The sequence below is a fragment of the Dietzia sp. NCCP-2495 genome (assembly GCF_026011735.1).
GTDB lineage: Bacteria > Actinomycetota > Actinomycetes > Mycobacteriales > Mycobacteriaceae > Dietzia.
The window spans coordinates 1-55,669 of record NZ_BRVN01000003.1 but is presented as its reverse complement, the minus strand read 5'-3'; the positions used below and the strand labels follow the sequence as shown (position 1 = coordinate 55,669).

Sequence of the window (55,669 nt, the reverse complement as noted above, 5' to 3'; positions counted from 1 at the left end):
GTCGCGCCGACCGCGCCCATGAGCACGGCCCAGATGACGCGCTGGTGCGCGGGGGAGGCCTGGACCTCGTCGTCCTTACCCGAGGCGATCATGTCCACGACCATCGCCGCCGAGTCGACCGACGTGGTGAAGAAGACCACGACCAGCACCACCGCGAGGCCCGAGAGGAGGGTCGCGAGCGGATAGTGGGACAGGAACCCGAACAGCGCGCCCGGGATGTCGCCCTCGACCGAGACCTTCTGGGCCAGTCCACCGCCCTCGAACAGCTCGATGTGGAACGACGCCATGCCGAAGATGCCGAACCACAGGACCGAGAACGCCACCGGCAGGCCAAGGACACCGAACACGAACCCGCGGATCGTGCGGCCGCGGCTGATACGGGCGATGAAGATGCCGACGAACGGCGACCAGGTGATGGTCCACGCCCAGTAGAAGACTGTCCACGTGTTCTGCCACGACGCCAGGTCGTCGCTCGCCGGGAAGACGTTGTTCCACAACGCCAGCTCCGGCAGGGCCGTGAGGTACACGCCCAGCGACTCGACCGTGCCCTTGAGCAGGAACAGCGTGGGACCGGTGACCAGGATGAAGATCAGCAGGGCGACCGCCATGACGATGTTGGCGTTCGACAGGCGCTTGATGCCCTTCTCCAGGCCGAGAGCCACGGAGATGCAGGCGACCGTGGTGACGATCGCGATGGTGAGGACCTGGACGAACGGCGACATCTCGATGCCGAACAGCTCGTTCAGTCCGGCGTTGATCTGCAGCGTGCCCAGGCCGACCGAGGTGGCCACGCCGAACACGGTGCCGATGAGGGCCACGATGTCGATGGTCTTGCCGATGGGGCCGAAGATCTTGTCGCCGAGCAGCGGGGCGAAGATCGAGCTCAGCCGCGGCGGCATCTTGCGCTTGTAGATGAAGTAGGCGAACGCCAGGGACGGCAACGCGAAGATCGTCCACGTGTGCAGGCCGAAGTGGTACAGCGTGAACGCCATCGCCTCCTGGGCGGCGTCGACCGTCCCCGGTTCGACGTTCCCGCGCGGCGGGGCGGCGAAGTGCGAGATGGGTTCGGCGACGCCCCAGAACATGAGGATCGAGCCGATACCGGCCGCGAAGAGCATCGCGAACCAGGTGAGTGTGGAGTGCTCGGGCTCCTCGTCGTCGCCGCCCAGCCGGACATGGCCGAAGCGGCTCATCGCCACCCAGATGAGGAAACCGAGGAAGGTCGTGACGCCCAAGATGTAGAACCACCCGAGGTTGGTCATGATCCACCCGGAGGCGGTGCCGAAGACCCTGCCCACCCAGTCGCCGGCCAGGAAGGTGATGACGACAAAGGCGAGGATGATCCCCACCGTCGTCAGGAACACCCCTGGGTCTGTCTTGAGCCTCAGTGCTCGCGTGATCCGTTCGGACATGGTCTCCCTCGTCTCATCGGGTCGGGCGCGCGTGGCCTGACTATCCGGAGCGCGAGCGGACTCCCGCCCGGATCAGTACGAAAAGTTGTGTACCACGAAAACTTTCCCTCCACCGTAAGCGATGCCCATTCCGGCTGAGCGGTAACCCGCCTCGAGGAGGTTCGCATTGTGGCCGGGAGAGTTCTTCCACAGGTCCACCAGACACACCGGGCCACAGTAGGTACCCGCCGCGACGATGTTCTCGCCGAAGCCGCGGTCGATCAGGCCGGTGTTGTGGTAGACCCTGTCCTCCGCCGCCAGGCGGTTCGCCCACGCCTGGGCCTCGCGGTCCAGGGCGGCGTTCGGCGCGAGGGTCACCAGTCCGCGCGAGGCGCGGTAGCCGTTGATCTCGTTGATGATCCCGTCGCGCAGACCGCCGGAGATGTCCTGGTACGCCATCCCGCTGGAGCCGGCCGCCGCCCACACATCCGGAGGGAGTGCGGCCCGCACCTGGGACGTGAAGCCCTCGACCTGAGAGGCGATCTGTGGCGGTAGCGCGGCCTCTACCGACTGGGCGGACGCGGTCGCCATGCCACCACCGATCAGGGTGGCGGAGGTGACGACAAGGGTCGCGAGTGACGTGATGAGCCTTGAGCGCATGGAGGTGATCATGCCTTCTCGGCGAGCCTGAAGCGAACCGATTGGCCCATGAGGTAGATGAAGTCGAAACTCCTGTGACCTGCAGTTATTTGTGTGAAATAAGTGACTGATGTGACTGTCCGCTACCGTCCCGGAACGAGGATCCGCCCCGCACCCGGCAGCACCTCGACGGTGACGGGCAGCGCACTGACGGCGTCACCGTCCGCGAACGCTTCGACATCCGACGGCACCACGTCCGGCGTCTCGATCCGCACGGTCCGGCACCGCCGCGACTCCACACCGTCCAACCCGACGTGGCGACCGGAGAAGATCTTGGAGAAGTGCCGGGCGAACCGGAGTTTGGGGGTCCGGCCCACCTCCAGCACGTACACCACGTCGAGAAGTCCGTCGGACCGGTCGGCATCCGGCGCGATGAGCATGTCCCCGCCGTAGCTGCGGGTGATCGCGAACGCGCTGAGCAGGACCTCGGTCTCCACGGTCTCCTCGTTCGGCAGTCCCGCGTCGAACGTCATGCGGAATCGTCGTGGCCGATAGAACGGGAACTCGAGTAGCGCAGCGATCACGTACCGCAGCGGCCCGCTGAGCACCCGCATCTCGTTGACGCGTCGGTTGACCTTGGAATCCAGTCCCGCGCACAGGACCGAGGCGAACACCTGCGGTTCCCGGCCGTCGGGCGTCGCCCGCCCCAGGTCCACCACCTCGACGAGTCCGGCGGCCACCACGTCCGCGGCCGCCTCGGGGTCGCCGAGCGGGATCTGATAGTCGCGGGCCAGGTCGTTACCGGTTCCGGCGGGAATGATGCCCACCGGCACGTCGGCGTGCGCGGTGGCGCGGGCGGCGAGCGAGACCATGCCGTCGCCGCCGCACACCACCAGCGCGTCGACCGCGGCAACACCGGCGCCGGGGTCACCCGCGACCGCCTCCCGCGCCAGCGCGAGCGAGTCCTCCGCACTGTCACCACTGAGCCGCGTCACCGCGATCCCGTGCGACTCCAGCCTCGCCTGCGCGCGATCGGCCACGTCGCCGACCTTCCCGCCACCCGCCGCGGGGTTGACCACCAGGGCGACGGCCCGGATCGTCCGCTCGACCACCTCGGCACTCATGGGATCAGTGTCCCCGGATTGCACACGCCGTGCGGGTCAACGGCCGTCTTGACCGCGCGCAGCATCCGCACGCCCACCTCGCCGATCTCCGCAGCGAGGTACGGTCGGTGGTCGGCGCCCACGGCGTGGTGGTGGGTGATGGTGCCGCCGTGCGCGCCGATCGCCTCGGACGCCGCGCGCTTGGCCGCCGCCCACTGCGCGAGGGGGTCGGCGCCGCGCTGCCCGGCCACGACCGTGAAGTACAACGAGGCGCCGGTGGGATAGACGTGGCTGATGTGGCACATGACCAGCGCGGGCGTGCCGCTGGCCTCGAGGGAGGTGGTGAGGGCGACGACGACGGCGTCGCGCAACCGCTCGATGTTCGCCCAGTCGGTGGCCGTCTCGAGAGTCTCCACCAGTGCGCCGTTGTCCAGGAGTGAGTCGCGCAGCACGGGGGCGCCGAAGCGACCGTGCTCCCAGGAGCGCGCCGGCTCCGCGCCGAGCGACGTGCCGCCGTGGGCCTCGAGCACAGCGCGCGTTGCGGCGTGCGCCGATTCCGCGTGCTCGGCGGTGCCCTCGAACAGGCAGATCGCCAGGCAGCCGCCGGAATCGCCGTCGTTGCCGGAGCCCCCGTCGTCGCCGGAACCCCCGTCGTCGCCCGTCCCCTCGCCCATCGCAGCGGCCCCCTCGCCTATCGAGTCCGTGGCGGTGGCGAGGTTGACCATCGTCTCCGTCTCGTCCGACAGCCGGATCACAGTGGGCCCGGTCCCCTGCTGCTCCACGGCCCGCAGTGCGGCGGCGCCGGTCGCGAAATCCGGGAACCGGAACGCCTCGTGCCGGACCACCTCGGGCACCGGGTGGATCCGCACGCGGACCCGGGTGCACACGCCGAAGGTGCCCTCCGAGCCGAGTAGCCACTGACGAAGGTCCGGCCCGGCCGCCGAGGCGGGCGCGCGACTGGCCTCGATCACCCCGACCGGCGTCACGACGGTCAGTCCGCGGACCATCTCGTCGAAGCGCCCATACCCGGCGGAACTCTGGCCCGACGAGCGGGTCATGGCGTAGCCGCCCAGCGAGGCATAGGGAAAGGACTGCGGGAAGTGGCCGAGCGAGTAGCCGTGCTCGGCCAGCAGTTCCTCGGCGCGGGGGCCGGTGACGCCCGCACCGAAGACGGCCTCGCCGGAGACGGCGTCGATCGACTCGAGCGAGTCGAACCGGGCCAGGTCCACGCTCACCACGGCCCGGTGCCGGCCCGCCTCCGGGTTGAGCCCACCCACCACGGAGGTGCCGCCGCCGAACGGGACCACGGCGACCGACTCCCGGCCGCACCAGTCGAGCAGTGCGGCCACCTCGTCGTCGCTGGCCGGCGCGACCACCGCGTCGGGACAGTCCACCTCGGGGCGGAGCCGCCACGCGAGCAGATCCGGAGTGGACTTGCCCCGGGCACGCGGCAGGCGCTGGGCGTCCTCGACGGACACGTTCTGGCTCCCCACCAGGGTGACCAGCGCGGCGATGTCGTCGTCGTCCAGTCTCGACGGTGACGCCGTGACCGCCGCCGGGTCGAACTGGACGCCGCTGTCGGCGGTCACGCCCAGGACGTTGCGGAGCAGGCCGCGGATGCTCTCGTTGAGCTCCTTGGCCTCGGCCTCGGTGCCCCAGCGCGCCAGGGACATGGGCGGCAGCGGGACGCCGGTCCCGGGCAGATCGGGATTGTCAGAGGAGACAGAATCGCTCATACTGGAACACTAATACGAAATCTGTTCCGTTTCTAGACCCGATCTCGCCGCGCCGACCCGACAGGAGGACCGGTGACCGACCGCACCACGTCAGCCCGGCCCGCCCCCTCGGCCCGGCCCACCACACGCGACCGCGCGCTCGAGGCCGCCTACGCCTGCGCCCTCGAACTGGGCATCGACCGCACGACGATGATCGAGGTGGCCCGACGGTCCGGCGTGGGCCGCACGACGCTGTACCGCCACTGGTCCGACGCCACCTCGCTCCTCACCGACCTCCTCACCCGCGAGCTCACCGAGACCGTGACGCGCATCAACCCGGGAGCTGCCCACCCCGGTCCCGCCGGAACCGGCACCGCGGACCCTGACGTCCCGGACCCGGACGCCCCGGAACCCGACCTCGTGGCCTCCCACCATTTCGATTCCGGCGCCCCGCGCGACGCCGACGAGATCGTCGACCTGGTGTGCACACTCGCCGACCGGGTCCGCACCAATCCGCTGCTCGAGGCCATGCGGCGCCACGAGACCGGGATGCTCGGCGAATACCTCCTGCGCAGGCTCGGTACGTCGCAGCGCGCGCTCGTCGACATGCTGCGTGAGATGATCGCGGCCTCCGCCGACCCGCGCCTGACCGACCGCGATCCCGCCGCCACGGCGACCATGCTGTACCTCGCCCTGCAGGGCACCGTCCTGTCCGCGCCGCTCGCCGACCCGCCGCTCGACCCCGACACGTGGCGGGCCGAACTCCACCGACTCATCAGGGGGTACCTGCTTCCATGACCGCATCGCCCGACACCGCCCCCGGTCCCCCGTCACCCGACACCGCCCTTTCCGCCGCGCGGCGCGCCCGCGAGCTCGCCGACCTACGCACCCGCGGCGCCGATGCCCCCGTGGACCTGGTCGTGATCGGCGGCGGCATCACCGGCGTCGGCATCGCGCTCGACGCGGCGTCGCGTGGGCTCGAGGTGGTCCTACTGGAGGCGCACGACCTGGCCTTCGGCACGAGCCGCTGGTCATCCAAGCTCGCCCACGGCGGCCTGCGGTATCTCGCCACCGGCAACGTCGGGATCGCGCGCCGCTCGGCGGTCGAACGCGGCATCCTCCTCGAGCGGACCGCGCCCCATCTCGTGCGCCCGCTCGCCCAGGTCGTGCCCGTCTACCGCGACACCCCACCGCTCGGCGCGGTTCTGCCCGGCCTCGGGTTCGTGGCCGGCACACTGCTCTCGCGCCTTGCCGGAACGACGGCCGACCGCCTGCCCGGCGCACGCCTCGCCAGCGCCCGCCGCGTGGCCGGATTCGTGCCCGGGGTCCGCCGCGACGGGCTGCGGTTCGGCCACGTGAACTGGGACTGCGCGCTCGTCGACGACGCGCGCCTGGTCACCGCCGTCGCGCGCACGGCCGCCGGGCACGGGGCCCGGATCGTCACCCGGGCGCGGGTGACCGGCGCGACCGGCACGCAGGTCACCATCCGTGACGAGCGGGACGACGACGACACCGCTGGCACTCGCGAGTTCACCCTCTCGGCGAGGGCCGTCATCGCCGCGACCGGGGTGTGGGCCGGCGAGACCACCCCCGAGGTCCGGGTTCGACCGTCCCGGGGCACCCACCTGGTGATCGACGCCGCGGCGCTGGGCAATCCGACCGGCGCCCTGACCGTTCCCGTCCCAGGCGAGACCAACAGGTTCTGCTTCGCGATCCCCACCCAGTTCGGCCGCCTGCACGTCGGGCTGACCGACGTCGACGCCCCCGGCCCCGTCCCGGACGTGCCGCAGTCGACCGAGGAGGAGATCGAGTTCCTGCTGGAGGTCATGAACCGCGCGCTGGAAACACGCCTGGGGCGCGAGGACGTCCTGGGCACGTTTGCCGGGCTGCGCCCGCTGGTGGACCTGACCGACGCGGGCAGCCCGGGAGCTGCGGCCGACTCCGACAGGACGGCCGACCTGTCCCGCGAGCACGCCCTGATCACCTCGGACAACGGACTCATCACCATCACCGGCGGCAAGCTGACCGAATACCGGCTCATGGCAGAGCAGGCGGTCGACATCGCCGTGGAGCGCTCGGGGCTGGCCGGCGGGCCGTGCCGGACCGCGGAGCTTCCGTTGGTCGGCGCCCCGGGGCACCCCGTGGCAGGGCCGGCAGGTCGCGCGAGGCACGCAGGGCCCGCCGCGCAGGAAGGTCACGCAGGGCAGGCGAGTTCGGCCGGCCGGCTTCCGGCGTCCCTGGTGGAACGCTTCGGGCTGGAGTCGGCCGCGGTGGTGGCGTCGAGCCTGCTGGATCGACCGCTCGAGCCGGTGGCCGACGGCCTCGACGTGACGCGCGCCGAGTTCTCGTATGCGGTGACACACGAGGGCGCGATGACGGTCGACGACGTACTCGACCGGCGCAGCCGCGTGGGACTGGTCGCCGCCGACCGCGCCGCGGCCGAGCCCGCCGCCCGCGAGGCCGTGGCGCTCATCGGCAAGCGCTGATTAGCTAAGGCTGTTCAGCGGAGCCGGTTCAGCGCAGCCAGTTCAGTGCAGCCTGCTCAGCGGAGCGGCGCCGGGGCGGGGAACTCGGCCGTGAAGTTCTCATAGGCGAAGGTCGCGAGCGACCGCGCCTTGTCCAGGCCGAGCTCACGCACGGCCGAGGCGAACCGCGCGACGTCCGTGTCGCCGTTCTCGGCGCCCGCGGCGATCGAGATGCTCGTGCCGCCGACCGGCCGGAACCGGCCGCCGGACACCTTGGCCTGGGCTCCCACCAGGACGGGCTCACCCTTCAGGACCTGGATGCAGTTCATGCCGATGGTACGAGTGCCGGGCATCGGGATCCCCCGGCGGGTGTCGAGCGTGATGTCGACTCCCCCGGCGCCACCGGAACCGACCGTGCCGAGGCGGGCGTCGTCGAGCGCGCCGCCGGCGGCGCCGACCATGTCGCCCTTCCACTTGGGGAAGCCCCACAGTTCGTTCCCGGCGGCCAGCGTGAAGTCCTGGTCGACCGGGAGCTCGTGGATGTGGACCCGGGTCCCGACGCCGGGGACCGTGACCGGGAACGCCAGTCCCACCTCGTGGTAGGCGCCCAGTACGTTCCCGGGAACGTCGTGGTAGCGGACGTGGATCACCACGGCCACCGTACGGCCGCCGGGTAGGACCACAGGCTCGGCCCCGGCGGCGTCGAGGATCGCCGACTGACGACCGCCGGCGATCAGCCGACGGGCCGCCGTGGCCTTGGCGAGGAACGCCGCTCCGGAGATCGAGGCGGACACGACGGGAACGGGGAACGAGATCTCACGACCTGCAACAACCTGCGACGAGGAAGAAGTCATGGGGAGACCGTAGCTGGTCAGTTGACCAGTTTCAGTACTTTCCCTCACTGACGGCGGTGCCGACCCTGGTCAGGCGGTCGGCCCCTTCGACTCCTCCTCGCCCGTCGCGCCACCGTGGGCGACCACTTTTCCCTTGTACTGGGGCCGCAGGAGGTTCGCCGGCGACAGGATGTCGTCGACCTCCTCCTCCGAGAGCAGCCCCATCTCCAGCACGACCTCGCGGACGCCCCGGCCCGACCGCGCGCACTCCTTGCCCACGAGGTCACCGTTGTGGTGGCCGATCACCGGGTTGAGGTAGGTGACGATGCCGATCGAGTCCATGACGTTGCGGCGCGCGATCTCGACGTTGGCGGTGATCCCGCGGACGCATTTCTCGGTGAGCGTCTCCATCGCCTTGGTGAGCAGCGAGATCGACTCGAACATGGCCTGCGCGATCACGGGCTCCATCACGTTGAGCTGGAGCTGGCCGGCCTCGGCTGCCATGGTGACGGTGACGTCGTTGCCGATCACCTTGAAGCAGACCTGGTTGACGACCTCGGGTACCACCGGGTTGACCTTGGCGGGCATGATCGACGAGCCGGCCTGCAGTTCGGGCAGGTTGATCTCGTTGAGTCCGGCGCGCGGGCCCGAGGACAGCAGTCGCAGGTCGTTGCAGATCTTCGACAGTTTGGCCGCGGTCCGCTTGAGCGCCGCGTGGACATTCACGTAGTCGCCGGTGTCACTGGTGGCCTCGATGAGGTTCATCGCCCCGGTGACGGGCAGGCCGGTGACGTCCCGCAGGTGGCTGATCACCGAGCGCCGGTAGTCGGGCGGGGTGTTGACGCCGGTGCCGATCGCGGTGGCTCCGAGGTTCACGTCCAGTAGCATCCGTGCTGCGGCGCCGAGCACGTGCAGTTCCTCGTCGAGGGTCACGGCGAAGCCGCCGAACTCCTGGCCCATCGACATGGGGACGGCGTCCTGGAGCTGGGTGCGGCCCATCTTGAGGACCTCGCGGAACTCCTCCGACTTGTCGTAGAAGGCCTCGCGCAGTGCGACGATCGCGGGTTCGAGGCGCTCCAGCGCGTGCCAGAGCGCGATGCGGAAACCGGTCGGGTACGCGTCATTGGTGGACTGCGAGCGGTTGACGTCGTCGTTCGGGCTGACGATGTCGTAGGAGCCCTTGGGGTGGCCGAGCCGTTCCAGTGCCAGGTTCGCGACGACCTCGTTGGTGTTCATGTTCACCGAGGTGCCGGCGCCGCCCTGGTACACGCAGGAGGGGAACTGGTCCATGCAGCGGCCGTCGTCGAGGATCTCGTCACACGCCCCGACGATCGCATCGGCGACCTTCTTGTCGAGGACGCCCATGTCGAGGTTGGCCAGCGCGGCGGCCTTCTTGACCATGACCATACCGCGGACGAAATCGGGGATGTCGCTGATCGTCGTGGAGTCGATCGGAAAGTTCTCCACGGCGCGCACCGTATGCACCCCGTAGTAGGCGTCGGCCGGTACCTCCCGGGTTCCGAGCAGGTCCTCTTCCACACGCGTTCGACTCATGCGACCTCCGCCTCTCAGAATAGACACGCCCACAGTAAACCGGCCCGAGTCGGTCTCGCCGGGAATCTCGCGGGCTCCACCGACGATCCTTCCGGCGATCCTCCCCGGACCGCATACGCGGGCGCGCCGTGCTCTCTAGGGTGGGGGCATGGCGCGTACGTCGACCCGCCCTCGCACCCGGCTTCCGCGGTTGCCGGTGTCCTCTGTGACGTCCACCGCGGCGGATCTGGCGCGACAGCTCGCGCCGGGTCCCGGCGTGGTCGGCAGCATTGTCGACCGCCGCGAGATGCCGCTGCCCCGCGGGACGTGGGCTATCTTCGGTGCCGCGTTCGTCGGCTTCGCGATGCCGGTGATCGGCTTCGTGGAGATGGCCGAGCGGGTCCGAAGCGGCGCAAAGCTCCCGTTCGACAAGCCGGTCATGCTGTGGCTGCAGCGGCACCACTCGCCGCGGAACACGACGATCATGCGCGCGGTCACCGAGCTCGGCGGTGTCACGGCGGTGCCGTTGGTCGCGCTCACCGCGGCGGGGTATCTGGCGACGGTGCGGAGGAGTCGTCGCCCGGCCGCGCTGCTGACGGTGTCGCTGGTCGGCTCGACGATCATCAACTCCGTCCTCAAGATCATGTACCGGCGGGCGCGGCCGACGTTTTTCACGCACATCGTCAACGAGAAGAGCTATTCGTTCCCGAGCGGTCACGCCATGGCCAGTGCCGCGTTGGCGGGCTGCGCGTGCGTGTTGGCGTGGCCGACTCCGTGGCGGGGTCGGGTGATCGCGGCGTCGGCGGTGTACGTGCCGTCGATCGGCGTGACGCGCATGTACCTGGGCGTGCACTTCCCGTCCGATGTCCTGGCCGGGTGGTGTGTGAGCCTGGCGTGGGTGGGCGAGGTGGCCTCGATCATGTGGTTGATGGACCGGCTGGACCGGTCACCGCGCCCGATGATCCGGCGCCGCTCGCACGTGGTTCCGGTGGGTGAGGAGACCCGGGAGTCATGACGACGACGAGGACGCCCCGGATCGAGCTGGGCCACGGCGACATCACGCAGATGCGCGTGGACGCGGTGGTCAATGCCGCCAAGAGTTCGCTGCTCGGTGGCGGCGGGGTGGACGGGGCGATTCATCGGGCGGGCGGGCCGACGATCCTGGCGGAGTGCCGCGAGCTCCGCGCCGGCCGGTTCCCGGACGGGTTGCCGGTGGGGCGGGCGGTCGCGACGGGGGCGGGTGATCTGCCGGCGCGGTGGGTGATCCACACCGTCGGGCCGGTATACGGCCACGGTCCGGCCGGGTCGTTGGCCGACTGTTATCGCTCGAGCCTGGCCGTGGCGGACGAGCTGGGCGCGCGCTCGGTGGCGTTTCCGCTGATCTCGGCGGGCGCCTACGGCTGGCCGCGCGAGGACGCGATCCGGATCGCTCTGACCACTCTCGCCGAGACGCCGTCGGAGGTCACCGTGGCGACGCTCGTGCTCTTCGACGCCGAGACCCACGCCCTGGCCGAGCGCCTGCGCGGCTGATCCCGCCGCCCCGGACGGCCTGGTCCGGGGCGGCGACCGCGATCAGATGCGGTTGACGAGCAGCTTGGCGAACGCGGCCGGGTCGGTGAGCTTGCCACCCTCGGCCAGGACCGCGGCGCCGGCGATGAGGCGGGCGGTGTCCTTGAGCTCGGCCGCGGCCGGGTCCTCGGCGTGCTGCGCACGCAGCCGCTCGACCAGCGGGTGCCCCGGGTTGAGCTCGAGGATCCGCTTGCTGGTGGGCAGCTCCATGCCCGAGGCCCGGTACATGGCCTCGAGCTGCGGGGTCATGTCGAACTCGTCGCCGACCATGCAGGCCGCCGACTCGGTGAGACGGTGCGACAGACGGACCTGCTTGACCTCGTCCTCCAGCTCCTCGCCGAGCCAGGTGAGCAGGTCGTCGAACCCTGCGGTGTCCTGCTCGGATTTCGCGGCATCCGCCTCGGAGCCGATGCCGGACAGGTCCACGTCGCCCTTGGCCACGGACCGCAGCCGCTTACCGTTGACCTCGCCGACCGCGTCCACCCAGACCTCGTCGACCGGATCGGTGAGCACCAGCACCTCGACGCCGCGCGCACGGAACGCCTCGAGGTGCGGGGAGTTCTCCACCGCCGCACGCGAGGTTCCGGTGAGGTAGTAGATCTCCTCCTGACCGGTGACCATGCGCTCGATGTACTCGGCGATCGTGGTGCCGGACCCGGTCTCGGTGGAGTCGGTCTCGGCGGATTCGGTCGACTCCGCGTCCGCGGCATCGGTGGAACCCGCCGCGGCGGTGGCGTCGACAGCAGCAGTGTCAGAACCGGGGCGGGTGGAGGCGAAGGTGCTCACCGCAAGCAGTTGGTCGCGGTACTCCACGTCCGCGATGAGGCCTTCCTTGAGCACCGCGCCGAAGGTGGCCCAGAAGCTGCGGAACTCCTCCGGACGATCATTCTTGATCTGCTCGATCGTCTGCAGGACACGCTTGACGACGCGCTTGCGGATGGCGCGGATCTGACGGTCCTGCTGGAGGATCTCGCGGGAGACGTTGAGCGAGAGGTCCTGGGCGTCGACGATGCCGCGGACGAAGCGCAGGAACGGCGGGACCAGCTCCTCACAGTCGTCCATGATGAACACGCGACGGACGTAGAGCTGGACCCCGCGGCGGGCGTCCTGCGAGAACATGTCGAACGGCGCCTGCGTCGGCAGGAAGAGCAGTGCCTGGTACTCGAAAGTGCCCTCGGCCTTGAGGGTGATGGTCTCCAGCGGCTCGTCCCACGCGTGCGAGACGTGACGGTAGAACTCCGAGTACTCCTCGTCCGTGACCTCCGAACGGGGCCGCGTCCACAGCGCCTTCTGCGAGTTCAGTGTGACCGTCTCGCTGACGGTGTTCTCCGCGGACGCGTCGTTGCCCTCGTCGTCGTCCCCCTCCGGCTCCGGCGCCGGGCGCTCGACCTCCATGCGGATGGGCCAGGCGATGAAATCCGAGTACGTGCGCACGACCCGGCGCAGCGTGCTCTCTTCCGCGTAGTCCGGCAGCGCCGCGTCCCCGCCGGCCGGCTTGAGCTGCAGGATCACAGAGGTGCCCTGACCGGCGTCCGCGGCCTCGTCGATCTCGTACGTCCCCTCGCCCGTCGACGACCAGCGCGTGCCGGTCTTCTCCCCGGCCTTGCGGGTGACCAGCGTGACCCGGTCCGCGACCATGAACGTGGAGTAGAAGCCGATGCCGAACTGGCCGATGAGATCCGCCGTGGCCTGCTCCGAGATCTCGCCCGACTCCTGCGCGGCCCTGGCCGCCGCCAGCGCCTCACGCATCTGACCGGTGCCCGACTTGGCCAGCGTGCCGATGAGGTCCACCACCTCGTCGCGCGACATTCCGATGCCGTTGTCCCGGATGGTCAACGTGCGGGACTGCTCGTCCACCTCGAGCTGGATGTGCAGGTCCGAGGTGTCCACCCCGAGCGACGAGTCCTGCAGCGCGGCGAGCCGCAGCTTGTCCAGGGCGTCGGAGGAGTTGGAGATGACCTCGCGCAGGAACGTGTCCGGGTTCGAGTAGATCGAGTGGATCATCAGATCCAGCAGCTGTCGGGTCTCCGCCTGGAACTCCCGGGTCTCAGCGGTACCGGAGGTCTGCGAACTCATGGCTGTGGAGGGTCCTTTCTCAACGTCAGGAAGGTCACGGTCGTGGCAACCGCGGTCGACCGGGCTCGTGTCGGGCCGACCGGGGTCGGACTGGATCGGGCGCACGGTTGTCGGCGCCATGACGATAAACCTACTGTGAGGGTCAGACATTCCGGAGGCAGCCCATGAGCCCCACGCCCATCCCCCGCGATCACCTCGACGTGCTCGACCGCGCCACCTCACTGTTCGGCCGCGCCCTGGCCGCCGGCCTCGACGGCGACTGCGCCGCGTGCCCCGGCTGGACCCGCCGCGACTGCGCCAACCACGTCCTCGGCGGCGGCCTGCGCTACGCCGCGTACTTCACGAACGAGGCGGATTCGGAGATCGACTGGACCCGCACCGCCGACCACGCCGGTGACAAGCCCGTCCCCGCGCTCCACCGCACCTCCGCCGGGCTGCGCAAGCGACTCGCCAAGGCCCCCGACGCCGAGGCGCTCGTACCCCATCGCCTCGCCGAGATCCCCGTGGGCGACCTGCTCGCGCTGCGCGTATTCGAACTCGTCGTGCACGCACACGACCTGGCACCCGAGACCTGGGATCACCCCGAGACGGCCGACCTCGCCGCGTGGCTGAACGAGCACGCCCGCGACGTCGTGGAACTCATGCGAGCCTTCGACGCCCTGGGCCAGGCGCGTGCAGTCCCCCTGGGTGCCGACGCCCGAACCCGGCTCCTCGCGCTGTCCGGTCGAGAGCCGACGGGCACGGCGGTCGGCGGCGGGAATCCGTCGTCGTCGTCGTAAGAAACCCACGGATTCCCACAGGGCCGGAACCCTTTCCGCCGACGGTGACGGCCACTAACGTCATACCCGGGCGGCGCGACCGGCGTCGGCCCGCCACAACGGCGAGAGGATCACCCGCGTCCGCCACCAGCACCCCCTACATCTCCTTCCCCGGCAATGCCTCCGAGGCGCTGCGCTACTACGCCGACCTGTTCGGCGGCGAACTCGAGATCCAGACCTACGACGCGATGCCGTCGATGGAGGGCTTCCCCTTCACCCCGCCGCCCGGCGCGGTCGCGCACGGCACCATGACCTCGCCGACCTTCAGCCTCGCCGGCGGCGACGGCATGGGCGACAACCTTCCCGTCCTCGCCAGCGACGTGTACTCGTTCCTCCTCACCTACGACGCCGAGGACGAGGCCCGCGCGTTCATCGCCAAGGTCCTCGACGGCGGCGGCACCACCGGCATGCCGTTCGAGAAGGCACCGTGGGGCGATCTGTACGGACAGGTCAAGGACAGGGTCGGCATCCGCTGGGACGTCAACGTGCCCGGGGGCGCCTGAGATCCGGGGCTGATCCGGGGCTGACCCGACGTACAGGCCGTATCGATCACCTTTGCTTGTTACCGTGCACTCATGGATATCTCTGGAGCAAGTGCGATCGTCACGGGCGGTGCGTCGGGCATCGGCGCCGCCGTCGTCCGTCAGCTGGCCGCCGAGGGCGCGAAGGTCGTCATCGCCGACATGAACGCCGAGAAGGGCGAGGCCCTCGCCAAGGAGGTCGGCGGCGTCTTCGTGTCCGTCGACGTGACCAAGACCGAGCAGAACGAGGCCGCCGTGGCCGCCGCCCTCGAGCTGGGCCCGCTGCGCTACCTCGTCAACTCCGCCGGCATCGGCTGGGCGCAGCGCACCATCGGCCGCGACGGTGAGTACTCGTCCGCGTTCGACATCAACGCGTTCCGCAAGGTCATCGACATCAACCTCATCGGCTCGTTCGACATGCTGCGACTGGCCGCCACCAAGATGAGCGTCAACGAGCCCGACGCCGACGGCCAGAAGGGCTCCATCGTCAACATGGCCTCCGTCGCCGCGTTCGAGGGCCAGATCGGCCAGGCCGCCTACTCCGCCTCCAAGGGCGGCATCGTCGGCATGACCCTGCCCGTCGCCCGCGACCTGTCGGCCGCCGGCATCCGCGTCAACACCGTCGCCCCCGGCCTCATCGACACCCCGATCTACGGCGAGGGCCCGGATTCCGAGGCGTTCAAGGCCAAGCTCGGCGAGAACGTCCTGTTCCCCAAGCGTCTCGGCACCGGCGACGAGCTCGCCTCCATGGTCATGCAGCTGCTGTCCAACCCGTACGTCAACGCGCAGACCGTCCGCGTCGACGGCGGCATCGTCATGCCCCCGAAGTGATCTGACCCTGGTCAACGCCTGACGCGCCCGCGCCGCGAGCGCAACGAGAAGTGCCCCACCGGAACGATTCCGGTGGGGCACTTCTCTGTGCGGCTACGACTTGGCGCGGCGCTTCTTCAACCGGCCCTCGAGGTACACCGCGAACTTGGTGAGCGAGTAGTTCATGATGATGAACAGGATGCCCGCCACGATGTACGCCGGGACGGTATTGGCGTACGCCGAGCCGAGGGTCTTGGACCAGTTGAGCAGCTCCAGGTACGTGATGCCGTAGCCCAGTGCCGAGTCCTTCAGCACCACGACGAGCTGACCGACGAGCGCGGGCAGCATGGCCGTGAGCGCCTGGGGCAACTGGATCGACCGGAGGACCTGACCAGGGGTCAGACCGACCGAGTAGCCGGCCTCCGACTGTCCCTTCGGAAGACCGTGGACGCCCGAGCGGACCAGCTCCGCGATCACCGCACCGTTGTAGAGGGTCAGGCCCGTGACGACGGCGGCCAGCGGGGCGTGCTGATTGGGGACGATGTCCGAGGTGGCGAAGAAGCCGAAGTAGGCGAACACCATCATCAGCAGCACAGGGACCGCGCGGAAGAACTCTACGATCACACTGCAGAACCAGCGGACCGGGCCGATCGGGGAGAGTCTGCCCATACCGAACAGCAGCCCGAAGACCACGGCGAGGACGATCGAGATACCCGCGGCCGTGAAGGTCCCCTTCAGCCCCGGGATGATGTACGAGGTCCACACCGACGAGTCGGTGAAGAACGGCGACCACATGTAGCCCTGGAGCTGGTTCGCCTCGTCGAACTTGAGGTAGACCACGTAGGCGATCGCGAGCGCGATGAGGATGCCGACGACGGTGAGGATCGCGTGACGAACCCTAGCCTTGGGGCCGGGGGCGTCGAACAGTACGGTCTGGGTGCTCATCGCTTCACCGCCAGCTTCCGGGACAGGCTCGTGGTGCCCAGGCCGATCGGCAGGGTCAGGACCACGAACACCATGGCGAAGAAGAAGAACATCGGGAGGCTGGCGCCCTCGTTCTCCGTGATGATCTGCATCAGACCCGCGGAGTCACCGACACCGATCACCGCGGCGACGGTGGAGTTCTTGATGAGGGCGATGATCACGGAGCCCAGCGGTGCGATCGCCCCGCGGAACGCCTGCGGCAGGATCACCTCGCGCAGCGACTGGCCGAAACCCAGGCCGATCGCCCGGGCCGCCTCGGCCTGCCCCACCGGAACGGTGTTGACGCCCGAGCGCAGCGCCTCACAGATATAGGCGGCGTGGTAGACGGCGAGCATGATCGCCGCCCACCAGAAGGCGTTGCGGGCGAAGTCGTCCGACACCGAGAGCTGCATGATGAAGGACAGCCCCAGGATGCTGAACACCATGAGCAGAGTCAGCGGCAGGTTCCGGAACGTGTTGACGTAGGACGTACCGATCAGGCGCAGCACCGCCACCGGGGACACGCGCAGGACCGCGATGATCATCCCCAGTATCAGCGCGCCGATGGTGCCCAGGACCGAGAGCTGGATCGTGACCCAGACGGCCCCGAGTACGTCGTATTCAGCGAACAGGTCGCCCATTGTCCACCTTCCCTGAGGTGTCCGGGCCACCGCGCCGCCGCCTCGGCGACGGCGCGATGACCGTTGACGATCGGATCAGGCGCAGGCGTCCGGGGTGGGCGGGTTGCCCTCGCCCGGCGTGAAGTCGGCCGGCCCGAGGTTCTCCTCGACCGCGGCGTCCCAGCTGCCGTCGTCGACCATCGAGGTGATGGCCTCGTTGATCTGCTCGCACATCTCGGTCTTGCCCTTGGCGATACCGATGCCGTAGCGCTCCTCCGAGAAGGTGTTGCCGACGACCTTGAGCTTGCCCTCGTACTGGGGCTGCGCGGCGTAGCCGGCGAGGATCGTGTCATCGGTGGTCAGTGCGTCGACCGCGTTGGAGACCAGCGCCGAGACGCACTCCGAGTAGGTCCCGAACTCCTGGAGGTTGACGCCCGGCACCTCCTCCTGCACGTTCTGGGCCGAGGTCGAGCCGGTGACCGAGCAGAGTCGCTTGCCGTCCAGGTCCTCGGGGCCGGAGATCGAGCTGTCGTCGGCGCGGACCAGCAGGTCCTGGCCGGCGATGAAGTACGGGCCGGCGAAGTCGACCTTCTCCTTGCGGGAGTCGGTGATGGAGTAGGTCGCGATGATCATGTCGACCTGCCCGGTCTCCAGCAGCGTCTCACGCTGCCCGGAGGGGGACTGGACCCACTCGATGCTGTCCTCGGAGTGGCCGAGCTTGTCGGCGACGTACTTGGCGACGTCAACGTCGAAGCCGGTGTACTCGTTGCCCTCCTTCAGACCCATGCCGGGCTGATCGAACTTGATGCCGACCTTGAAGGACTCCCCTCCGTCCCCGCCGTCAGAACCGCCACAGGCGGTGAGTCCGAGTGCCATGACCGCGGCCGCGGTGGCCGCTCCGATCCGTCGGATGTTCATGAGTTCTCCTCAATGGATGGGTTGGTGGGGAGGGTGTGGTTCGGGGACCGTCGGCGGACGGTCACTCGTTGGTGAGAATCTTCGAGAGGAAGTCCTTGGCGCGATCGCTCTTCGGGTTGGTGAAGAACTCCTCAGGAGTGGCCTGTTCGACGAGCTCGCCGTCCGCCATGAAGATCACGCGGTCGGCGGCCTTCCGGGCGAAGCCCATCTCGTGGGTCACCACGACCATCGTCATGCCGCCCTTGGCGAGTCCGGTCATGACGTCCAGGACCTCGTTGATCATTTCGGGATCGAGCGCCGAGGTGGGCTCGTCGAACAGCATGACCTTGGGGTCCATCGCCAGGGACCGGGCGATCGCGACGCGCTGCTGCTGACCGCCGGACAGCTGGGCCGGGTACTTCTCGGCCTGGTGCTTCACGCCGACCCGGTCGAGGAGCTCCATCGCGCGCTTGTTCGCCTCGGCCTTGTTCTGCTTACGGACCTTGATCGGCCCCAGCGTCACGTTCTCGAGGATGGTCTTGTGAGCGAAGAGGTTGAACGACTGGAAGACCATGCCCACGTCAGCACGCAGCTTGGCCAGCGCCTTACCCTCCTGGGGCAGCGGCTTACCGTCGATGGTGATGCTTCCCTCGTCGAACGTCTCCAGGCGGTTGATGGTGCGACACAACGTCGATTTGCCCGAGCCCGAGGGGCCGATCACCACCACGACCTCACCCTGTTCGATAGACAGGTTGATGTCCTTGAGGGCGTGGAAGTCACCAAAGTGCTTATTAACGCCTGAGATCTCGACCAGTGCCATGAGGGAAGCATAAGCGTCGGCAGTCGATCTGAAAGCCGACTCGCCAATCCGGGCAATTGGTCGCCGACCACGACCGGCGGTCGACATCGTCGACATTGCGCCGTACCGTTCGACCATGGCCGTTTCGAATGTCGAGGACTACGCCCATCTCAGCGCCGAGGACGTCGAGGCGATCGGTGCGGAGCTCGACGCGATCCGGACGGAGGTCCTGGACTCACTGGGCGAGCAGGACCGCCGGTATGTTCGCCGGACCATCGCCCTCCAGCGCGGACTGGTCACCAGCGGCCGCGTCGTGCTCCTGTTCTCCGGACACCGGCCGGCCTGGGTTCTGGGCACCGGCCTCCTCGCGGCCGGGAAGATCATCGAGAACATGGAGCTCGGGCACAACGTGATGCACGGGCAGTGGGACTGGATGAACGATCCCGAGATCCACTCCACCACGTGGGAGTGGGACATCGTGGGCACGTCCGAACACTGGAAGGCCACCCACAACTATCACGATCACAAGTACACGAACATCGTCGGGATGGACGATGACGTGGGATACGGCGTGGTCCGGGTGACCCGCGACCAGCCGTGGCATCCGGCGTTCGGCCTGAACATCGTCTGGAACACCATGCTCGCGTTCGCGTTCCAGTGGGGAGTGGGTGTCCAGCACCTGGAGATCGCCCCGGGCACCATCAACTCCTCGGGGTGGCCCGAACAGAAGCGCCGGATCGGTCAGTTCCTGCGCAAGGCTCGGCGACAGGTGGGCAAGGACTACGTGTGGTGGCCGATGCTCTCCGGCGGCGACTGGAAGACCACCCTGACCGCCAACGCCACCGCCAACGTGATCCGCAACCTGTGGTCGAACGCGGTCATCTTCTGCGGCCACTTCCCCGACGGTGCGGACAAGTTCACCCTCGCCGACCTGGAGAACGAGACCCAGGCGCAGTGGTACCTACGACAGATGTTGGGCTCGGCGAATTTCACGGGCAACCGGTTGATGCACTTCATGTCGGGGAACCTGTCGTTCCAGATCGAGCACCACCTGTTCCCGACCCTGCCGTCGAACCGCTACGCGGAGATGTCGGTGAAGGTGCAGGACGTGTGCCGCCGGTGGGACCTGCCGTACACGAGCGGCCCCCTGTACAAGCAGTACTGGCAGTCCTGGCGCACGATCGCGCGACTCTCGCTGCCGGACCGGTTCCTGCGGGCGACCGCGGATGACGCGCACGAGACTCGGTCGGAGCGTATGTTCGACGGCGAGCCGCGAACCTACGACGACCACGTGGGACCGCGATCCGGCCTCGTCACCGCCCTGCGACACCACCGCGCCAGGAAGCAGCACGCATTGTGAGCGCCACCTACCCGGTGCGGTGCCGGCCGGCGATCCTGTGCCGTTCTGCCTCGGTCAGGCCGCCCCAGACCCCATAGAGCTCCTTGGTCTCCAACGCGAAGATTCTACAGGTATCGAGCACCGGACAGACGGCGCAGACCTCTTTGGCCTCATTCTCTTTCTTCCGCCGCTCACCCTTCACCTCGTCCTCGAGACTGTAGAAGAGATCCTCGTATCCGATACAGGCGGCGGCGTCACGCCACGACCAGAAGTCGGCGGTGGGTTCGAGGTTCCTGTACCTGGGCATCACGTCTCCGTTCCGACGAGCCGGAAGCGCCCCCGCGGTGGGCGCTGGAATTCCAGTTCGAAGTCCACAGTGTGATCCTTGCAGCGTTGGTCGGCTCGTCGACCGCAAATCGGAGTGGACGGACACATGTCGAGGACTGATCAAGCCACTAAGCAGGGAAAATAACGGCGCCGCAGGCGAAAGTGAGAATTTACCAATCTAACCAGGACGCTGGGAGATCAGCGCGAGACGGCGGTCCTCGTCGTGGTCGTCGTCGCCGACCTGATGACCTCCGCCGCGCGCGAGGCCGCACCGTCCACTCCCCAGCTGTCGCGGATCCCCCCGGACGCCTGATCCAGGGAGCGGGTCACCTGGTCACACACGGCGTGCGCTACAGCGGTAGGGCCGTCGCCGTAGCGCAACACGACCGCGCCTTCGTGCGCGCCCAGGGCGCCAGCGGTGGCGTCCTGCTCGCCGTACTCGTGCCGGCGGGGGACCACCACCATCGGCACGTCACAACAGGCCGCGTCCGCAACAGAGGCCTGTCCCGCGCACGTCACCACTACGTCTGCAGAGGTGAGCTCGTCCCACGGGTCCTCGCGCCACACGCCGTCCGGGCCGCCCACCTCGACCCACTCGGCGACGCCCAGTCGCTGCGCCGTGGAGCGCACCGCCCGCCAGAAGCGATGGTCACCGCTCGGCCCGGCACTGTTGAGGTGGACCACCCGGGGCCGACGACGACGAGGCGTCCGCTCCCGACCGCGCCGCTCGAACCGGGAGATCCCCCCGACCTCACGCACCCGGCCCCGCGTGCCCGCGACGGTGGTCGGATGCGCGCCCGGCGGCCACGCCGCCAGCAGGGTCTCGGCGGCGCGGCACCGCAGGACGTGCGGCTCGTCGTCACGCAGCCCCGGTGGCAGGGTGCTCACCACGGGCGTCCCGGTCATACGCGCGGCCAATGACATGGCGGGGGGACCGTCCACCCAGACCGTCCTGGGGCGCATCCGGTCGATCCAGGTCACGGCGGCGCGGCGGGCGGACAGATCGATGTCGTCGGGTTCCGGCCCGACCTCTTCCCGGGTCGCGGGCAGGTGAACCACACTGGACCCACGCGGCCGGGTCCGCTCGTCGAACGGGCCGGCCAGCAACATCGTCACCGCTTCCCCGCTGTCACGGAGAGCGGCGACGACCGGCAGCACGCGGTTCAGGTGTCCCCGCCCACGGTTGTGGACATAGACGCCGATCATCGAGAGGGCCCCTCGCTTGTCCCGTGCCTAGTCTGCGCCCCGGATCGCGCCGAGGAGGGCGTCGCAGAACGCCGGGAGGTCGTCCGGGGTGCGGCTGGTCGAGATGCCGTCGTCGGTCACGAGTTCGGCGTCGACCCACTCGGCGCCCGCGTTGGTCAGATCGGTCCGCAGGCTCGGATACGAGGTGAGGCGGCGGCCGCGCACGACGTCGGCCTCGATGAGGACCCACGGGGCGTGACAGATCGCCAGCACCGGCTTGCCGGCCTCGACCATCTCGCGGACGAGGGTCAGGGCGTGCTGGTCCTGTCGCAGCGCGTCCGGGTTGGCCACACCGCCGGGCAGGACCAGGACGTCGAACTCCGCGGCGGAGACGTCGGCGGTCGTGCGGTCCACGGGGCGGGTGCCGGCGTGGCTGAGATGGTCGAGGAGCCCGACCTCCCCGTCGTCGGTGCTCACCAACACGGCGGTGTGGCCGGCGTCGGTGACGGCCTCCCACGGCTCGGTGAGTTCGACGCGTTCCACGCCTTCACCGGCGACGAGGAAGGCGACGGTGCGGGTTTCGGTGGTTACTTCCTGGGTTTCGGTCATTCCCCGAGGGTGCGGGCGGCGGGACTGTATCGCAACCGGACGACGAGGGGTGGACCCCGGCGCGCGGGTCCGGCACCATACCGGCATGGGACGTGGAGTTCGGTCGGGACGAGTCAGCCGGGGCGGCGGGCGTGGCTGCGGCTGCTCGGTGATCCTGTTGCTGTTGCTGCTGGTGGGGCTTGTGGCGGCCGCCGAGTTCGGCACGCGGTGGTACCTGGCGGACCGGGCCGAACGGGAGGTGTCGGCCAGGGTCGACGCGCCGGCGGACGTGTCCTTCGGCCGGGGATTGCTGCTGTGGGAGCTGATCACCTCCCGTTCCGCGGGGGAGGTCCACCTGACCTCGCCCGGCTCCGACACCGTGCCGCAGCTCGACGTGGCGGCCTACTCGGTGACCCTCGTCGACGGCGCGCTGCATGCGGAGACCCTCGACGGCACCGCGGTGCTCGACGAGCTGCAGCTGGTCGCGGCGGCGGCTCAGGGCGGTCCGGAGAGCTCGCCGATCGCAGGGCTGACGGAGGTGCGGTCGGTGCGGCCCGACGCGGCGGCGGGACTCCTGCGCGCCGACCTGGGCGGGATCGCCGAGATAGGGGTGGCGCCGGGCGTCTCCGACGGGCGGCTCACGCTGCGGCCCGTGCAGACCGCGCTGCTGGGCTTCCCGCTGCCGGACGGCCTGTTCTCCGGCATCACCACCGTGGTCGACTCGGCGGTCGCCGATCTGCCGCAGGGCGTCGTGATCGAGGGCACCCGGGTCGTGACCGAGGGGCTCGAGGTGAGCCTCGGCGGACGCGACGTGGTCTTGCAGACGAACTAGGCGGTTCGCGGAACGCAGAGCTCGGTCGGCTCGTCGCGGCCCCGGACCACCTCGAAGCCCGTGGACTCCCAGCGGCGCGCCTCGGCGGGGTCGGAGGCGGAGACGGCGGCGCCGGAGGCCAGGACCAGCCCGTCGCGGTCCTTGGCCAGGTCGCACAGGCGCGAGGCCTCGTTGACCGCGTCGCCGATCACGGTGTACTCGAAGCGGTCGTCCGAGCCGACGTACCCGGCCACCACGTCCCCGTAGGAGGCGCCGATGCCGGCGCGGCAGTCCGGCACCCGCTCGGGGAGTCGATCGGCCAGCGTGCGGGCGCACGCTACCGTGGCCGTGGCCGGGTCCTCCATCGATCTGGGCGCGCCGAACACCACGAGCGCGGCGTCGCCGAGGAAGCTGTCGACGAAGCCGTCGTATTCCTCCACGGTCTCCACGACCACGGCGAAGAACCGGTTGAGCACGTCGACCACCGCCGCGGCCTCGGACCGGGTGGCCATCTCGGTCGAGCCGATGAGGTCCACGAACACCACCCCGACGCGCGAGTCACGCCCGCCCAGCTCGGGGTCGTGCAACTCGGCGGCCTCGGCCACCTCGCGCCCCACGTGCCGTCCGAACAGGTCCCGCAGACGCTCGCGCTCCTCGAGCCCGGCGGCCATCTGGTTGAACCCGCGTTGCAGCTCGCCGAGCTCGGTGCCGTCGTAGACCACGACCCGCCGGGACAGGGTGCCGGCCGTGATGTCCTCCATGGCCCACCGCACGCTGCGCAGTGGGCCGATCATCGAGGCCGTCGCCAGCGAGATGAGGAGGAACCCGGCCAGCAGGGAGGTGGCGCCGAGGACGACGACGATGACGGCGAGGCGTTCCAGTGACAGGGCGCGGCCCGCGAGGGTGTAGACCGCCACGATGATCAGGCCTGTCACGGGGACCCCGCTGCCCAGAGCCCATGCCACCCGGAGCCGCGTCATGGCGCCGAGGAAGCGGGCCCGCGGCGCCGTTCCCGTCGACAACGCGACCGCGGCGACCGGGCGCAGGCCGAAGTCGGTGAACAGGAACGCCGCACCGCACACGACCATCCCGGAGAAGACGATGGTGAAGCCCACCACCGGGATCGCCGCCGGGTCGATCACGCCGAAGGCCGTGGTGATGACCGCGGCGCCGAGGATCCACAGGAAGCCCTGGATGAGCGTCACCTGCCCGGGGAGGCGGAGTGCCTGAGCCCGCTCGCGGTCGGTGGGGTCGCGGCCGTCGAGGAACCAGTGCACCCGGCGGAAGACCACGGCGCGCACCCACACCAGGCCGAGGATCGTCGCCAGCCCCACGTAGACGGGCACGATCACCGCGTTGGGCCACAGAAACCGCGAGGACAGCAGGTGAGGCCCGGGGAGCACGAACAAGATGAGCACCGCCGCGACCGCGATGCCGACCAGGTTGGAGCCGAGCAGCGTCAGGACCAGCAGGATCCGCACCCGAAGCGCGCGCAGACGGGCGGGCTCGCGTTCGCGTCCGAGCAGCACCGAACCCAGGTCGGGGCGGCGCAGCAGGGACAGGTCGAGGCGCATGGTGACTAATCGTGCCACCGCGCGGCGCGCGAGGCGACGATCTCGTGATGCTCTCCGTCACACATGTGGGAAGCGGGGCCCGCGACGAGTACGGTGGTTGCAGTCGGTCCGCACCACGCTTGCCTCGGACCGAGCGGCTGGTCGACCTCCCGTGGTCGCGCACCGGCCGCATCCGTCGATAAGGCGGTGCGACATCCGCGAGCGCGCCGGGCAAGACGCCCCCATCTATGTACGGAGCCTTCTCCTTGTCACGTTCTTTCGCCGATCTCGGCGTTCCCTCCCCCCTGCTCGACGTCCTCGGCGACGCTGGCATCGTCACCCCCACGCCCATCCAGGACGCCACGCTCCCCGACGCACTCGCCGGGCGCGACGTGCTGGGCCGCGGCCGCACCGGCTCCGGCAAGACCTACGCGTTCTGTATCCCGCTGGTGGCCCGACTGGCCGCCTCCGGCGGCAAGCGCAAGAAGGGCGCCCCGCGCGGGCTGATCCTCGCGCCCACCCGCGAGCTGGCACGTCAGATCGACGAGACGCTCGCCCCGCTGGCCACCGCGATGGGCATGCGCACCACCGTGATCTTCGGCGGCGTCTCGCAGGGCCGTCAGGTCGATGCCCTCAACCGTGGCGTGGACATCGTCGTGGCCTGCCCGGGTCGCCTCGAGGATCTCATGGGGCAGAAGCACTGCAGCCTGGCCTCGACCGAGGTCACCGTCCTCGACGAGGCCGACCACATGGCCGACCTCGGCTTCCTGCCGGGCGTCACCCGCATCCTGTCGGCCACGCCGTCGGACACACAGCGCCTACTGTTCTCGGCGACCCTCGACGAGGGCGTGAGCAAGCTCGTCAACCGGTTCCTCGTGGACCCGGTCGACCACTCCGTCGACGACGGCTCCGCCACCCCGGGCCCGACCGCCCATCACGTGCTGCGGGTCACTTCCGATGACCGCGTGCGCGCCCTGGCCGACCTGGGCGGTGCCCACGAGCGGACCGTCATGTTTACCCGCACCAAGCACGGTGCGAAGCGACTGGCCAAGCAGCTCACCGGCCGCGGTGTGGCCAGCGTGGACCTGCACGGCAACCTGTCACAGAACGCGCGCGTGCGGAACCTCGACGCGTTCTCCTCCGGCGAGGCGACCGTGCTCGTGGCCACCGACATCGCCGCCCGCGGCATCCACGTCGACGACGTGCAGTTGGTCGTCCACGCCGATCCGCCGGCCGAGCACAAGGCGTACGTGCACCGGTCGGGTCGTACCGCCCGCGCCGGAGCCGTGGGCACCGTCGTCACCGTGGCCACCCAGGACCAGGTCGGCGAGGTGCGTGGCCTGCTGCGTGCCGCCGGTGTGACCGCGGGCGAGATCATGCTCGCCGAGGGCAGCGATGCCGCCGTGGCGCTGGCCGACGCTCCCGAGCCGCCGCCGCACGTCCCGGACGCCGAGGCCGAGAACGGCCCGTCCGTCCGCAGCCGGTCCCGCCAGAACCGCGGCCAGAGCCGCCAGTCCCGGAACCGCCAGCGCAGCCAGCAGGGTGAACAGCGTCAGCAGGGTGCTGGTGAGCGCCGTCAGCGTGGCCAGCGCCAGCAGGGCCAGGCCCGGTCCGGCGCGGAGCAGTCGCGCTCCGGTCAGCGCCAGGGCCAGCCACGCTCGGGCCAGTCGCGCTCGGGTCAGTCGCCCTCCGGACAGCGCCAGGGCCAGTCACGATCCGGCGCCGGCCAGTCCGGCTCGGGTCGACCGCGCTCGGACCAGCGGTCGGGCCACGGCGCGGCCGGCGGCGGACGTCGTCGCGCCACCCGCGCTGTCGGCTGAGACCAGCGCACCTGACACCTCCGCCCCTCGGCGATCGTCCTGAGACGATCCGAGGGGCGGAGTCTGTTGTGGGCCCGGACCATGCCCGGCTCGGGCCCGGCCGCCACGGGTCTCCCTCAGGCGAAGATGGTGATCGACTGCCGACTGATCGCAGCGAGTTCGCCGGACGGCAGCCACAGCATCGCGTGCGTGTGCGCGTATCCGTCGCGGGCAGAGTCGGTGGTCGACTGGTAGGCCAGATCCGCTGAGCCCGGGACGGTCTCCGTACCGATCTCGGCGATCAGCTCGAGGGTCCAGGTCAAGCTGCTGCCGGGCGCGAAACCCTCGACCATCTGCAGGGGCGCCGGCGGCCACGCGTCGGCCAGGAGCACGACGTGCTCCTCGGTGAGGAACTGCGGCCGCTCGCGCAGCCCGGTCCACCCGCTGATCCCGTTGCTGGAGGCGCCGCTGAACGGCATCTCGCCACCGACCTGCCGAAGCTCGGCGAACCGGTAGAACTCGGGCGTGAGCTTCTCGACGTAGGGGAACGCCTCGACCGACGACGGCTCGGGAAGCTCCGGGAAGGGATGCGTCGGCTCGACCGCCAGCGTCGACTCGCGATGCTTGCCGAAGGCCGCAAGGGCCACCGCCACGACCTCGCCCGACTGACGCAGAGTGGCCTGACACTGGGTGACGTTGGAGCCGACCCGCAAGACCTCGGCCTCGATCTCCACCGTGCCGGGAGTGGCAGGACCGATGAACGACACGGAGATCGACCGCAGCGGCGGTACGGCAGCCGGATTCCCGGCGGAGGCGGCTGCCTCCGCGACCCGGCCCTTCATGGCCGACAGGAGCAACGCCCCGGTGAGCCCTCCGAAAATAGCCCGCCCCTGGGCCCACCCCTGGTCGACCTCGATCGTTCCGCCTCGCGAGGCGGCCTCCAGCATGCTCGTCAGCGACATGCTGGACAGTTTGCCAGGACGGTTCAGCGCGCCGAACGGGCCCGTCTCTTTCGCAGAAGCCGACCTGCAGCGAGTGCCGTGGCGAGCCCACCGGACGCCGCCGGCAGGGCGGCGAACATCTTCTCGCTGCGCGTCTCCGGGGCATCATCGGCCGTGCGCCTCAGGTACCGGTCCGGGAGCGACAGCCGGGCGATGGTGCGCCACGACTGCAGGTACTGCTTCCACAAGGGGCCGGAGACGTAGGGCAGGTCGTACCGGTCGCACAGCTCGCGGACCTTCAGCGAGATCTCCGCGTACCGGTTGGACGGCAGATCCGGGAACATGTGGTGCTCGATCTGGTACGACAGGTTTCCGGACATGAGGTCCATGATCGGACCGCCGTCGAGATTGGCACTGCCGAGCATCTGCCGCAGGTACCACTCCGCCTGCGTCTCGTTCTCTACATCCGTCACGGTGAACTTCTCGGCACCGTCCGGGAAGTGCCCGCAGAAGATCACCGCGTTGGTCCATACGTTGCGGATGATGTTGGCGGTGACCGTCGCCGTGAGCGCCTGTCTCCTGCCGGGTCCGGCGAGGACCGGGAACAGGATGTAGTCCTTGAGGACCTGCTTGCCCGCCTTGACGAGGAACTTCCGCGCACGTCGCTGCTCGTCCGGCGCGTGATCCGAGCCGGGGAGCGCAGCCCTGAGACTGACCGCCTGCAGGCCGATACCCCACTCGAAACCCACCATGAGGGCGGTGTTGATCAGGACGTTTGCGGCGTACCGGGGCTCCCACGGCACGTCACGCGTGACGCGCAGGACCCCGTAGCCCACATCGTCGTCCATCCCGATGATGTTGGTGTACTTGTGGTGCAGGAAATTGTGGGTGTGCTTCCAGTCGGCCGAGCTGCCGACGAGGTCCCACTCCCAGTTCGTCGAATGGATCTCCGGATCGTTCATCCAGTCCCACTGACCGTGCAGGACGTTGTGACCGATCTCCATGTTCTCGAGGATCTTCGCCACCCCCAGCACGCCGGCGCCGATCGCCCACGCGGTCCGGTTACGGGGACCGAAATACAGGAGCGCCCGGGACCCGAGCTCGAGTCCGCGCTGCAGCCGGATGATGCTGTGGATGTACTTGTGGTCACGCTCCCCACGGGAGGCGAGGACCTCGTTCCGGATCGCGTCGAGCTCCCGCCCCAGGTCCTCTATCTGCTCGGTACTGAGGTGGGCGTACTCGCCGACGTCGGAGATCGCCATACCCCGACCTTATGCCTCCCGGCGAGAAGCGGCCAGAGCTTGCCGCCGGAGGCGACTCGGATCGTGACCGGTCTCACCGTAAACCAGCCCGACCTGGTCAGAAGTCCACGAGAACCGCGTCAGCGCCTCCACGCCCGACGCAGGACCTCGAGGGTTCCGTGCACCCGCTCCGGAGACGATCCGGCCGGCGCGATCATGAGCTCATCGGCGCCCGCCCGGTCGGCGAAGTCAGTGAGATAGTCGCGCACCGTCGGCCCGTCGCCGCACGCGGTGTAGGAAATCATGTGGAGGATCTGACGACCGCCCGCCGAGTCCATGATCATGTCGAGCTCTTCCTCGGAAAAATCGCGGCCCCTACCGGCCATCCGCTTGACCCGCTCACGTCGGTACCAGGCCAGTTCCCGTTCGGCGCGCTCCTCGTCGTCGTCGGCCACCACGTTCACCGCGGCGATCATGTACGGCTCCGCCAACTGCTCACTCGGCTGGAAGCGCTCGCGGTACACCGCGGAGGCCTGCTCCAGAGCGTCCGGCGCGAAGTGGGAAGCGAACGCGTACGGCAGGCCGTAGGCGGCGGCGAGTTGGGCGCCGAACAGGGACGAACCGAGGATGTAGAGGGGCACCCTGGTCCCACGGCCGGGCACCGCCACGATCCCCTTGGTGCGCGCCATGTCGCTGGGCGAATCGCCGAGGAAGGCCTGCAGTTCCCGCACGTCATCGGGGAAGTTCTCGGCCGCCCGCGGCTCGCGGCGCAACGCACGCAGGGTCTGCTGGTCCGTGCCGGGCGCGCGCCCCAGACCCAGGTCGATGCGGCCGGGGTGGAGCTCGGCGAGGGTGCCGAACTGCTCGGCGATCACGATCGGCGAGTGATTGGGCAACATCACACCGCCGGAGCCGAGGCGGATGGACTCGGTCTGGGAGGCGATGTGGGCCATGAGCACCGCCGGCGCCGACGACGCGATGGACGGCATGTTGTGGTGCTCGGCGTACCAGACCCGCTCGTACCCCAACTCCTCCGCCTTCTGCGCCAGCGCGACCGAGTCCTGCAGCCCCTCCCCCACGCTCTGGCCTGGGCGGACGGTGGCGAAATCGATCACGGACAGCGGCAGTTCACGGAAGTCAGCGGCGGGCATACCCCGTGCAACCGACTTCACCGGCCCGCTATTCCACCCGGTACCCGGCCCGTCACCCTCGCGGCACGGCAGACTGGGACCATGCCCGCACCGCACGAACCCACGCCCGGCTCCGACGCCACCAACCGTGCCGCCGATCCCGCCACGACCGTCGCCCGCCTGGTGGCCCTGCTGCGGGAGAAGACCCCGCTGGTCCACTGCCTCACCAACTCGGTGGTGCGGGAGGTGACCGCGAACGTCCTGCTCGCGACGGGCGCGGCGCCGGCGATGATCGACCACCCCGAGGAGGCCGGCGACTTCGCCGCGGTGGCCTCGGGCGTCCTGGTCAACGTCGGCAATCCCACCTCGGAGCAGATCGAGGGTATGCACGCGGCCATCGCGTCGGCGCGCGAGCACGACACCCCGTGGGTGCTGGACCCGGTCGCGGTGGGAGGCCTGGCGCTGCGTACGGATCTGGCGACCGGCTGGCTCGACCACTCCCCCGCGGCGATCCGGGCCAATGCCTCGGAGGTCGTGGCGCTGGCCGGCGCAGGACAGGGTGGCCGCGGCGTGGACTCGACGGCCACGGTCTCCAGCGCGCTGCTGCCGGCGATGGAGCTGTCCGGCCGCACCGGCGGCACCGTGGCCGTGTCGGGAGAGAAGGACCTGATCATCACCCAGGTCGGCGCCATGACCCGCGCGACCTGGATCGACTCGGGGCATCCGCTGCTGCAGACGGTCATCGGCACGGGCTGCGCGCTGGGTGCGGTGACGGCCGCCTACCTCGCGGCGGCGCGCACGGCGGGCATCCCCGATCACGACGCGGTGGTGGCCGCGCACGCCCACATCGGCGCGGCGGGCACGGCGGCGGGCCAGGTCGCGATGGGCCCCGGCTCGTTCGCGATGGCGTGGCTCGACGCTCTGTATTCGCTGTCGCCGGAGCAGATCGCCGAGCTGGCGGTCCTGACGATCGCCGACACCGAGTGAGCGGCGCGGCGAGCTCACCCGACGCCGCGCCTCGCGCCCGCCGGCGCGCCACCGCCGTCGGAACGGACTGGCGCCTGTACCTGGTCACCGATCCGTACCTGGGCGGCGGGCGCGACGCGGTTCCGGGCATCGTGGCCGAGGCGGTCCGTGGCGGCGTGGGTGTGGTCCAGGTACGGGACAAGGAGTGCGACGACGACGAGTTCGCCACACGCGCCGCCGCCGTCGCCGAGGCGGCGTCCCGTGCTGGTTCGGAGGTGGGCCGTGAGGTGTCGGTGTTCGTCAACGATCGGGCGATCGTCGCGCGTGAGCTGGGGTTGCATCTGCACATCGGGCAGTCGGACATGCCGCTGGCGCAGGCGCGGGCCGAGCTGCCCGATCACTTGATGCTCGGCCTGTCGATCGAGTCGGAGGCGCAGCTGGCCGCCGCACTGGCGGACCCGGCGATCGCGCCCGACGTGGTGGGCGTGAGCCCGGTGTGGTCGACGCCGACCAAGACCGACACCGCACCGGCGCTGGGCGTGCGCCGGGCGGATCGGCTCGCTCGCGCGGCGCACGCGGGCGGCGGGCGTTCCCTTCCGGGCGGCGTGCGCGCGGTGGGCATCGGCGGGGTGAACGCTTCGACCGTGGCCGACCTCGCGGCCACGGAACTCGACGGCGTATGCGTGGTCTCGGCGATCATGGCCGCCCCGGACCCGCGTGCCGCGGCGGCGGACCTGCTCGCCCGCTGGTCCCGTCGCTCGTGACCGTTTCCGGCTCCGGCTCCGGTCAGTCTCCCCACGGGTGGCAGGCGCCGAACCCGCCGAAGCCGGTGCCGATCGTCGGGTGCGTGGACACGGTCAGCTCGTCCCGGTGCTCGTTGATCAGATACGCGTAGTGGGCCCCGTCTGCCGTTGGCTCGGCCGACAGCGCGGCGGTCGCGGACTCGCTGGCCGCGGTCTCGGTGGGCGGAGCTGCGGCAGACGTCGGCGCCGGCCGGAAGCCGTGCGGCTCGACGGCACGGACGATCTCTTCCCACACCGCGCTCCATGCCTCGGCGTCGAGGGGCGCGGGATGGGTCATCTCGCTGGCGTAGAACTTGCCGATGCCGTCGTCGAGCTGTCCCGAGTCGTCAACCCGGCTCGGACAGGCCACCTCCTGCGCCTCGCGGGTCTCCCGCCACCCGTCGACTCCGAGCTCGCGTTCGAGAACCGCCCGCATCTCCGCGTGGCCGGCCTCGATCACCGCGCGTGAGCCTGTCACGTCGACCGAGTCGGTGAACGGGACGTTGGCAGCACCGATCGGTCCCGTGCTCGTCGGCGGGGAGTCCTCCGATGGAGTTCCTCCCACGCCGCAGCCCGCAGCGGTGACCGTGAGCGCGAGCAGGGCGGGAACCAAGGAGTGCAGCTGGACAGCGCGGTTCGGCTTCACACCCACAATGGTGCCTGTCGACGCGTACTTTTCTCACCATGAGACACATTCCGCTCGAGATCACCATGGTCGAGTTCCCCAGCACCTCCATGTCCGCGACCTCCGACTTCCTGGCGCAGGTGTGCGGGTGGAAGCCCACCGTCTACGGGCAGTCCTACACCGATCTCACCGGCGGCGGGATCGACGTGGGCGTCCAGGGGGATGCGGACGAGCAGTCGCCGGCGCCGCTGATGGTCATCCGGGTGTCGGACCTGGACGAGGCGCGCGCGGAGATCGAGGCGGCGGGCGCCGTGGTGACCCTCGAGCCTTTCGACTTCCCCGGCGGTCGGCGCTTCCACTTCCGGGAGCCGGGCGGCAACGAGATGGCGATGTGGGTGCCCACCGAGGAGCCCGATCCGACCGACGGGTGACGCTGCCCGGGTCAGCGCCGCTCGCGTTCGACCGGTAGCCACAACTCGCAGGTGGCGGTGCTGGAGTCGGCTGAGTGCTCGAGCACGCTGAGGATCGACGGGCCGGGCCGCAGGCGCCACGGGTTGGACGGGAACCAGTCGGTGGCGGTGGCGGCCCACATCCGCTGTAGCGCGGCCGGGTGCTCACCGGAGGAGCGGAACACCGCCCAGGTGCCGGCGGGCAGGTCCAGCGCGTCGAGGTCGGTGGGGACGGGGGTGTCGACGACGACGGCGACGCCGTGCAGATACGTCAGCTCGGTCCCCTCCGGGGAATCCGGATCCACGTCCCCCGTGATGCTCAGGATCCCGGCGGGTTCGGCGTTCGAGAGCTCTTTGAGTCGCAGGTGCTCGGCCGGCGGGATCGACTCGACGTGGCGGCGGATGTGCGGGTTCTCCCCCTCGTGGATGAGCGGGAGGCGGGTGGCGTGGCCGACGAGGCGGAGGGCGGGCTGGTCGATGATGCGGGCGTCCATGGGACGGCTCCCTTCTACGGTCAGGCGGAACCTGAGTACGGGTTGGCTGCGAAGGGGGCCGCCATCCCGGCGGACATCGGCGTGACTGACGCCGTGGACCGCGCGGAATGCCCGACCGAACGACTCGACCGAGCCGTAGCCGTAGCGCACGGCGATGGTGAGGAGGTCGTCGCCGGACAGCACGTCCGCGGCGGCGACGGTCATCCGTCGGCGCCGCACGTACTCCGACACCGGCATCCCTGCCAGCGAGGCGAACATGCGTCGCGCGTGGTAGCTCGTCGTCCCAGCTGATGTGGCCACGGCCTCGACCATCTCGGCGCCGGTCGCCTGGTGGGCGTCCGGGTCAGCGAGGTGTCGTTCGATCTCGTCGACGATGCGGTTGAGGATCTCGATCACGGTTGTCCTCCTTCCTCGACGAGGGTGGGCTTCCTTCCTCGACGAGTCTGCGTGGCGGAAAGGGAGCCGGCTCGATAATCGCGGACCGCTTCGGTCGGGAGCGACCCCCGATCAGGCCGGGTCCGTTGGCGCGCGGAATTCCTCGGGCAGGTTCAGATACCTCAGCTTGGTGGGATTGGCGTGGAACCAGATCCGGGTGACGCGGCCGTCCTCCACGCCGACCACACAGATCCGGGTCACGCCGCGCGAGCGCACGGCCAGCCCCACATCGCCGTTGACCTCGACGGGTGCGACCTGACCGTCCGCCAATTCGGCGGCCTTGACCAGGAAGTACGCGCTCTTTCGTGGGCCCACGATGTCGCGGCGAGCGGCGTTGACCTTGCCGTCGGAGTCCGAGACCACCCGCACGTCGGAGGTGAGCGCGGCGATGGTGGCGTCCAGGTCGCCGGACATCACCGCCTCGACCAGCTGTCCGATCAGCTGGTCGGGCGCTCGCTCGGGCGGTCGCAGGTCCGTGTCGAGGCGATGCCGGGCGCGGCTGACCCACTGGCGGACCGTCGGGGCGGTGGCGTGGAGGATCTCGGCGATTTGCGCGTACGGCAGGTCGTACGCCTCGCGGAGGACGAACGCCGCCCGCTCGTCCGGGCCCAGCTGCTCATAGGCGAGCAGCATGCCGAGCCGGAGGTCGTCCCGGTGTTCGGCGCTGTCCTCGGGCAGCAGGGCGGTGTCGACGGGCTCGGGTAGCCACGCTCCCGTGTACGCCTCTCGTTGGCGCCGCCGGAGTCGGTCCAGGCAGAGTCTGGTCGCGACGGTGGTCAGCCACGCCTCGGTATTGTCCAGGGCTTCTCCGCCACCCGCGTTCACGGTCTCCCGTGCGACCAGGCGGGCGAGTGCCTCGTCGGCGGCCTCCTCCGCGTCCGCCCAGGTGCCGGTGATGCGATAGCCGATCCCCAGGAGTCGGCCGCGGACACGGTCGAGCCCAGCCCGGTCCAGGAGCTCGGACGCCGCCGGATCCGTCACCGCTGTCTCGGCCGTCACGTCTCCGGCCGCTCCGGGTCGATGTCGCGCTCCTCGACGCCCCGCAGCGATCGCGGGTCCAGCCTCGTGGCCACGCCGATCCGGTTCCATGCATTGATGGTGACGATCTCCATCAGCACCTGTCCAGCTCCGGACTCGCCGCGATGCCGCACGACCTCGGCCCAGAGCTCGTCCGGGACGGATTCCTCGCCGTCGATGTGCGTGACGGCGTCGGCGAAGCGGGCCACCGCCCGCTGGTCCTCGGTCAGCTGGTCTCCGCGGCTGTCGGCGAGTTCGGCGGCGAGGATGCGGGCGTCGTCCCATCCGTCCTTGCGGGCGTCACGGCGGTGCATCGCCGTGCAGTATCGGCAGCCGTTCAGCGCCGAGACGCGCAGTCGGACGAGGTGACTGTCGGCCCGGGAGACGCGGGCGCGGGTGTAGGCCTCCATGGCGACCATCGGGGCCATGGCGCCGGCGCTGATCTTCTTGCGCTTCTGTGTACTCATACCCCTTCGACGCTCGAGCGGGCCGAAGTGTGACAGCCCGACAGAAGAGCCCGAGGTTCAGGGAGATCACCCATGGCGCCCGACGCGGGCGCGGCAATAGATTGATGCTCATGACCGAGCCGTCGAGCCCCGATTTCCTCCTGCTCTCCGACTCCGAGCGACTTCACGCCCTGACCTGCCTCGGCGATCACTATGCGGCCGGCCGTCTCGACGACTCAGAATTCCACGCCCGCTCCGGCGAGGTGGCGTCTGCCCGCACCCTGGGGCAGCTCCGCGGCTCGTTCAGCGATCTTCCCGGTGGAACGCCGCTGACCTCGGTCGACGGCGTGATCGTCCAGTCCGCGATAGCGGGCGGGACCACTGCCGGGAGCGGGATGGAGGTGGCGTCGACCTCGGCCGTGGCACCCATGGGCGGTGGCGCGAGCGGTGGCACGGGTGCGGTGGCACGCGGCACCGACGCCGACCTGGAAGATCTCCGCAAGCGCGGAAAGCTGGTGGAGTCGCTGGACGGCATGGTGATCGGCCTGACGCTCATCACGTTCCTCGTCCTGCAGATCATCGTGGACTGGCAGTACGCGTGGATGGTGTGGCCGTCGCTGGTGTTGACGCTCGGGATTCCGCGCCTGCTGCTGCGCTACAACGATTCTGACGAGAAGACCTACGAGCAGCTCAAGAAGGATGACGAGAAGGCGCGCGCCGAGCGGCTCCGCGCGGCCAATAACCGGATCCGCGAGCTCGGCGACGGTCGGGAGAACCGCGGCTGACCGCGCACGCCGCCGCTGACCGGGCACGCCCGCGCCGGCGCCTCAGGTGTTCTCGAGTGCGACGCCCTTGCGCTCCGGGAGGGTGAAGGCCGCCGCGGCGGCGACGACGAAGGCCGCCGCGAACACGGCGAAAACCGTCACCGTGTCCCCCGCATCTAGCAGGAACGGCACGAGCAGAGGCGCGATGATGGAGGCGATCCGCCCGAATGCCGCGGCTGCGCCGGTTCCCGCGCCGCGGACCCGGGTGGGGTAGAGCTCCGGGCCGATCGCGTACAGCGCGCCCCACGCGCCGAGGTTGAAGAACGAGAGCGCCATACCCGCGGCGATGATCGTGGCCGGGGAGTCGGCGAGTCCGAACAGAACGGCCGCCACCGCGGAGCCGGCGAGGAACACCGCGAGCGTGATACGTCGGCCCCACACCTCGATGAGCCAGGCCGCGACCGCGTAGCCGGGCAGCTGGGCCAGCGTGATGATGAGCGTGTAGCCGAAGGATTTGACCAGGTCGAAGCCCTGGGCGACGAGCAGGGTCGGAAGCCAGGTGAAGGCGCAGTACGAGAAGTCGATCCCAAACCACACGATCCACAGCGCTGCGGTGCGGGAAGTCCTGACCCCGGGCCGCGCACATGCCGCTGGACGAGACGGCGACTGCCGGTGGTCGACGAGGAACTGCGAGTCGACCACCGGCGAACCACCGCCGGACCTATCTTCAGTTCTCCCCGCGGCGTCGCGCGCGCACCGTGTCCGGCGGGCCCCATCCCGCACCTGTGCCGTCGACGTGCGTGATCTCGTCCTCCCAGGGCAGATGGTAGGAACCCTCCAACAGGTCCCGCATGAAGGTGTACGGGCAGTCGGCCGCACCACCCTCGACGGCCGAGTACCCCCGGTGGGCGAGCTGGTACAGGTTGTTCTCCACGCCCCACGACCGGCGCGCCTCGTCGGCTCGGGACGGCACGACCTCCGCTGTTACCACCCGGTCCGGCGAGCTGTCGCCCTGAACGAGCACCGTGCCGTCGATGTCGCAGACCATGGCCTCCCCCATCGACCAGATGTTGTTCGCGTCCGGACCGGCGAGCGCGACGGACGCGGTGTAGGCGGTGTTGTGAAACGCGTTCGCCTGGTTGGTGATACGCCACGAGGGCCGGATCGGGTAGGTGTATCCGGCGGTGCGCAGGAGCACGTTGGCTCCCTTGTACGCGGCCTCTCGGGCCATCTCCGGGAACATGCCGTCGTGGCAGATGAGCAGCGCCAGGCGGGAGCCCTTCGGTCCGTCGCAGACGGGGAGCCCGAGGTCGCCCGGGGCCCACGGTTCCGCCGGCGTCCACGGGTGCATCTTGCGGTAGTAAAGCTGCACCTCGCCCGCGTCGTCGACTACGATCCCGCTGTTCCACGGGGCTCCGTCGGGGTTCCGTTCCATCAGGGAGAAGCACCCCCATACCCCTGCGTCGCGGCAGGCCTGCTTCAACAGCGCGATCTCCGGGCCGTCGAGGTCGCAGAGCAGGTCGTCGTCGAGCCATGCCTCCGGGTCCAGGCCGTTGATGCTGTACTCGGGCAGGACCACCAGGTCGAGCGAGGGCATCCCCTTCTTGGCGCCCCGCACGATCCCCGCGAGGCGCTCGGCGGTGGTCATCAGATCGGCCGGTGCGCTGATGGTCGGCACCTGCGCCTGCACCAGGCCGAGAACGAGTGCTCCGTAACTGGGGTTGAGTCCGTCGAGTCCGGTCACGAAACCGCCTCCGTTTCTGTAGGGGTGGCGCCCGCGAGGCCCGGCGCCCTCTCAGGCGTCACCCTATCGATGATCAGGTAGGCAACGGCGGCGGCGACCATGCCCACGACGGCCTCACTGAAGTGCGGGGCCCAGTGATGGACGGCGTACCCGCTGGCTGCGCCTATGAGCCATGCCGCGAACGGCTGCACGCGGAATGTCGCGGTGGACCGCAAGGTAGCTCGGCGGGTGATCAACTGGTCGACGATGAGGACCGCGCCGATCGAGGGGACGAAGATGCCGAGCAGGTTCAGCCACGTCGGGAAGTGACTCCACACGCCGGCCAGTGCGATCGCCAGTCCGACGCCTCCTAGGACGAGGGTCAGGACGCGCATCTTCGACCCGACCAGCTGGCTCCAGCCCACCGCACCGTTGTAGAGGCAGTGCGCGCAGACAGACCCGAGGTTCACAAAGACGAAGATCACCGCGAGAACCGTGAGCAGGGGGCCGTGATCGACGAGTATCGGCAGAAAGTCGCCTCCGTCGGTGGCCGGTGCGAGAGCACCACCGGCGGCGACGATCACCGCGCCGGTGAACATGGCGATGAAAATGGCGATCGGGAAGGCGCTGAACGTCGCGACTACTGCTTCCTTCCCGTTGCGCGACCACCGGGTGAAATCGGCCGTCATGGTTCCGGAGTCGACGAAGCTGGCGACGACGATAGTCACCGCCGCACCTATCGACAGGACGGTCGCGTCACTCGCCCCGCCTGCGTACGACGTGATCGCGTTCCATCCCTGGGTTCGGGTGGCGAAGACCACAGCGACCAGTCCGAGCACGATGAACAGCGGAGCGGCGATCATTCCGACAACGGTGAGCGCGCGGATGCCGATGAAGGTCACCCCTATGTACAGGAGACCGGCGATCAGCACGACCAGCGTCTCGTTCCAGCCCAGCGAGGTGTGCAACGTCGCCCCGGTCAGCCCGGTCTGGAACGCGAACCACCCGATCACCACGGTGGCCAGGAAGCCGGTGACGACCCTGGAGCCGGTGCTGCCGAACGTCTCGGAGGCACTGAGGGCGAAGTTCTTTCCGGTGGTTCCCGCCAGGTACGAGAGCGCGCCGACGTAGCCGAACAGCACGAAGTTCCCCAGCAGGATCGCCGCGAGGCCCTTCCAGAAGCCGAGGCCGTAGACGATGGTGCCGCCGAAGATTGCGCAGGTCAGAACCATGGGGAATCCGAACCACACGGCGGATACCGAGAGGGTCGAGCGGCGATGGGAGGCGGGAACGGGCGAGTTCTCGAACTCTGATTCCAGGTGGATCGCGCTGTGTTCCGGTTCGTGGACCGGGGTCGCGGAGGTTGTCATTGCATGCTTCCTTTCGTAGTCGGTGACGCAATGGAGTGGGTCGGAACTGGAGTGGACGGGGTGGGCGACTGGAACGAGTACCCGGCCCGCAGCAACGCGGCTCGGATCGCTCTCAGGAGCGCCGGCGCTCCGGGGGTGTCGCTGTGCACGCACAGCGACAGCCCCCCGGAGCCATGAGCGCGATCGAGCTCGCGAAGTGACCGGGTGACTACCTGGTCGGGCCCGCCCACGAGGCCGGGGCTGCGGTCGTACATCTGCACGTGCCCGTCGCGGTACGGCCGGTCCGCAAAGATCTCGGCCACTGTGGTGAGACCGGCGGCCATCGCCGCGGAGTGCAGTTGGGATCCGGGGAGCACGTAGACGAGGAGTGAGGGCGACAGAGCGGAGATGGCGGCGCACGCTGCCTCCGCCAGGACGCGGTCACGATTGGCCATCATGTAGAGCGCGCCGTGCAGTTTGACGTGTTGCAGCACATGGCCACGGACGCGGACGAACGAGTCGAGCGCGCCGATCTGAAAGAGGCAGAGGTCGTAGACCTCCTGTCCGCTGGTCGGGATTTCCCTACGCCCGAAACCGAGACGGTCGGGAAGGCCGACGTGCGCACCGATAGCGACTCCGTGGTCGATCGCGCGATCCACGCTCCTGCGCATGACCGCGGGTTCGCCACCGTGGGCGCCACACGCGATGTTGGCCGAGGTGATCATCGGCATCATCTCGTCGTCGGCACCGTGGACGTACGCGCCGTAGCTCTCGCCGAGGTCACAGTTGAGGTCGAGGACGGCCACGATCACGCGTCCACGGTGACGGAGAGCTTCGCGGGCCGGCGCGGGCTTGTCGCCAGTTCCCAGGCCCTGGCGAAGCGGAGGAGGTCACGTTCTGCCAGCGGGCGACCGAGGACCTCCATGCCGACCGGGAGCCCGGTGTCCGTGAACCCGACCGGCATGCTCATCGCGGGCAGCGAGGTCTGCGATGCGATCACGGTGTTGGTCGGGAAATCGAGGGCGGTCCATCGCTTCGCCTCGAGGTCGGCGCGGGTTGGGGCCGCCACCTGCACTGTCGGGTAGATGAGAAAGTCGACGTCGGAGTCGGCCATCATCGCGAGGAGCTTGAGGCGCCACGCCTCCTGGCGCATCCTTCCGGGGTAGTAGCGGGGATCTTCCTCCGGCGAGGTCGGCCCGGCGGCGATATCGATCAGCAGATCGGTAAGCGGATGAACCGCCTCCTCGACGATGTCCGCGAGGGAGGTGTGCGGCATTTCGGGACGGGATCGAAAGAACTCCTCGATGTCATGTCGGGACTGGGCCGTGTACAGCGAGGTGTCCGCAACCCAAGCCGGCAGGTCCCCGTGAAGGACGCCGTCGACCACGGTGGTGCCTAGCCGGCGGAGTTCATCGATGGCCGCGTGAACGACCGAATTGGTGAGTTCCCCGTCGGCGCCGTCGCCGAAGGCATCGGAGAGGACGCCCACCCGGAAGGACGACAATTCGTCGGCGTTAGTGCTCTCGACCGTAGCGCTGTATGCACCGACGTCCGAGGTGGTAGTGGCAATCGTAGTGAGAGGGTCGGCAGGGTCGTATCCGACGATGACGTCGAGAACGGCGGCTAGATCGGGGACACTGCGGGCTATAGGCCCGGGGGTGTCCTGGTGGCGCAGCAGCGGGGAGAAGCCGGTACGGGGCACGAGCCCGGTGGTGACGCGCAGGCCGAACAGGTTGTTGAACGAGGACGGAAGCCGGATCGAACCGCCTGTGTCCTCGCCGATTCCGACGAGGCAGAAGTCTGCGGTCACCGCGGCCGCGGTTCCGGCGCTGGAGCCGCCCGTCTCGCGGTCGGGGTCGTAGGGGTTCTTGGTGTGGTCGCTTCGGGACGAGAACGAGAACCAGCCCGCTGCGAAGTCGCACATCGTCGTCTTGCCGAGGATGACGGCACCCGCCTGTCGGAGACGCCTGACGACCGTCGCGTCTTCTACGGGTACGTATTCGGCGAACGCCTGCGATCCGAATGCCGTCGGGATGCCCTTGGTTTCCGCCTGATCTTTGACGAGGACGGGCACCCCATGGAGGGGTCCGACGAGGGCGCCCGTGCGGGCGTACTGCTCATCGATCCGCGCGGCGTCGTCGAGGGCCGACGGGTTGAGCGTCACCACTGAGTTGATCCGGGGGCCGTCGGGGTTGTCGACGGAGTCGAGGGAAGCGATGCGGTCGAGGTACCACGCGGCGAGTTCCGCGCTGGTGATATCGCCCCGTTCGATGAGGGCGTGGAACGACCCGACCGACAGTTCGTCGTAGTTCACTGACTTCTCCTTTGTGCTACCGGCGCCGTCTGCGAGTGCGCCGATGATGGTTTCCGCGGTGTGATTGAGGTGTTCGCGAGTGGCGGCGAGGAGCCCGTCGAGGTCCCCGGCGACCATCAGTTGGTACATGTCCTCGTGTTGGCGATCCGCTTTCGCGAAGTCGGGGACGTCCGAGACGTAGATCGCCATGTAGGGCTGGAGGCGGTCCCACATGTTGTGGATGAGATCAAGCAGATAGCGGCTTCTCCCGCCGGAGTAGAAGGTCTGGTGAAACTCTCGGTTGAGCTCACGCCATTCCGGCGGTGTCAGTCCGGGGGCGGTCATCTGGTCGAGGACTGCGCGCAATCTTCCTGAGCGCTCTGCGTCGAACCGCGGCAGCGCCCATTCGGTCGCGATGGACTCCAGCGCCAGTCGGATAGTGAAGAGTTCTCGGATCTCTTCAGCGGTAAGGGTGGTGATCGTGACCGATCGGCGGTCGAACTCGACGAGCCCCTCAGCGCTTAATCGCTTGAGCGCCTCCCGGGTCGGCATGGTCGAGACACCGACCGACTCCGCGAGCGAGCGCAGCGAGACGCGGGACCCGGGAAGAAGCCTTCCCTCTACGATTCGGAGCCTCAACTGCTGGTAAACGGACTCACCGAGCGTCGGTGGCGATGCGGGCGCGCGGGACGTGATATCGGCTGCGTGCAGACTGTGCTCTGTGATCACACGAAGAGCGTCGTCCCAGTCGATGACCGCTGTGTTCGTGGTCTGTTTCGTTCCGGTGTCGAACCGCCTACTCCGGTTACGAATATGAGACAGTGCTCTGTCCGGCGATTCGTGGACCCGGCCCCGGCCCGGCTACATGACAGAGCATCGGGAAATCGGCAGGCTCAGGCGCGGGAGATCTAGGTGTCGTTGGGGCTCGGCTCCGCAACTCGAGAAGATCACGATGGTTGTGTACGCGGTGCTATGGCCGATCATCCTTGTGCTATGCCTCGCGAGAATCGGCGCCGATGAAGTGGCCGCGCTTGTCCGCCAGCTCGGATGCGCGGGTCGCACGACGCGCAGGTCATGCCCTTGATCTCCGCTCGAACTGCGTGGTGGTGGCGTCCTCGCGCGCGGGGGCCGATTCCGACGAGAAGACGTACGAGAAGTTCAAGAAGGCCGGCGAGGAACGCTAGTTCGCGGCGACCGGGCGAATCCGCGAGCTGGGTGACGGGCGCGAGAAGCGCGACTGAGCGCCGCGGGTCCGCCGCGACCGAGCTGAGCCGGGTCACGACACGCCACGGCGCGGCGCACCGTGAGCCGGCGCGCGTCAGGTGTTCTCGAGTGCGACGCCCTTGCGCTCCGGGAGGGTGAAGGCCGCCGCGGCGGCGACGACGAAGGCCGCCGCGAACACGGCGAAAACCGTCACCGTGTCCCCCGCATCTAGCAGGAACGGCACGAGCAGAGGCGCGATGATGGAGGCGATCCGCCCGAATGCCGCGGCTGCGCCGGTTCCCGCGCCGCGGACCCGGGTGGGGTAGAGCTCCGGGCCGATCGCGTACAGCGCGCCCCACGCGCCGAGGTTGAAGAACGAGAGCGCCATACCCGCGGCGATGATCGTGGCCGGGGAGTCGGCGAGTCCGAACAAACCGGCCGCCCCGGCGGAGCCGGCGAGGAACACCGCGAGCGTGATACGTCGGCCCCACACCTCGATGAGCCACGCCGCCACGGCGTATCCGGGCAGTTGCGCCAGCGTGATGATGAGCGTGTAGCCGAAGGACTTGACCAGGTCGAAGCCCTGGGCGACGAGCAGACTCGGCAGCCAGATGAACGCGCCGTAGTAGGAGAAGTTGATCCCGAACCAGACGATCCACAGCGCCCCGGTGCGGCGGCGTAGGCGCGGGGACCAGATCGACTCGCGGGTCTCGTCCTCGACGGTCGAGAGGGCTGCGGTATCGGTGGCAGCCGAGTCGGGCGCGGCGTCGTTTCCGATGCCGGCCGAGGCCTCGAACTGTCGCACCACGTCCTCGGCCTCGGCATGGCGACCCCTCGACTCGAGATAGCGGACGGACTCCGGCAAGCCGTATCGGATGACCAGCGCGTAGGCGGCGGGGACGAGGCCGATGGCCAGGGCCCAGCGCCACCCGGCGTCGCTGGTCGGCACCACGAAGTAGCCGATCACCGCGGCCATGATCCAGCCGACGGCCCAGAAGCCTTCGAGGATGACCACCACGCGGCCGCGGATCTTGCGGGGCGCGAACTCGCTGACCAGCGTGGACGCGACCGGCAGTTCGGCGCCCAAACCGAGTCCCACGATGAAGCGCAGCACGATGAGCATCGCGATGCCGGTCGACAGCGCCGCGGCGCCGGTGGCGATGCCGTAGACCAGCAGGGTGGCGGCGAAGACCTGGCGGCGGCCGACCCGGTCCGCGAGCAGTCCGCCGAACGCGGCGCCCAGGGCCATGCCGACGAACCCGATCGAGCCGATCCACGACAGTTCGGTGGGCGTGAGTGACCAGTGGACGGCCAACGCGGCCATGACGAAGGAGATGAGGCCGACGTCCATGGCGTCCAGGGCCCAGCCGAGGCCCGAGCCGAGCAGCAGCTTGCGATGTCTGCGGGTGAACGGCAGGCGGTCGAGCCGCTCCGTACGAGTGGTCATGGCCGTGACGCTACTCGGGCCCCCGGACAGGTCGGCCGGCCATCCTGACCAGTCGACGTCGCCAACAGATCCGTCCGGAAGCCCCGCCCGGCTTCTGAGCGGCACACTGGAGACGGCAGGGCCCGCGTCACGCTGGCCACCGGTAACCCGACAGGAGTCGCTATGATCGCCACACCCCTCGCCGACGATGTCCGCGAGCTGCTCCTCAAGCCCAACCCGGCCGTGATGGCCACCGTCCGCAAGGACGGCTCGCCGGTCACCGTCCCCACCTGGTACCTGCTGGAGGGAGACCGGATCCTTCTCAACCTCGACAAGAGCCGCGTGCGGCTGCAGCACATCCAGCGGGACCCGCGCGTGGCGCTGTCGGTCATGGAGGCCGGCAATTGGACGACGCACGTGAGTATCCAGGGCCGGGTGGTGGAGATCGTCGATGACCCGAACCTGGAGGGGATCGACTCGCTCGCGCAGCACTACACCGGCCAGAGTTACTTCAACCGGGAGGATCCGCGCGTGGACGCCTGGGTCGAGATCGACCGCGTGCACGTATGGGGAGATCTCGCCCACTCCTGACATCCGGGGCGGTGTCAGGCCCGATCGGCGCCACCGCGTGGGCCCCCACAACCAGTCGGGGGGACGTGGGGCGATCCCGATCCGGGACGACGACGAGCAGCCCTACCCTGTGAGAACGCTCACTCGACTGGGCGTCGCCACGTCGGTGCCGAGTCCGGCGCCCTCAGATCTCCGGAGCCCCGCATGTCCGATCGTTATCCCCTCGCCGAACTCGACGACCTGCCCGAGGATCTGCGCGAGCGCATCCTCGCCGAGCAGGAGAAGGCCGGGTTCATCCCCGAGGTGTTCCTGATGTTCGGCCGCCGCCCGGCGGAGTCGCGGGCATTTTTCGACTACCACGACGCGCTCATGGACCGCGAGGGGAACCTGTCCAAGGCCGACAAGGAGATGATCGTCGTGACCATCTCCGGGCAGAACAATTGCCAGTTCTGCGTGGTCGCGCACGGTGCAATCCTGCGGATCGTCAAGAAGGACCCGTACATCGCCGACCAGTTGGCCGTGAGCTACCACAAGGCGGATCTCACCCCGCGTGAGCGGGCGATCTGCGACTTCGCCACCAAGGTCAATCTGCGCTCGGACGAGTTGTGCGATGCCGACTACGACGCGCTCTACGGGCATGGCCTCGACTCGGAGGACGCCTGGGACATCGCCGCCATCACCGGCCTGTTCGGTCTCAGCAACCGTCTGGCGAACGCCTCGGAGATGCGTCCGAACCCGGAGTTCTACCTCATGGGCCGCATCCCACGGCAGAAGTGACCACAGTTTGACGGCCGGCGCGCGGCACAATCACGCGCGCCGTCCGTCGGCGAATGTACTACCGAATGTGTTCGGCGTCAGCCGTTCTCGGTGACGACACCGCACGCGATGCGGCTGCCGCCGTCGCCGGCCATGTGCGTATCCTCGTCCGGCCCGTCGGGTGCGTACCGCTCAGGGATGTTGGCCAGGTTATCCGACTTCTCGTGGATCATCACGGCAGATCCGTCGTCGTCGAGCAGCTGGTCACGGTCCAGTCGATCGGTGAATGTGACGATCTCACCGGTTCCGTCGTCGGCCACGTAGAGGGGCGGCAGATCGCCGGCGTGATTCGGGTGGACGGCCTCGTCGTCGTCCCCCTTCAGGTGGCCGCCTGCAGACAGGAACGCTCCGCGCTCGCCGGGGTCACTGGGGTTCTCGCTGTCGGGTTCACACACACCGGCGGTATGGATGTGCAGGCCGTGGAACCCGGGCGGCAGGTCGATCGCCTTGGCGGTGACCATGGTGCCGCCGTCCACCTCGGCGAACTCGACAGTGCCGCGCGGCTCACCCTCGGGAGTGACCAGGTCAGCGACGGCAAACTGCTCACCCGCGTCCGAGTCGGCGACCTCGGTCGAGGTGTCGCTCTGCGGCGTGACTTCGCCCTGGGCGGCCGGCGAATCCTCTCCGGTCCCGCAGGACGCTGCCAGAAGCGCGGCCGCGGAGAGCGCAACGAATGTAGAAGTGCGACGCACTCGTCCGAATGCGGTCGTGGTGCGTGGAGTCATTGAAGGGCCTCCTCGTCGGCGGTGCTACAGCGCCCCCGCGGCGCCGGTGGCGGCCACGGTACCGACCCTCGGCAGCGGTGCAACCGTAAATCTGGCCGAGTGGAAGGAACCTCACCAGGGAAGCCGAATGTAGAGCTATCACAAAGTAAGGAAGCCTTACCTCTCATTGCGCGCGAGTCAGACGGTCGTCCGGCTGGCAGTCGAACTCGCGTCCAACTGGATGGCCGCGGCGCGGTCCGCTCCTAGACGGAAACCTTCTGTGCCACGCACTGTCTCACCTGCACAGTGTCTGCACACGCGTTCACATCGCTCCATGGGCGGTATTCGTTATAAGAAGTTATCCAAGGGCTTGCACTTGCGTGACAGGACCTGCATACTCTTCTCAGCGCCAACTCAGAAAGAGCGAGGCGCAACCCCTCCCCCTCGAGCCGCCTCGGCTCATTCCCTCGCAAGAAAGGGTTCATCATGAACCAGCTCTACTTCGCCATGGCCACCGTGCAGGCCTTCTTCTCCGAGCGTCTGGACAACCGCAAGGACCGTGGCGCCACGGCTGTTGAGTACGGACTGATGGTCGGACTGATCGCCGTCGCGATTATCGTTGCTGTTGCACTCTTGGGCAATCAGGTCGACGCACTCTTCGGCAACGTCCAAGAGACCCTCCAGGAGAACACTGAGGTCGCCCCGACGGCTGGCTAATTTCAACGATTCAGCCCCGGTGCGGCGAACACCAATCGCTGCACCGGGGTCAGCAAAACCCCTCCCCGCGTCCCTAGCACCCAAACCCCTCTAACCCCTCAGGCGCCGCAATGCTCACGCCCTCACGTGAGCGCGGGGCCACGGCCGTCGAGTTCGCGATTCTCCTGCCGGTTCTGTTGTTGCTCGTCCTGGGCATCATGGAATTCGGCAGGGCGTTTCACGTGCAGACCACGCTCTCCAATGCGGCGCGCGACGGCGTGCGTGTGATGGCATTGCAAGACAGTGCCACCGCCGCGCGCTCGACGGCCAAAGCCTCCGCTCAAGGTCTCCCCCTCACCGACGCGATGATCAGCGTCACGCCCACCACCTGCATCTCCGATGCCGCCACCCCCGGCATGGCATCGGTGACCATCACGTATCCGTTCTCTCCGGTCTCGGGCTTCCTGCCCATCGACGACCTCACCCTCACAGGCAAGGGGACAATGCGATGCTTCGGTTGAACGACGACCGGGGCGCGGTCGCGGTGATCATCGCGATCCTGATGGTTCCGCTCCTGGGATTCGCCGCCATCTCCATCGACATCGCGGCGATGCACGCCGAGAAGCAACAGCTCCAGGCCGGCGCCGACGCTGCAGCCCTGGCGATCGCCCAGGACTGTGCACGCGACACGTGCGGGTCACCTCGGACGACGGCCCAGACCTTCGCCACCGCGAACAGTAACTCCGGGAACGCAGTCGCCACAGTGGCGAGTCTCCCCACGGCCAGGACCGGCCGTGTGACAGTTCAGAACTCGGCGGTTCGGCAGCACTGGTTCGCCCCGGTCCTGGGAATCGACGAGTCCGAGATCAGCGTGCGCGCCAGCGCGAGTTGGGGTGCTCCCACCGGCGGTACCGCGGTCCTGCCGCTGACCATCTCGCTCTGCCACCTCTACCACGAGGACATCGGTGGACTACCGTCCTGGACGGTCGAGCGGGTGATCGAGCCCGCCGACACCGTCCCTGACTGTGACATGGGCGCCGAGAAGATCCCGGGCGGCTTCGGCTGGCTGGAAACCGATCCGGGCCAGACCTGCTACGCCACCACCCGCATCGGAGAGCAGGCCGGAAGCGAACCCGGCAACACCCCCAAGCGCTGCGATCTCACCGCCATCCGTGGCAAATCGGTGCTGCTCCCGCTGTACGACGACAGGGGCGGAAACGGCCGCAATGCCTGGTATCACGTGTACGGCTACGCGGCCTTCACCGTGACCGGCTACTACTTCTCCGGCCAGAGCTGGAATCCACCCTGCCGAGGAAGCGACCGCTGTATCAGCGGCTACTTCACCCGGATCCACCACACCGAACCCGACTTCGACTACGGCCCCGGCGCACCCAACCTGGGCGCGGCAGCCGTCTACCTACTACCCGATTAGCGAGTTCCCATGAGTCGTCGCCTCATTGCCGGTCTGGCCTCCGGCCTCCTGGCCCTGCTCGGCGCCATCCTCCTGATCGTCTACGTGAACGGGGCCGACTCCCGGGCGATGGCCGGGATGGAGCCGGTCGAGGTGCTGGTCGTCTCCGCACCGATCTCCCAGGGCACGCCTGCCGAGGAGATCGCCGAGTTGATCACCACCGAGCAGCTGCCCCGCGACGCCGTGGGGCCCGAACCGGTCGGCTCGCTGGCCGAGATCGCAGGTGAGGTGGCCGTGACCACCCTGCAGCCCGGGGAGCAGCTCCTCCACGGTCGTTTCGCCACCCAGCAGTCGCTCGAGCGGTTCGGCGGGATCCCCGCCCCGAAGGGCTACCACTCGGTGACGGTGGCGCTCGACGCACAGCGCATCGTCGGCGGCACCATCACGCCCCGGGACACCGTCGGTGTCTTTGTGACCCTCGGCGATCAGACCCACCTGACGTTGCACAACATCGTGGTGACAAGGGTCCAGGGCGGTCTCGGCGCGACCCAGCCCGCCCAGGGGACGGGCAACCCCGATGCCGCGCCGGAGCCCGAGGGCGGCGCGCTCATCACCATGGCCCTCACTGCCGCCCAGGCCGAGACCGTGGTCTACGCAGCCGAGCACGGAACGATCTGGCTCTCGATCGAAGACCCCACCACGCCCAAGGACGGCACCCGCATCGTGACCTCGGAGAACTTCTACTGATGAGCCGCATCCTCGTAGCCTCGGATTCCCCCGCCCTCCGCGTCCGCGTCGCCGACGCGATCGGAGAATCGATCGCGGTCATCGCCGGGCAGCCCCTGCCCACCGGCCCCTCGCAGCTCTTCCAGCAGCTCGGCTCGGGCATGCCGATCCCCGAGATCGTGGTGATCGACACCGCCCCGGGCCAGGCCGATGCTCTCGAACTGACGTGGCGGCTGCACAGCGAATGCCCCTGGATCTCCGTCGTCCTGGTGAGCATCCAGCCGGACTCGCTGGCGCTCGCCGCCCTGCGCGCCGGGGCCTGTGACGTGGTCCACACCGATTCCGACCAGCAAGAACTCGGCACAGCGCTCCATCGTGCGCTCGAGCTCTCGCGATCGATCTCGCAAGCGGGGCCGGGTGACCCCGCGACCACCGGGAACACCGACGGTCGGGGCCGCGTGATCAGCGTCGTCTCCCCCAAGGGCGGGGTCGGAAAGACCACCGTCGCCTCGAACCTCGCCGTGGGACTCGCCCGCTCCGCACCGCACTCCACAGTGCTGGTGGACCTGGATGTGCAGTTCGGCGACGTGGCCACCGCGCTCAACCTCGATCCCGAGTACACCCTGCTCGACGTTGTCCGAGGGCCCGCCGTTCAGGACTCGATGGTCCTCAAGACGTTCCTCAGCCAGCACGAGACCGGCCTCTACGCCGTGTGCGGCCCCTCCTCGCCGGCCGACGCGGACTCCGTCACCTCCGCCGATGTCGCCACGCTCCTCAAGACCCTGGCCTCCGAGTTCCGGTACGTCGTGGTGGACACGGCGCCCGGGCTCGACGACCACGCGTTGGCGGCGATCGATCAGACCGACGAGCTGATCCTCATGACGAGCCTCGACGTCCCCGGTGTCCGCGGCCTTCGCAAGGAACTGGCCGTTCTCAGGGATCTCGGCATCGCCCTGGACAGACGCCACGTGCTGGTCAACTTCGCCGACAGTCACAGCGGCCTGACCAAGGCGGACGTTGAGGCGACCATCGACACCCGCGTCGACATGGTCCTGCCGCGGAGTCGGGCGGCCACGATCGCCACCAACCAGGGCGTTCCGCTCCTGCAGAGCGACACCCGCGACCCGCTGACCAAGCAGCTGCGTGCCTTGGTCACCCGCTTCTCCCCGACGCCGACTCGTCCCGTCGCAGCCAACGGAGTCTCGGGTCCGGGCGGTGTCTCCGGCCGTAACGGTGCACCGGGTCCGGGCGGTGCCTCCGGTCCAGGCGGCGCCCCGGGTACCACTGCCGCCCGTGGCCCGATCAGCTCGGCATTTCTCGGCGGCCGCCACCGCCTGCGTAAGACCAGAGGAAAGAAATGAGCCTGTCCGACCGTCTCCGCGCCGCCCGCGGCGCCACCGACCCCACCGTCCCCGACGCAGGATCCATGGCCAACACGCCGACGGCTGTGCTCGCCACCCCGACCACCGCGCACCCGACCACTGCGCGACCGTCCACTCCGGGCCAGACCACGCCGGGCCCGGCCGTCATGACGCACCCCGCGACGACGGATAACGGCACGGCTTCTCCCGGAACGACCACACCCACCGCCGAGTCCGCGCGATCAGGCGCCGCACCCACGGACGTCGACGAGGTCGCCGTCGACGCCCTGTCCGGTCTCAAGGACCGCGCCGCGGATGCACTGTTCGAGCGGCTGGGTTCACGCCTGAACAACCCTTCACTCACCGAGGACCAGCTTCACGCCCTGGTGCGGTCCGAGCTCAACAAGGTGGTGGAGGCCGAGACCGTTCCCCTGACCCTCGAGCAGCGTCAGCGCCTCATCTCCGACGTGCAGGCAGACGTCCTGGGGCACGGCCCGCTGGAGAAACTCCTCGACGACCCCGAGGTCACAGAGATCATGGTCAACGGTCCCGACATGATCTACGTCGAGCGCGGCGGCCGGATCACCCGGAGTCGCGAACGCTTCGCCTCCGAGGAGCACCTCCGGCAGGTCATCGAGCGGATCGTCTCCCGCATCGGCCGACGCGTCGACGAGTCCTCCCCGCTGGTCGACGCGCGGTTGGCCGACGGGTCCCGCGTCAACGCCGTGATCCCCCCGTTGGCCGTCAACGGCTCGTCCCTGACCATCCGGAAGTTCTCGCGCGACCCGTTCAAGGTCCACGATCTCATCCGGTTCGGGACGCTGACCCCCGAGATGGCCGAACTCCTCCAGGCCTGCGTCGAGGCCCGCCTCAACATCATCGTCTCCGGCGGCACCGGCACCGGTAAGACGACCCTGCTCAATGTGCTGTCCTCCTTCATCCCCGAATCCGAGCGCATCGTCACGATCGAGGACGCCGTCGAGCTCCAGCTCCAGCAGGACCACGTGGTGCGCCTCGAGTCGCGCCCCGCCAACATCGAGGGTCGGGGAGAGATCAGCATCCGCGACCTCGTCCGCAACTCCCTGCGTATGCGACCGGATCGCATCGTGGTGGGTGAGGTCCGCGGCGGCGAGACTCTCGACATGCTGCAGGCGATGAACACCGGCCACGACGGGTCACTGTCGACCGTGCACGCCAACTCGCCCCGTGACGCCATCGCCCGCCTGGAGACCCTGGTCCTCATGGCCGGAATGGACCTGCCCCTGCGCGCCATCCGCGAGCAGATCGCCTCCGCCGTGGACGTGATCGTCCAGCTCACCCGCCTGCGCGACGGCACCCGCCGGGTCACCGCCGTGACCGAGGTCCAGGGCATGGAGGGGCAGACCGTCACCCTGCAGGACGCCTTCCTCTTCGACTATGCCGCCGGCATCGGCCCGGACGGCAAGTTCCTCGGAAAACCCCTGGCCACCGGCGTACGTCCACGTTTCACCGACCGCTTCGCCGAACTCGGCATCACCCTCTCGCCCCGCGTCTTCGGCGCCACCACCGAGAACCCCGGGACCATCCGATGAGCCACACCCTGCTCTCCCCGGCCGGCCTCGGGATCGCCGCGCTCCTCCTCGCCGCACTGATCGGCGCCTATCTGGCGACCTCCCCCGCGCCGGGGCGGGTCCCCCGCGACCGCCGACGACCGGGCCTCGGCGACGACCCCGGCCCCGTGAGCCGCGCCGCGACGGCTGCCACCGAAGCGATCGGCTCGCTGCTCAGCCGGAGGGAGACCGCCTCCACCGGGACCGAACGGCTCGAACGCGCGGGTGTCCGCATGCGGCTCCAGGACTATGTCTTCCTCGTCGTCGTCGCCACCCTCGTCGCCTTCGCCCTCGGCCTGGTCCTGTCCGGCCCCCTGTTCGGCCTCCTCCTGGCACTTCTGGCGCCCCTGGGCGCCTACACGTTGCTCCAGGTCCTGGCCGCGCGCCGCCGCGCCGCCTTCGCCGACCAGCTCGACGACTCGCTCCAGCTCATGGCCTCGAGCCTGCGCGCCGGACACAGTCTCCTGCAGGCGCTCGCCTCCGTCGCCCGCGAAGCCGAACAGCCCACTTCCGAGGAGTTCGCGCGGATCATCAACGAGACCCGCGTCGGCCGCGACCTCGCCCCCGCCCTGGAGGAGACGGCCCGCCGGATGGGCAGCCAGGATTTCGTGTGGGTGACCCAGGCCATCGCCATCAACCGTGAGGTCGGCGGCAACCTCGCCGAGGTCCTCGACGGCGTCGGCCACACGATCCGCGAACGCAACCAGATCCGGCGGCAGGTCGCCGCACTGGCCGCGGAGGGCAAGCTGTCCGCCTACGTGCTCATGGCGCTGCCGTTCGGCATCGGCGGCTTCCTGTTCGTCTCCAACCCGTCGTACATCCTCACGCTGACCGAGAGCCCGCTCGGCTGGGGAATGATCGCCGCCGGGCTCGTCATGCTCACCGTGGGCGGGTTCTGGCTGAGCAGGGTCGTGCGGATCAGGTTCTGATCCTCCCCGGTCCGCACATCCGTCCGGAACGGTCGCCGCCGTCACCACCCGCCATCACCACCCGCCGTCACCACCCCTCCCGAAAGGATGCCCGCGATGTCACTGGTCGCCGCGCTCGCCGTGCTGGTGCTCGCCTCCTCGCTGTTCCTGCTGGCCTTCACCGTGCTCGCGGGCCAGGGCAGCGTCCGGACGCGCACCATCGTGAACCTGCGGCGCGGGATCGACGAGGGCTACGCCGCGCCCATCACCGGGCTGGAAGGGATCGACGACGACGACACCCGCAGCCGCCTCTTCGAGTTCGCGCGGCGTCTCACCCCTGACCGCACGATCCGCCGGCTGCAGCGTCTCACCATCCGCGCCGGCCGCCCGCAGGGATGGTCACTCGAACGAATGCTGGTGGCCAAGCTGGCGCTGCCCCTGCTCGTCGTGCTGCTGGGGCTGATGCTGGTCCGCGCCGAGCCGTCACCGCTGTTGTTCCTCCTGGTCCTGGGCACCGCGGTGGTCTGCTACTTCCTGCCCGAACTGCTGCTCACGAGCCGAAGCCAGGAGCGCAACGAGGAGATCGCACTCGAACTCGCCGACACCCTCGACCAGATGACCATCGCCGTCGAGGCCGGGCTCGGCTTCGACTCCGCCATGGCCCGCGCCGGACGCAACGGCACCGGACCGCTCGCCCGGGAACTGGTGCGGACACTCCAGGAGATCCAGGTGGGGCAGCTGCGCCGGAACGCCTACGAGGCACTCGCCCTGCGCACCGATGTTCCTGACCTCCGCCGGTTCGTCCGCGCGATCATCCAGGCCGACGCCTACGGCATCTCCGTCGCCGACGTGCTGCGCACGCAGGCCTCCGAAATGCGGGTGAAGCGCCGCCAGCGTGCCGAGGAGAAGGCGCAGCAGGTGCCGGTCAAGGTGATCTTCCCCCTCCTGGTGTGCATCCTGCCCGTCCTGTTCATCGTGCTGCTCGGGCCGACCGTGCTCAACATGATGGAGGCGTTCTCGTGATCGGTCGCGCGCGGCCCACGCGCACCTGCGGTGCCCGCCCCCGTGATCTGATCTGTTCATGCAGTTCGTGATCACCTGCGTCGTGGCCGCGGTGTGCGCACTCACCGCCGCCGCACTCGGCCGGTGGGCGCGCGGACTCGCCGGGTCCGACTCGCGGTGGCTGCGCAGCGGACTCCACGTGGCGCTCGCCGCCGGCGGCGGCTTCGGAGCCGCCTACCTCGCGAGTGGCTGGGCCGATCTCGTGACGTTCGCCGCGCTCGCCGTGGCCTGCGCATTGTTGGTGACCATCGATCTGGCTGTGTTCCGACTGCCGGACGCGATCGTGCTGCCGATGTATCCGGTGGTGTTCGGCGGGCTGCTCGTGGCGGCTGCGGTCTCGGGCGAATGGGGCCCTCTCGGCCGGGCCGCCGCCGCTGCCGCCGTGCTGCTGGCCTTCTACTTCCTCCTCGCGCTGATCAACCCGTCCGGGTTGGGGCTGGGCGACGTCAAACTGTCCGGGCTGCTGGGCGCGTTCCTCGGCTGGGTGGGCTGGCCCGCGGTGCTGGCGGGCACGTTGGCCGCGTTCGTCCTCAACGCCGCCGTGGCGCTGGTACTGCTGGCCGCGCGGCGGGTCGACGTCACGAGCGGGATCGCCTTCGGTCCGGCCATGGTGATCGGCGCGGTGCTCGGTGCCGGCTATGTCGCGGTGCGATCCGGCGGGGTGGTCTGAGATCCGTCAGACGATCCGGGTCGCCAGGCATCGTCAGACGACCTGGCACGCACACGGAGCTTACTTATAAGTAACCGTCACACCTACTGCCGGAGAACACGTGTCAACGGTGGTTGTGAACTACTGGAACTTGTTCGCTTAGACTCCTCTTAGCTCGTGATTCACACCACTTCAGTCCGGGGGGACCGTGTTACTTCGCAAGACCGCGATGCGCACAGCCGCAGTCGCTGCAGCCATAGCCACCACGATTGCCGGGGGTGCCGTCGCTGCTCCGGTCGCCGTGGCCCAGGGCTCGTCCAACGACCCGGCCCCGGCCTTCTACCAGCCGCCGACCGACCTGCCTGACGGTCCAGGGACCTTCGTCAAGACGCAGCCGTTCCCTCTGGCCGGGGCGATCCCGCCGATCCCAGGAGCCGAGCACCTCTCGGACGGCGCCGGCGCACTGTCGACCGACGCGCAACGGATCATGTATACCTCGATCGGGTCACGCGGCCAGGAGATCGCCGTGACCGGCGCCTACCTCCAGCCGCGCACGCCGTGGACCGGACCGGGAACGCGACCACTCGCGGTGGTGGCACCGGGAACGCAGGGCCAGGCGGACCACTGCGCTCCTTCCAAGACGTTCCAGAACCTGGCGAACGTGCGCACGGATCCGCCCGGCGTCGGCTTCGGCTACGAGCTCATCCAGGCATACGCCCTACTCGACCGGGGATTCGCCGTGGCGATGACCGACTACGAGGGTCTCGGCACGCCCGGCATCCACACGTACGTCAATCGCGAGTCTCAGGCGCACGCGGTGCTCGACCTCGCTCGCGCGGCCTCGGACGTCCCCGGAGCCGATATCGGCCCCGACCCCCGCACCGTCATGGTCGGCTACTCGCAAGGTGGTGGCGCCGTCGCCGCCGCCGCGGAACTGCAGCCTCAGTACGCACCGGACGTCAACCTCGTCGGCACAGTAGCCGGTTCGCCGCCGGCCGATCTGCTGGCCACGCTCGGGCAAGCCGACGGATCGGCGATCGCCGGGGTGATCGGCTACGCCCTCAACAGCCTCATCGTGAGCTACCCCGAGTTCGGCGAGCTGATGGAGCCGCACCTCAACGAGCAAGGGAAGAGATTGCTCCAGCTCACTTCAGACCAGTGCATCGGCGAGTCGGCAGTCCAGTTCTTCATGCAGAACACGAACCAATACACCGTCACGGGAGAGTCGGCCACCGAGCTCGCGCTGCGGAACCCAGAAATCCTGGCGTTCCTCGAGCGCCAGCGGGTGGGCACCCTCACGCCCACCACGCCGGTCCAGATCCTCTCGCCCGTGAACGACGACGTGGTGCCCGGACCGCAGTCCCAGCAGCTCGGTCGCGACTGGTGCGCGAAGGGCGCGACGGTGAACATGGTCATCGACCACACTCCGCCGGTCGCGCCGGGGATGGTCCTCAACCACGCCGCCCCCATGCTCACCGGGCTCGGGGGAACGGTTCAGTACCTGGTCGACCGGGTCAACGGCGTGCCCGCACCGAGCAA

55 protein-coding genes and 1 pseudogene (1 of these 56 cut by a window edge) are annotated in these 55,669 nt (G+C 69.2%); 27 read left to right on the top strand and 29 right to left on the bottom strand.

Features of this window, described 5'->3' with window-relative positions; all coding sequences use genetic code 11:
- The 4 genes from OPF83_RS04585 to OPF83_RS04570 form a co-directional block, all read right to left on the bottom strand.
- Positions 1-1,412: the 5' portion of a BCCT family transporter gene (locus OPF83_RS04585; protein ID WP_264886042.1), read on the bottom strand. It extends 343 nt beyond the left edge of the window; 1,412 of the gene's 1,755 nt are visible here — the first part of the coding sequence; the start codon lies at positions 1,410-1,412; the stop codon falls past the left edge of the window.
- Between the two features lie 72 nt (positions 1,413-1,484).
- Positions 1,485-2,063, bottom strand: coding sequence for a CAP domain-containing protein (locus OPF83_RS04580; protein ID WP_264886041.1), 579 nt, complete (start codon positions 2,061-2,063; stop codon positions 1,485-1,487).
- Positions 2,064-2,173: 110 nt separating this feature from the next.
- Positions 2,174-3,154, bottom strand: a complete 981-nt coding sequence (locus OPF83_RS04575; RefSeq protein WP_264886040.1) for a diacylglycerol kinase family protein — start codon at positions 3,152-3,154, stop codon at positions 2,174-2,176.
- On the bottom strand, positions 3,151-4,869 hold the full coding sequence (locus OPF83_RS04570) for an FAD-binding oxidoreductase (protein ID WP_375546205.1): 1,719 nt from the start codon (positions 4,867-4,869) through the stop codon (positions 3,151-3,153). Before OPF83_RS04570 ends, OPF83_RS04575 begins: the two co-directional genes overlap by 4 nt.
- A 72-nt stretch (positions 4,870-4,941) precedes the next feature.
- On the opposite strand from OPF83_RS04570, the gene OPF83_RS04565 reads away from it, so the two are divergent.
- Entirely contained in the window at positions 4,942-5,646 is a 705-nt protein-coding gene (locus tag OPF83_RS04565) for a TetR/AcrR family transcriptional regulator (protein ID WP_264886039.1), read from the top strand.
- Positions 5,643-7,334, top strand: coding sequence for a glycerol-3-phosphate dehydrogenase/oxidase (locus tag OPF83_RS04560; protein WP_264886038.1), 1,692 nt, complete (start codon positions 5,643-5,645; stop codon positions 7,332-7,334). Before OPF83_RS04565 ends, OPF83_RS04560 begins: the two co-directional genes overlap by 4 nt.
- A 56-nt stretch (positions 7,335-7,390) precedes the next feature.
- Here OPF83_RS04560 and OPF83_RS04555 read toward each other — a convergent pair whose 3' ends face one another.
- Both OPF83_RS04555 and aspA read right to left on the bottom strand, forming a co-directional pair.
- On the bottom strand, positions 7,391-8,167 hold the full coding sequence (locus OPF83_RS04555; protein ID WP_264886037.1) for an acetoacetate decarboxylase family protein: 777 nt from the start codon (positions 8,165-8,167) through the stop codon (positions 7,391-7,393).
- A 69-nt stretch (positions 8,168-8,236) separates the two neighbouring features.
- On the bottom strand, positions 8,237-9,700 hold the full coding sequence (gene aspA / locus OPF83_RS04550) for an aspartate ammonia-lyase (RefSeq protein WP_264886036.1): 1,464 nt from the start codon (positions 9,698-9,700) through the stop codon (positions 8,237-8,239).
- Positions 9,701-9,848: 148 nt separating this feature from the next.
- On the opposite strand from aspA, the gene OPF83_RS04545 reads away from it, so the two are divergent.
- A complete protein-coding gene (locus OPF83_RS04545) occupies positions 9,849-10,694 on the top strand; it encodes a phosphatase PAP2 family protein (RefSeq protein WP_264886035.1) in 846 nt (281 codons plus the stop codon).
- Entirely contained in the window at positions 10,691-11,209 is a 519-nt protein-coding gene (locus OPF83_RS04540) for an O-acetyl-ADP-ribose deacetylase (RefSeq protein WP_264886034.1), read from the top strand. The genes OPF83_RS04545 and OPF83_RS04540 overlap by 4 nt, the downstream gene beginning before the upstream one ends.
- 42 nt (positions 11,210-11,251) lie before the next feature.
- Here the strand turns inward: OPF83_RS04540 and htpG are convergent, their stop codons facing one another.
- The gene (gene htpG, locus OPF83_RS04535) at positions 11,252-13,324 is read right to left on the bottom strand and encodes a molecular chaperone HtpG (protein WP_264886033.1); all 2,073 of its coding nucleotides are present in this window, start codon (positions 13,322-13,324) and stop codon (positions 11,252-11,254) included.
- 164 nt (positions 13,325-13,488) lie between these two features.
- Between htpG and OPF83_RS04530 the strand changes: the two genes are divergently transcribed.
- The 3 genes from OPF83_RS04530 (at position 13,489) to OPF83_RS04520 (ending at position 15,494) form a co-directional block, all read left to right on the top strand.
- Complete coding sequence (locus OPF83_RS04530) at positions 13,489-14,103, top strand: maleylpyruvate isomerase N-terminal domain-containing protein (protein WP_264886032.1); 615 nt, start codon at positions 13,489-13,491, stop codon at positions 14,101-14,103.
- Positions 14,104-14,147: 44 nt separating this feature from the next.
- The gene (locus tag OPF83_RS04525; RefSeq protein WP_264886031.1) at positions 14,148-14,645 is read left to right on the top strand and encodes a VOC family protein; all 498 of its coding nucleotides are present in this window, start codon (positions 14,148-14,150) and stop codon (positions 14,643-14,645) included.
- Positions 14,646-14,717: 72 nt separating this feature from the next.
- The gene (locus tag OPF83_RS04520) at positions 14,718-15,494 is read left to right on the top strand and encodes an SDR family NAD(P)-dependent oxidoreductase (RefSeq protein ID WP_264886030.1); all 777 of its coding nucleotides are present in this window, start codon (positions 14,718-14,720) and stop codon (positions 15,492-15,494) included.
- Positions 15,495-15,587: 93 nt separating this feature from the next.
- Here the strand turns inward: OPF83_RS04520 and OPF83_RS04515 are convergent, their stop codons facing one another.
- The 4 genes from OPF83_RS04515 to OPF83_RS04500 all read right to left on the bottom strand — a co-directional run bounded on the left by OPF83_RS04515 (position 15,588) and on the right by OPF83_RS04500 (position 18,773).
- Complete coding sequence (locus OPF83_RS04515) at positions 15,588-16,418, bottom strand: amino acid ABC transporter permease (protein ID WP_264886029.1); 831 nt, start codon at positions 16,416-16,418, stop codon at positions 15,588-15,590.
- A complete protein-coding gene (locus tag OPF83_RS04510) occupies positions 16,415-17,077 on the bottom strand; it encodes an amino acid ABC transporter permease (protein WP_264886028.1) in 663 nt (220 codons plus the stop codon). The genes OPF83_RS04515 and OPF83_RS04510 overlap by 4 nt, the downstream gene beginning before the upstream one ends.
- A gap of 75 nt (positions 17,078-17,152) precedes the next feature.
- On the bottom strand, positions 17,153-17,974 hold the full coding sequence (locus tag OPF83_RS04505; protein WP_264886027.1) for a glutamate ABC transporter substrate-binding protein: 822 nt from the start codon (positions 17,972-17,974) through the stop codon (positions 17,153-17,155).
- A 61-nt stretch (positions 17,975-18,035) separates the two neighbouring features.
- A complete protein-coding gene (locus OPF83_RS04500) occupies positions 18,036-18,773 on the bottom strand; it encodes an amino acid ABC transporter ATP-binding protein (RefSeq protein ID WP_375546204.1) in 738 nt (245 codons plus the stop codon).
- Between the two features lie 115 nt (positions 18,774-18,888).
- Here OPF83_RS04500 and OPF83_RS04495 point away from each other — a divergent pair, with 115 nt between their 5' ends.
- Positions 18,889-20,112, top strand: coding sequence for a fatty acid desaturase (locus OPF83_RS04495; protein ID WP_264886026.1), 1,224 nt, complete (start codon positions 18,889-18,891; stop codon positions 20,110-20,112).
- Between the two features lie 7 nt (positions 20,113-20,119).
- Here the strand turns inward: OPF83_RS04495 and OPF83_RS04490 are convergent, their stop codons facing one another.
- The 3 genes from OPF83_RS04490 to OPF83_RS04480 form a co-directional block, all read right to left on the bottom strand.
- Positions 20,120-20,398 (bottom strand): WhiB family transcriptional regulator, encoded by a 279-nt coding sequence (locus tag OPF83_RS04490; RefSeq protein ID WP_264886025.1) that lies wholly within the window; start codon positions 20,396-20,398, stop codon positions 20,120-20,122.
- Positions 20,399-20,616: 218 nt separating this feature from the next.
- Positions 20,617-21,624: a glycosyltransferase gene (locus OPF83_RS04485; protein WP_264886024.1), complete on the bottom strand. Its 1,008-nt coding sequence runs from the start codon at positions 21,622-21,624 to the stop codon at positions 20,617-20,619.
- Positions 21,625-21,651: 27 nt separating this feature from the next.
- On the bottom strand, positions 21,652-22,212 hold the full coding sequence (locus tag OPF83_RS04480; protein ID WP_264886023.1) for a type 1 glutamine amidotransferase domain-containing protein: 561 nt from the start codon (positions 22,210-22,212) through the stop codon (positions 21,652-21,654).
- A gap of 85 nt (positions 22,213-22,297) precedes the next feature.
- On the opposite strand from OPF83_RS04480, the gene OPF83_RS04475 reads away from it, so the two are divergent.
- Entirely contained in the window at positions 22,298-23,023 is a 726-nt protein-coding gene (locus tag OPF83_RS04475; RefSeq protein ID WP_264886022.1) for an LmeA family phospholipid-binding protein, read from the top strand.
- On the opposite strand, the gene OPF83_RS04470 is transcribed toward OPF83_RS04475, so the two are convergent.
- The gene (locus OPF83_RS04470) at positions 23,020-24,576 is read right to left on the bottom strand and encodes an adenylate/guanylate cyclase domain-containing protein (protein WP_264886021.1); all 1,557 of its coding nucleotides are present in this window, start codon (positions 24,574-24,576) and stop codon (positions 23,020-23,022) included. The genes OPF83_RS04475 and OPF83_RS04470 overlap by 4 nt on opposite strands.
- A 227-nt stretch (positions 24,577-24,803) precedes the next feature.
- Here OPF83_RS04470 and OPF83_RS04465 point away from each other — a divergent pair, with 227 nt between their 5' ends.
- The gene (locus tag OPF83_RS04465) at positions 24,804-26,375 is read left to right on the top strand and encodes a DEAD/DEAH box helicase (protein ID WP_264886020.1); all 1,572 of its coding nucleotides are present in this window, start codon (positions 24,804-24,806) and stop codon (positions 26,373-26,375) included.
- Positions 26,376-26,491: 116 nt separating this feature from the next.
- Here the strand turns inward: OPF83_RS04465 and OPF83_RS04460 are convergent, their stop codons facing one another.
- From OPF83_RS04460 to OPF83_RS04450, 3 genes are all read right to left on the bottom strand, one after another.
- A complete protein-coding gene (locus tag OPF83_RS04460) occupies positions 26,492-27,316 on the bottom strand; it encodes an acyl-CoA thioesterase II (protein ID WP_264886019.1) in 825 nt (274 codons plus the stop codon).
- A gap of 23 nt (positions 27,317-27,339) precedes the next feature.
- The gene (locus tag OPF83_RS04455; protein WP_264886018.1) at positions 27,340-28,557 is read right to left on the bottom strand and encodes an acyl-CoA desaturase; all 1,218 of its coding nucleotides are present in this window, start codon (positions 28,555-28,557) and stop codon (positions 27,340-27,342) included.
- A 119-nt stretch (positions 28,558-28,676) separates the two neighbouring features.
- Complete coding sequence (locus tag OPF83_RS04450; protein ID WP_264886017.1) at positions 28,677-29,687, bottom strand: LLM class flavin-dependent oxidoreductase; 1,011 nt, start codon at positions 29,685-29,687, stop codon at positions 28,677-28,679.
- 81 nt (positions 29,688-29,768) lie between these two features.
- Here OPF83_RS04450 and thiM point away from each other — a divergent pair, with 81 nt between their 5' ends.
- Complete coding sequence (gene thiM / locus OPF83_RS04445; protein ID WP_264886016.1) at positions 29,769-30,653, top strand: hydroxyethylthiazole kinase; 885 nt, start codon at positions 29,769-29,771, stop codon at positions 30,651-30,653.
- A gap of 74 nt (positions 30,654-30,727) precedes the next feature.
- Complete coding sequence (gene thiE / locus OPF83_RS04440; RefSeq protein ID WP_375546211.1) at positions 30,728-31,396, top strand: thiamine phosphate synthase; 669 nt, start codon at positions 30,728-30,730, stop codon at positions 31,394-31,396.
- A gap of 22 nt (positions 31,397-31,418) precedes the next feature.
- On the opposite strand, the gene OPF83_RS04435 is transcribed toward thiE, so the two are convergent.
- Positions 31,419-32,060 carry a hypothetical protein gene (locus OPF83_RS04435; protein ID WP_264886014.1) on the bottom strand — a complete coding sequence of 214 codons (642 nt, stop codon included), beginning with the start codon at positions 32,058-32,060 and terminating at the stop codon, positions 31,419-31,421.
- A 38-nt stretch (positions 32,061-32,098) separates the two neighbouring features.
- Here OPF83_RS04435 and OPF83_RS04430 point away from each other — a divergent pair, with 38 nt between their 5' ends.
- Positions 32,099-32,470, top strand: a complete 372-nt coding sequence (locus tag OPF83_RS04430) for a VOC family protein (protein WP_264886013.1) — start codon at positions 32,099-32,101, stop codon at positions 32,468-32,470.
- Positions 32,471-32,481: 11 nt separating this feature from the next.
- Here the strand turns inward: OPF83_RS04430 and OPF83_RS04425 are convergent, their stop codons facing one another.
- The 3 genes from OPF83_RS04425 to OPF83_RS04415 all read right to left on the bottom strand — a co-directional run bounded on the left by OPF83_RS04425 (position 32,482) and on the right by OPF83_RS04415 (position 34,901).
- Positions 32,482-33,378 carry an AraC family transcriptional regulator gene (locus tag OPF83_RS04425; protein ID WP_264886012.1) on the bottom strand — a complete coding sequence of 299 codons (897 nt, stop codon included), beginning with the start codon at positions 33,376-33,378 and terminating at the stop codon, positions 32,482-32,484.
- 111 nt (positions 33,379-33,489) lie between these two features.
- Entirely contained in the window at positions 33,490-34,416 is a 927-nt protein-coding gene (locus tag OPF83_RS04420; RefSeq protein ID WP_264886011.1) for a sigma-70 family RNA polymerase sigma factor, read from the bottom strand.
- A complete protein-coding gene (locus tag OPF83_RS04415) occupies positions 34,413-34,901 on the bottom strand; it encodes a carboxymuconolactone decarboxylase family protein (RefSeq protein ID WP_264886010.1) in 489 nt (162 codons plus the stop codon). The genes OPF83_RS04420 and OPF83_RS04415 overlap by 4 nt, the downstream gene beginning before the upstream one ends.
- Positions 34,902-35,011: 110 nt before the next feature.
- Between OPF83_RS04415 and OPF83_RS04410 the strand changes: the two genes are divergently transcribed.
- Positions 35,012-35,665, top strand: coding sequence for a DUF1707 domain-containing protein (locus OPF83_RS04410; RefSeq protein WP_264886009.1), 654 nt, complete (start codon positions 35,012-35,014; stop codon positions 35,663-35,665).
- A gap of 42 nt (positions 35,666-35,707) precedes the next feature.
- On the opposite strand, the pseudogene OPF83_RS04405 reads toward OPF83_RS04410, so the two are convergent.
- From OPF83_RS04405 to OPF83_RS04385, 5 genes and pseudogenes are all read right to left on the bottom strand, one after another.
- Positions 35,708-36,262: pseudogene (locus OPF83_RS04405) on the bottom strand (MFS transporter); the annotation flags it as partial.
- A gap of 109 nt (positions 36,263-36,371) precedes the next feature.
- Positions 36,372-37,388, bottom strand: coding sequence for a formamidase (locus tag OPF83_RS04400; RefSeq protein WP_264886008.1), 1,017 nt, complete (start codon positions 37,386-37,388; stop codon positions 36,372-36,374).
- Positions 37,385-38,737 (bottom strand): cytosine permease, encoded by a 1,353-nt coding sequence (locus OPF83_RS04395; protein ID WP_264886007.1) that lies wholly within the window; start codon positions 38,735-38,737, stop codon positions 37,385-37,387. The genes OPF83_RS04400 and OPF83_RS04395 overlap by 4 nt, the downstream gene beginning before the upstream one ends.
- Positions 38,734-39,528 carry a 5-oxoprolinase subunit PxpA gene (locus OPF83_RS04390; protein WP_264886006.1) on the bottom strand — a complete coding sequence of 265 codons (795 nt, stop codon included), beginning with the start codon at positions 39,526-39,528 and terminating at the stop codon, positions 38,734-38,736. The genes OPF83_RS04395 and OPF83_RS04390 overlap by 4 nt, the downstream gene beginning before the upstream one ends.
- A complete protein-coding gene (locus OPF83_RS04385) occupies positions 39,525-41,738 on the bottom strand; it encodes an amidase family protein (protein ID WP_264886005.1) in 2,214 nt (737 codons plus the stop codon). Before OPF83_RS04385 ends, OPF83_RS04390 begins: the two co-directional genes overlap by 4 nt.
- Before the next feature lie 287 nt (positions 41,739-42,025).
- On the opposite strand from OPF83_RS04385, the gene OPF83_RS04380 reads away from it, so the two are divergent.
- Positions 42,026-42,193: a hypothetical protein gene (locus OPF83_RS04380; RefSeq protein ID WP_264886004.1), complete on the top strand. Its 168-nt coding sequence runs from the start codon at positions 42,026-42,028 to the stop codon at positions 42,191-42,193.
- Positions 42,194-42,327: 134 nt separating this feature from the next.
- On the opposite strand, the gene OPF83_RS04375 is transcribed toward OPF83_RS04380, so the two are convergent.
- Positions 42,328-43,659: an MFS transporter gene (locus OPF83_RS04375; RefSeq protein WP_264886003.1), complete on the bottom strand. Its 1,332-nt coding sequence runs from the start codon at positions 43,657-43,659 to the stop codon at positions 42,328-42,330.
- A 162-nt stretch (positions 43,660-43,821) separates the two neighbouring features.
- Here OPF83_RS04375 and OPF83_RS04370 point away from each other — a divergent pair, with 162 nt between their 5' ends.
- Both OPF83_RS04370 and OPF83_RS04365 read left to right on the top strand, forming a co-directional pair.
- On the top strand, positions 43,822-44,229 hold the full coding sequence (locus OPF83_RS04370; protein ID WP_264886002.1) for a PPOX class F420-dependent oxidoreductase: 408 nt from the start codon (positions 43,822-43,824) through the stop codon (positions 44,227-44,229).
- A 183-nt stretch (positions 44,230-44,412) separates the two neighbouring features.
- Complete coding sequence (locus OPF83_RS04365) at positions 44,413-44,985, top strand: peroxidase-related enzyme (RefSeq protein WP_264886001.1); 573 nt, start codon at positions 44,413-44,415, stop codon at positions 44,983-44,985.
- 77 nt (positions 44,986-45,062) lie between these two features.
- Here the strand turns inward: OPF83_RS04365 and OPF83_RS04360 are convergent, their stop codons facing one another.
- The gene (locus OPF83_RS04360) at positions 45,063-45,749 is read right to left on the bottom strand and encodes a superoxide dismutase family protein (protein WP_264886000.1); all 687 of its coding nucleotides are present in this window, start codon (positions 45,747-45,749) and stop codon (positions 45,063-45,065) included.
- Between the two features lie 465 nt (positions 45,750-46,214).
- Between OPF83_RS04360 and OPF83_RS04355 the strand changes: the two genes are divergently transcribed.
- The 10 genes from OPF83_RS04355 to OPF83_RS04310 form a co-directional block, all read left to right on the top strand.
- Positions 46,215-46,445 carry a Flp family type IVb pilin gene (locus OPF83_RS04355; protein ID WP_264885999.1) on the top strand — a complete coding sequence of 77 codons (231 nt, stop codon included), beginning with the start codon at positions 46,215-46,217 and terminating at the stop codon, positions 46,443-46,445.
- A 110-nt stretch (positions 46,446-46,555) separates the two neighbouring features.
- Positions 46,556-46,945, top strand: a complete 390-nt coding sequence (locus OPF83_RS04350; RefSeq protein WP_264885998.1) for a TadE/TadG family type IV pilus assembly protein — start codon at positions 46,556-46,558, stop codon at positions 46,943-46,945.
- Positions 46,933-47,856 carry a pilus assembly protein TadG-related protein gene (locus OPF83_RS04345; RefSeq protein ID WP_264885997.1) on the top strand — a complete coding sequence of 308 codons (924 nt, stop codon included), beginning with the start codon at positions 46,933-46,935 and terminating at the stop codon, positions 47,854-47,856. Before OPF83_RS04350 ends, OPF83_RS04345 begins: the two co-directional genes overlap by 13 nt.
- A gap of 9 nt (positions 47,857-47,865) precedes the next feature.
- Positions 47,866-48,582, top strand: coding sequence for a Flp pilus assembly protein CpaB (locus tag OPF83_RS04340; RefSeq protein ID WP_264885996.1), 717 nt, complete (start codon positions 47,866-47,868; stop codon positions 48,580-48,582).
- Positions 48,582-49,922, top strand: coding sequence for an AAA family ATPase (locus OPF83_RS04335; protein ID WP_264885995.1), 1,341 nt, complete (start codon positions 48,582-48,584; stop codon positions 49,920-49,922). The genes OPF83_RS04340 and OPF83_RS04335 overlap by 1 nt, the downstream gene beginning before the upstream one ends.
- Positions 49,919-51,493, top strand: coding sequence for a CpaF family protein (locus tag OPF83_RS04330; protein ID WP_264885994.1), 1,575 nt, complete (start codon positions 49,919-49,921; stop codon positions 51,491-51,493). Before OPF83_RS04335 ends, OPF83_RS04330 begins: the two co-directional genes overlap by 4 nt.
- Positions 51,490-52,440: a type II secretion system F family protein gene (locus OPF83_RS04325; RefSeq protein WP_264885993.1), complete on the top strand. Its 951-nt coding sequence runs from the start codon at positions 51,490-51,492 to the stop codon at positions 52,438-52,440. Before OPF83_RS04330 ends, OPF83_RS04325 begins: the two co-directional genes overlap by 4 nt.
- A 96-nt stretch (positions 52,441-52,536) precedes the next feature.
- Positions 52,537-53,442, top strand: a complete 906-nt coding sequence (locus tag OPF83_RS04320; RefSeq protein ID WP_264885992.1) for a type II secretion system F family protein — start codon at positions 52,537-52,539, stop codon at positions 53,440-53,442.
- Between the two features lie 58 nt (positions 53,443-53,500).
- Positions 53,501-54,151 (top strand): prepilin peptidase, encoded by a 651-nt coding sequence (locus OPF83_RS04315; RefSeq protein WP_264885991.1) that lies wholly within the window; start codon positions 53,501-53,503, stop codon positions 54,149-54,151.
- A 208-nt stretch (positions 54,152-54,359) separates the two neighbouring features.
- The coding region (locus OPF83_RS04310; protein ID WP_264885990.1) for a lipase family protein at positions 54,360-55,669 on the top strand (1,310 nt) is incomplete at its 3' end.

What these genes read in the sequence shown, in the direction of transcription:
- thiM (WP_264886016.1), top strand. Translation starts at nt 29,769, where the DNA reads ATGCCCGCACCGCACGAACCCACGCCCGGCTCCGACGCCACCAACCGT.
- OPF83_RS04450 (WP_264886017.1), bottom strand. Translation starts at nt 29,687, where the DNA reads ATGCCCGCCGCTGACTTCCGTGAACTGCCGCTGTCCGTGATCGATTTC.
- OPF83_RS04465 (WP_264886020.1), top strand. Translation starts at nt 24,804, where the DNA reads ATGTACGGAGCCTTCTCCTTGTCACGTTCTTTCGCCGATCTCGGCGTT.
- OPF83_RS04515 (WP_264886029.1), bottom strand. Translation starts at nt 16,418, where the DNA reads ATGAGCACCCAGACCGTACTGTTCGACGCCCCCGGCCCCAAGGCTAGG.
- OPF83_RS04560 (WP_264886038.1), top strand. Translation starts at nt 5,643, where the DNA reads ATGACCGCATCGCCCGACACCGCCCCCGGTCCCCCGTCACCCGACACC.
- OPF83_RS04555 (WP_264886037.1), bottom strand. Translation starts at nt 8,167, where the DNA reads ATGACTTCTTCCTCGTCGCAGGTTGTTGCAGGTCGTGAGATCTCGTTC.
- OPF83_RS04365 (WP_264886001.1), top strand. Translation starts at nt 44,413, where the DNA reads ATGTCCGATCGTTATCCCCTCGCCGAACTCGACGACCTGCCCGAGGAT.
- OPF83_RS04530 (WP_264886032.1), top strand. Translation starts at nt 13,489, where the DNA reads ATGAGCCCCACGCCCATCCCCCGCGATCACCTCGACGTGCTCGACCGC.
- OPF83_RS04410 (WP_264886009.1), top strand. Translation starts at nt 35,012, where the DNA reads ATGACCGAGCCGTCGAGCCCCGATTTCCTCCTGCTCTCCGACTCCGAG.
- OPF83_RS04495 (WP_264886026.1), top strand. Translation starts at nt 18,889, where the DNA reads ATGGCCGTTTCGAATGTCGAGGACTACGCCCATCTCAGCGCCGAGGAC.
- OPF83_RS04360 (WP_264886000.1), bottom strand. Translation starts at nt 45,749, where the DNA reads ATGACTCCACGCACCACGACCGCATTCGGACGAGTGCGTCGCACTTCT.
- OPF83_RS04500 (WP_375546204.1), bottom strand. Translation starts at nt 18,773, where the DNA reads ATGGCACTGGTCGAGATCTCAGGCGTTAATAAGCACTTTGGTGACTTC.
- OPF83_RS04355 (WP_264885999.1), top strand. Translation starts at nt 46,215, where the DNA reads ATGAACCAGCTCTACTTCGCCATGGCCACCGTGCAGGCCTTCTTCTCC.
- OPF83_RS04460 (WP_264886019.1), bottom strand. Translation starts at nt 27,316, where the DNA reads ATGTCGCTGACGAGCATGCTGGAGGCCGCCTCGCGAGGCGGAACGATC.
- OPF83_RS04395 (WP_264886007.1), bottom strand. Translation starts at nt 38,737, where the DNA reads ATGACAACCTCCGCGACCCCGGTCCACGAACCGGAACACAGCGCGATC.
- OPF83_RS04510 (WP_264886028.1), bottom strand. Translation starts at nt 17,077, where the DNA reads ATGGGCGACCTGTTCGCTGAATACGACGTACTCGGGGCCGTCTGGGTC.
- OPF83_RS04350 (WP_264885998.1), top strand. Translation starts at nt 46,556, where the DNA reads ATGCTCACGCCCTCACGTGAGCGCGGGGCCACGGCCGTCGAGTTCGCG.
- OPF83_RS04570 (WP_375546205.1), bottom strand. Translation starts at nt 4,869, where the DNA reads ATGAGCGATTCTGTCTCCTCTGACAATCCCGATCTGCCCGGGACCGGC.
- OPF83_RS04470 (WP_264886021.1), bottom strand. Translation starts at nt 24,576, where the DNA reads ATGCGCCTCGACCTGTCCCTGCTGCGCCGCCCCGACCTGGGTTCGGTG.
- OPF83_RS04325 (WP_264885993.1), top strand. Translation starts at nt 51,490, where the DNA reads ATGAGCCACACCCTGCTCTCCCCGGCCGGCCTCGGGATCGCCGCGCTC.
- htpG (WP_264886033.1), bottom strand. Translation starts at nt 13,324, where the DNA reads ATGAGTTCGCAGACCTCCGGTACCGCTGAGACCCGGGAGTTCCAGGCG.
- OPF83_RS04340 (WP_264885996.1), top strand. Translation starts at nt 47,866, where the DNA reads ATGAGTCGTCGCCTCATTGCCGGTCTGGCCTCCGGCCTCCTGGCCCTG.
- OPF83_RS04575 (WP_264886040.1), bottom strand. Translation starts at nt 3,154, where the DNA reads ATGAGTGCCGAGGTGGTCGAGCGGACGATCCGGGCCGTCGCCCTGGTG.
- OPF83_RS04545 (WP_264886035.1), top strand. Translation starts at nt 9,849, where the DNA reads ATGGCGCGTACGTCGACCCGCCCTCGCACCCGGCTTCCGCGGTTGCCG.
- OPF83_RS04520 (WP_264886030.1), top strand. Translation starts at nt 14,718, where the DNA reads ATGGATATCTCTGGAGCAAGTGCGATCGTCACGGGCGGTGCGTCGGGC.
- aspA (WP_264886036.1), bottom strand. Translation starts at nt 9,700, where the DNA reads ATGAGTCGAACGCGTGTGGAAGAGGACCTGCTCGGAACCCGGGAGGTA.
- OPF83_RS04475 (WP_264886022.1), top strand. Translation starts at nt 22,298, where the DNA reads ATGGGACGTGGAGTTCGGTCGGGACGAGTCAGCCGGGGCGGCGGGCGT.
- OPF83_RS04580 (WP_264886041.1), bottom strand. Translation starts at nt 2,063, where the DNA reads ATGATCACCTCCATGCGCTCAAGGCTCATCACGTCACTCGCGACCCTT.
- OPF83_RS04490 (WP_264886025.1), bottom strand. Translation starts at nt 20,398, where the DNA reads ATGCCCAGGTACAGGAACCTCGAACCCACCGCCGACTTCTGGTCGTGG.
- OPF83_RS04320 (WP_264885992.1), top strand. Translation starts at nt 52,537, where the DNA reads ATGTCACTGGTCGCCGCGCTCGCCGTGCTGGTGCTCGCCTCCTCGCTG.
- OPF83_RS04480 (WP_264886023.1), bottom strand. Translation starts at nt 22,212, where the DNA reads ATGACCGAAACCCAGGAAGTAACCACCGAAACCCGCACCGTCGCCTTC.
- OPF83_RS04455 (WP_264886018.1), bottom strand. Translation starts at nt 28,557, where the DNA reads ATGGCGATCTCCGACGTCGGCGAGTACGCCCACCTCAGTACCGAGCAG.
- OPF83_RS04505 (WP_264886027.1), bottom strand. Translation starts at nt 17,974, where the DNA reads ATGAACATCCGACGGATCGGAGCGGCCACCGCGGCCGCGGTCATGGCA.
- OPF83_RS04330 (WP_264885994.1), top strand. Translation starts at nt 49,919, where the DNA reads ATGAGCCTGTCCGACCGTCTCCGCGCCGCCCGCGGCGCCACCGACCCC.
- OPF83_RS04380 (WP_264886004.1), top strand. Translation starts at nt 42,026, where the DNA reads ATGAAGTGGCCGCGCTTGTCCGCCAGCTCGGATGCGCGGGTCGCACGA.
- OPF83_RS04345 (WP_264885997.1), top strand. Translation starts at nt 46,933, where the DNA reads ATGCTTCGGTTGAACGACGACCGGGGCGCGGTCGCGGTGATCATCGCG.
- OPF83_RS04415 (WP_264886010.1), bottom strand. Translation starts at nt 34,901, where the DNA reads ATGAGTACACAGAAGCGCAAGAAGATCAGCGCCGGCGCCATGGCCCCG.
- OPF83_RS04430 (WP_264886013.1), top strand. Translation starts at nt 32,099, where the DNA reads ATGAGACACATTCCGCTCGAGATCACCATGGTCGAGTTCCCCAGCACC.
- OPF83_RS04315 (WP_264885991.1), top strand. Translation starts at nt 53,501, where the DNA reads ATGCAGTTCGTGATCACCTGCGTCGTGGCCGCGGTGTGCGCACTCACC.
- OPF83_RS04375 (WP_264886003.1), bottom strand. Translation starts at nt 43,659, where the DNA reads ATGACCACTCGTACGGAGCGGCTCGACCGCCTGCCGTTCACCCGCAGA.
- OPF83_RS04485 (WP_264886024.1), bottom strand. Translation starts at nt 21,624, where the DNA reads ATGATCGGCGTCTATGTCCACAACCGTGGGCGGGGACACCTGAACCGC.
- OPF83_RS04335 (WP_264885995.1), top strand. Translation starts at nt 48,582, where the DNA reads ATGAGCCGCATCCTCGTAGCCTCGGATTCCCCCGCCCTCCGCGTCCGC.
- OPF83_RS04370 (WP_264886002.1), top strand. Translation starts at nt 43,822, where the DNA reads ATGATCGCCACACCCCTCGCCGACGATGTCCGCGAGCTGCTCCTCAAG.
- OPF83_RS04540 (WP_264886034.1), top strand. Translation starts at nt 10,691, where the DNA reads ATGACGACGACGAGGACGCCCCGGATCGAGCTGGGCCACGGCGACATC.